We start from the raw sequence: 54,102 nt of genomic DNA, 5'->3' as shown, positions 1-54,102 counted from the left end.
GCGTATCTGCCGTTCCTGCACGGGGTGGGCACCGCCAACTACTTCTCCGACCCGGCGTTCCGGGCAGGGCTGGCGAAGCCCGTGCACGAGGACCCGAACGCGGCCGTGCTGCACTTCGTCGGGATGTTCTCCGATCCCGCCAAGTCCTGGCCGGACCTGGCGTTCCTGCGGGAGAACTGGGACGGCCCGATCGTCCTCAAGGGCGTCCTGCACCCGGACGACGCCCAGCTCGCCGCCGACGCGGGGATGGACGGCGTGGTGGTGTCCAATCACGGCGGCCGTCAGGTGGCGGGCTCCGTCGCGGCGGCCGATGCCCTGCCGCGCGTGGTGGAGGCGGTCGGCGACCGGCTCACCGTGCTGTTCGACAGCGGCGTCCGCACCGGTGACGACGTCTTCAAGGCGCTCGCGCTCGGCGCGCGAGCGGTGCTCCTCGGCCGCCCCTACGTCTACGGTCTGGGTCTCGACGGACAGGCGGGCGTCGAGCATGTGATCCGCTGCCTGCTCGCCGAACTCGACCTCACCCTGGCCCTGTCCGGGCACGCTTCTCCGGCCACGCCCGGCCCCGCCGACCTCGTCGAGGGTCCCGCCTGACCCGCCGGGGGGCCGTCGTGGCTGGTCGCGCCCACGCGGTGGTGGGCGCGAACCCCGTACGGCCCCGCGCCCCTTGGGAGCGCCGTCCAACGCACCGGACGTCGCCGGGCCCGCCTCAGCCGCCCGGCAGCTCCACGCGCCGGGCGTCCGGGGTGCCGGTACCGGCGATCGACAGGGAACCCTCCGCAGTCGGTACCGGGTCGGTCCGCCAGCGCTGGCCGTCGGAGCCGTCGTGGACCTTGACGACTACGTCGGCGTCCGGGGCACCCGTGGTGGCGGCGAGGGCGAGCTGCTTCTGCCGACGCGGCACCAACTCCCCCTGCCCGGTCAGGTCGTAGCGCACGTCGTCGCCTCGCGCGGTGCCCTCGTCGGCGCAGGTACCGAGGACGACGACTCCGGCGTCCGCCTGCGAGTCCAGACACAGCCCCGGGTCGGCGACGCTGCGCAGCAGCCCGTCGTCCTCGTAGGTCCACTGCTGGGTCCACGCCTCGGAGCACCTCGCCAGCCGGGCCCCCGCGCCGGCCTTCGGCTCGCCCCGGACGTCGAGGCACAGGTCCGCGGCGATGTTGCGCAGCCGCGTCCGGTCCGCCGCCGTGGGCAGCCCGGCCGCGCCGGGCGGTTTCGGGCGGCTGGTCCCGGACGTGTCGCCGTCCTCGCCGACGGCGCTGGTGGAGGCGGCCGGATCGGCGCCACCGCCGTCGTACGACCACACGCTCACCACGAGCACGATCGCCAGCACTCCGGCCGAGGCGGCGCCGAACTGCCTGAGCACCGACCGGCCGGAACGCGACCTGCCGGGCACCCCGCGCGCGGGCACGGGGATCCGGGCCAGTAGCCCGGGGCGTCCGCCGCGGTGCCGCGCGGCACCCTTGGCGAGCGCGCCCAGCGTCGCGCGCCCCGGTCGGGAGTCGAGATAGCGCCGGGCACCCCAGCCGAGCACCGCTTCGGCGATCAGCGTCCCCAATGCGCGCTCGAAGTGGCTGAGTTGGTCGGCCGCGTGTCGGCAGTGGCGGCAGTCCGCCAGATGTTTCCGGACGTCCGGCAGCAGGGCGCCGCCCCGGCGGATGGGGACGTCGAGGAGACGGCTGTGGAAGCGGCAGTCCTGGGTCGGCGCGAGTTGCCGATGTGCGTGCAGACAACCCTCGCGGAATTTCTCACGCGCCTGTTCGAGTGTGGCCGACGCGGTGTCGGTATCCATGCCGAGCAGACCGGCCGGGACGCTTATGGGCTCGCCCTCGACCTCCGTGTGCCACAGCAAACAACGGGCCGGTCCGGGAAGGGAAGCGAATGCACGTGCGGCAAGCGTTCGGTTTTCCGGAGTCAGCGACTTCGCCGCCCGCATACCACGTCCGCCCGCGGGTTTGAGCAGTTGCGGAAGAACGCCGGATATCCCGTCGTCGGCGGACCACTGCCGGACCGTGTCCCGTACGGCCACCAGCAGTCGCGGACGCAGGGCCGCGGCGGGCTCGCCCTCGGCGAGCCGGTCCAGGACCCGGTGCCAGGCGGCGGCGGTGACCATCGCGGTTGCCTGGGCCGACGTGGCGAGGCAGATGGTCGCGTAGTCGTGGGCGGGCTGCCAGTGGCGTGCCATCAGCAGCGCGGCGGTCCGGGTCGCATCGCTCTCGGGGCCGTCCCTGAGCCGCGCGGCCAGCAGCTCGTCGGACTCCCCGGGGTCCCCGCCGGAGGGCGGGTACGCGGGTCGAGGGGGGTGGGGGGTGGGCACTGAGATGTTTCCTTCCCACGCGCAGGTGACTCAGAAGTTCTGATCGCCGAAAAGGGACCCCGGATTGGTGTATACCTTTTGGGCGCGGTGTGGGGAGCGTGAATTCGCCACGGCGAAATCGGACCTGGCTCATCAAGACGCGTGCGAGACCCGGCCTTTACCCCCCGCACGGGTGCTTCACTCTCGCACAAACCACTCATGGTCAACAAGGCGACCGGGCAACACGAGTCCCCCTTTGAAAGAAGGTCAGATTCCGCGGCAACTCATGCGGCCTGCACCTGCTTTCGGCTTTCTTCACGCGCCCCGTGTGAAACACGTGCACACGCCGGTGCGCCGCGCACGCTCCCGGCGCACGCCCCGGCGTAGCGGACTGGTGGCGGCCCTTCTCGGAAGGCCCCGCGCGGGACGGCGGCTCTCCTGCGCGAGCGGGCCGCCGGCCCCGTTCCTCCCGTCCTCGGTCGGTGGCCCCGAGAAGGGGCCGCGCCGACCGGCCGGGCTTCAGATCTGCCAGGAACGCAGCCGGTCGGCCGCGCCGTAGACGTCGGCCCCGCCGGACATCAGGTCACGCGCGAGGTCGACCAGGGCGCCGTAGGGCGGGTCGATGCCGACGCCACTGGCGAACATGTACGCGACGGCGGTCGCGCAGGCGAAGCGGGCGTTGGCCGAGGGCAGGGGCTTGAGCACGGCGAGCGTGTGCAGCAGGGCGGCGGCACGCCAGGCCGGGTCGGAGTCCACCCCGAGGCGGGGCGGGTCGACGCGGTGCCGGGCGACGGCGGCGACCAACGCGGAGAAGTCGTTGATGGTGGGCTGCTCCGGCAGCACTTCCTCATGGCGCTGGAGCAGCCAGGGCACGTCGATGTGCAGGACCGGCGCCATGGATCAGGCGGCCCGCCCCTCGCCCCTGACGGACGGTGGTTCGTCGTCCGGAAAGGCGGCCGCGAACTCGTCGGCGTGGGCCGAGAAGAACCGGCGGAACGCCTCCGCGCCCTCCTGCAGCGCCCGGTGCCGGGCTATGTCGGCGGCGGCGGCCTCCCGCACGAGCGCCTTCATCGACGTACCGCGTTCCTTGGCGATCTGCCGAAGATCCTCTAGCTCGCGGTCGCTGAACTCCACGTTCAGAGCTGGCATGCCTCCCACGGTACCGCGCGGGTACTGACCCGTAAATATCCGCAGGTCAGATCAGCTTTACGACGGTACCGCGGGAGGCGGGCGGGGCGGTGGTGCGGTCAGCTCTGGTCCGCCACGAAGGAGGCCATCCGGGCCAGTGCGGCGTTCCAGTTGATGGTGTGCTCGTTGGTCGACCAGGACTGGATGTCGTCGATGAAGCAGAACTGGGCGACGCAGCCCTGGAGTTTGCTCTGTGCGTAGGGGTCCTGGATGTTCGAGTTCGGCCCGCCGGACAGGGTGCCGTCGGGCGGGGCCGGCAGCGCCGGGTCGAGCTGCTTGGCGTACCAGCGGCTGTGCTGGTTGTGGGCGTTGACCTCGCCGTAGCCGGTGACGTACGACATGTTCAGCGCGTTGCGGCCCAGGATGTAGTCCATGCTCTGGAGGGCGCCGTCACGGTACTTCGAGCCGCCGGTGATGTCGTAGGCGGTGGCGAGGACGACCGCGTTGTTGAGGATCTGGTGGCTGGAGCCCCAGTCGTAGACGTTGCCCTCGGGGGCGTAGGGCATCCCGTAGGGGTGGGCCTTGAGCGTGGCCAGGTACCGGTCGGCGCCCTGGACGACGGAGCGGCGCACCTGGTCCCGGCCGGGGAGCCTGCTGGGCACGGTCGCCAGGTCCAGCCGGGCCGCCGCCGCGGTGCGGGCCCAGTCGAAGCCGAGCGGGCCGAAGATGTCGGCGGTGTGGACCGGGGAGTTCAGCACGTACTCCTTGAAGTCCCGCTCCCCCGTGGTCAGGTACAGCTCGGCCGCCGCCCAGTAGAACTCGTCCTCGACCTGGCCGTCCGGGTAGGCCCCGCCGCCGATGCCGTCGCTCTCGTCGGCGAGCACGTCCGGGTGGGCCAGCGCCGCCGCCCAGGCCTGGCGGGCCGCGTCGAGCGCCGTCGCGGCGAACTCCCGGTCGTAGGGGCGGTAGAGGCGGGCCGCCTGGGCCGCCGTCGCCGCCAGGTTGAGGGTGGCCGCGGTGGTCGGCGGGTGCAGTTCGCGCTTCTGCGGGTCGTCGCTGGGCAGCAGCGGCAGCCCGGTCCACGCCTCGTCGTGGATCTTGTGGTGGGCCATGCCGGCCAGCGGCTGCCCGTCCGGCACCTGCATCTTCAGCAGGAAGTCCAGCTCCCAGCGGACCTCGTCGAGGATGTCCGGCACCTTGTTCCCGCTCTCCGGGATACCGAGGGTGCCGTCGCCGAGCTTCGACGGCTCCCCGGTACGGGCGTGCAGCGAGCGCTCGTAGGTGCTGAGCAGCTCCCAGGTGGAGATGCCGCCGTTGACGACGTACTTGCCGTGGTCGCCGGCGTCGTACCAGCCGCCGGAGACGTCGAGCGTGTAGTCGCAGACGCCGGGTTGGCAGGGCACCTCGGTGTCGCCCTGGTTGGGCGCCACGCCCACGTGTCCGGCGGGGCGGGCGTAGCCCGGGCGCAGGTCGCCGCTGATGGGGGTGCCGCTGCGCTGGGTGTAGTAGTACTTCGCGGAGTCGGTGCGCAGCCGTTCGTAGGCGGCCGTGCCGATGTCGAAGGGGCGGCTGGTCTCACCGTCCGCGACCAGGGTGTAGCCCTCGCCGCGCTCCTTGAAGCGGCCGAAGTCGATCGAGTGGACGTTCTGCCCGGAGGAGGCGTCCACGCCGCGCGGCACGCTCCAGCCGTGGCTGACGGCCCGCCCGCGGTCGTCCTTCAGCTGCCAGCGCAGGGGCGAGGTGGCGTCGGTGACGACGGTGGCGTTCTTCGGGCCGGACGGCAGGTAGCCGACCTGGTTGACCCGGACCCGCGGTCCCGTGTCGGGCACGTACGGCTCGGGTGCCACGCCGCCCAGCAGGGACACGTCGTCGACGCAGAACCGCCAGGGGTCGGGGGTGCCGCCGAGCTGGAAGCCGACCTGGCCCTGCGTGGTGTCGACGGGTGCGGTGAAGGTGTACGAGTAGGTGTTGCCGGAGACGCTCAGCTGCGGGCTGACCTCGTGGTAGGTGTCGTACGGGGACACCGACAGACCCACGATCGCCCGGACCACGTGGTCGGCGGGCGTGCCGGTCGCGGTGAAGGAGAACCTGTACGACTCCCCCGCGACGAGGGTGATGCCGTTCTGGCCGACGGCCGCGTCCCAGCGGTTGGCGGTGCCGCCGGGGGCGTCGGCGCACAGCCGGCCGTCGGACACGTCAGCGGTGACGTTGTCGCTCGTCCACCAGGACTCGGTGCCGTTGTCGAAGGTGCCGTTCTTGACCTGCTCGGTCTCCTCGGCGCCGGCCGGGGCGGCGGGCAGCGCGGTGACGGCCGCCGCCAGCAGCGCGGTCAGGGAGACGAGCGCGGTTCTGCGTTTTCTCACGTCTGGGCTCCTCGGGGGAGGTGCGGATGGCGCTCACGTCGAGGGAGGCGTCAATAATGGGAGCGCTCCCAAAAGCGGTCGCAGCCATGCTTGTGGCAGACATGACACCCCGTCAACGGTCCGGACGGGACTGGTTCCCGTCCGGACCCCGCGCGACGGCTCAGACGACGGGCGCCTCCAGGCGGCTGATGCGGATCGCGCCCTTCGGCTCACCGGGGTGGCGGCTGGTCAGCGTGAGGCGGACCCGGGAGCCGCGCACCGGCTCGAAGGTGATGAGGGTCGGCGCGTCGGACGCGGCGGCCCAGTCGGTCCGCGCCCCCTTGGCCGCTCGCCAGGCACGGCCGTCCCAGACGGCGACCTCGACCGTGGCGGGCAGGCTGTGGGTGGCGCCGACGGTGAAGGAGACCTCGATCCGGTCGTAGGCGCGCCGGCGGCCGTGGTCGACCGAGACCCAGTCCTCGGCGCGGGCCCCGTCGAAGGCGGGCAGCAGTGCGGTGGCCGCCTTGTGGAAGCCGTTGGACCAGCCGGTCGCCGGGTCGCCGTCGAGCATGGCGGCGGGGAGCGTGTCGGGGCGGCCGGAGTAACTCGCGTCCGCGTGCGGGAGGTCCAGGGGCGCCGGGTGTTCGGGCCGGAACTCCGCGGCCGGTGTGGTGGCGCGGGACTCGGCGCGGCGGGCGCGCACGGTCGCCGTGTCCGTACGCAGCCCGTCCGCGCGGGCCGTCACCCGCACCGTGCCCGGCCGGGTGCCGGACCGCACGATGGCGAGGGCCTTGCCGTGGAAGGCGGTTCGGGTACTGGCCTGATAGCGCTCGGCGCTCTCCTGACGGCCGTTGTCCAGTCCGGCCAGGGAGCCGCCCGCGACGTCGAAGGAGAGCAGGTGCTCGGCGCCGGGCACCACCACCCCGCGCCGGTCGACCACCTCGGCCGTCACGAAGACCAGGGAGCGGCCGTCCGCGGCGACACTCTCGCGGTCCGGGGTGAGGCGTACGGCGTGCGGCGCCCCCGCGGTGCGCAGGACGTCGGTGGCGACCGCCCTGCCGGCCCGCCGGGCGACGGCCTTCAGCTCGCCCGCTTCGAAGGCCACCTTCCAGGTCAGGTGGAGCTTGCCCGCGCTGCCGTTCGGGCTGGTGTAACTGCCGGGGTAGGGGCCCTCGGTGAAGGTCTTGTCGTCACCGGTGGCCTCGGTGGTCTCCAGGTACGTCCGGCCGTCGACGGTCTTCTTCGTGTCGAAGGTGCGGGTGCCGAGGGACCTGCCGTTCAGGAACAGCTCGACGGTTTCGACATTGGCGTACGCCCAGACCTCGACCGTGTCGCCCTCGCGGTGGTTCCAGGTCGTCGGCAGCAGGTGGACCATCGGCTTGTCCGTCCACTGGCTCCGGAACAGGTGGTACATGTCCTTCGGGAAGCCGGCGGTGTCGACCGCGCCGAAGAACGAGGCCTTCACCGGGAAGACGTCGTACGGCGTCGGCTCGCCGATGTAGTCGATGCCGGACCACAGGAACTGGCCGGCGAACCACTTCCGGTCCCGGTCCTTCTTGTGGCCGTACTCGCCGCTCATGGTCCATGAGGCGAGGTTGTTGTCGTAGGACGAGGTGGCCCGCTTCCCGGGCGTCTGGTTCTCGCCGGTGTTGAGGTGCTCCGGCTCCTGGTAGGTGCCGCGCGTGGAGGTCTCGGACGACGACTCGGACTCGAAGAGGAAGAGGTGCGGGTAGGCCGCGTGCAGGTCGTCCACCGACTTGGCGGTGTTGTAGTTGAGGCCGAGTCCGTCCAGCTTGGCCAGCATCAGGTCGGCCGCGGAGCCCTTGGCGGGCATCCTGCGGTACTTGTCGGAGCCGATGACCAGCGGGCGGGTGTCGTCGGCGGCCCGGATGGCGTCGATGACCCGGTCGGCCATGGCGAGTCCGGCGGTGGAGGTGGAGTCGGGGACCTCGTTGCCGATGGACCACATCACCACGGCGGGCGAGTTGCGGGCCGCCAGCACCATCTCGGTGGCGTCCTTCTCGCACCACTCGTCGAAGAACCGGCCGTAGTCGTAGCGGTTCTTGCCGGTGCGCCAGCAGTCGAAGGCCTCCACCAGCATGATGATGCCCATCTCCGCGCAGACCTCGACCATCTCGGGCGCGGGCGGGTTGTGGGAGGTGCGGAAGGCGTTGACGCCCATCGACTTCATGATGGTCATCTGGCGGCGGATCGCGTCGATGCTCACGGCGGCGCCGAGTGCGCCGAGGTCGTGGTGCAGGTCGACGCCCTTGATCTTGGCGTACCCGCCGTTGAGGTGGAAGCCCTCCTCGGGGTCGACGTGGAAGGTGCGGATACCGAACGGGGTGCGGTAGGTGTCGACGGTCCGGCCGCCGACGCGCAGTTCGGTGTGCAGGGTGTAGCGGTGCGGGGTCGCGAAGTCCCACATCCGGGGGCGGACGACCGTGAGTTCATGGGTTTCGCTCGCCTCTTCGGCGACGCGGGCCGTGGAGGCGGAGCGGGCCACGGTGCGTCCGTCCGCGTCCTTGACCGCCGACCTGATCTCGACCTCGCGCGCGGTGCCCGACGCGTTCACGACGGACGTCTCCACCCGGACTACGGCGCGCTCCTCGCTCACCTGCGGTGTGGTGACGTACGTGCCCCAGCGCCGTACGTGCACCGGTTCGGTGACGACGAGGCGAACCTCGCGGTAGATGCCACTGCCGGAGTACCAGCGGCTGCTCGGCAACTGGTTGCGCACCTGGACCGCGAGGACGTTCTCGGTGCGGCCGTCGGTGTGCGCCAGGTCGGTGAGATCGAGGGCGAAACCGGTGTAGCCGTAGGGATGGCGGCCGGCCTCCCGGCCGTTGCAGTGGACGCGGGAGTCCATGTAGACGCCGTCGAACTCGACCGAGATCCGCTTGCCGGCGAGGGCGGGCGGCAGGGTGAAGGCGAGGCGGTACCAGCCGAGGCCGCCCGGCAGGAAGCCGGTGCCGCTGGTGGTGCCGTGCTCGGTGGTGGGCGTCTGTTCGATGCTCCAGTCGTGCGGGACGGCGACCTCGCGCCACGCCGAATCGTCGTACGCGGGGTCCGCGGCGCCGGTGGAGTCGTCGGCGGAACCGTCGGGGTCGACCAGCAGGAAGCGCCAGCCGTCGCGCAAGGGGATGGTGCCGCGGCCCGCGCCGCTCTCCGTGGCGTCCGCGGCCCACGCCGACGGGGCGCCCGCCGCCGCCCCGGCCGCCGGGGCGGCGGCGGAGGCGATCAGAACCGATCTGCGCGTGACCGTCATGGCGGGTCTCCTTCTTCAAGCTCATCAGGGCTCAGAAGTACTCACAACTGATCGCGAACAAACAGATTCTGACGTCGTGCCACACGCGGCCGTCAAGACCACGGAAAGCTCTTTCTGTCCCGGGCGGCGCGGGCGCTCGGTGGCCTCCGCGTCCACGGGACGGTGGCGGGCCCGGTGGTTCGGGTCCGCACGGGGCCCGGACGCACTAGGCTGGGACTCAGGTGACGCGCTGTTCACTGAGGGTGTGCGCAATGGAGTGGCGACGATGAGTCCGGTCAACCCGTTCGACGATGCCGCCACGGCCCGCGCAGTCGTCGACGACTCCGGCACCCTGCTGGAGTGGAACGAGGGCGCCAGCCTGCTGCTGGGCCATCCCGCCGCCGACGTCGTGGGGCGCCCCGCCGCCGGGCTGCTGGCCGACGGCGAAGACGGCACGCCCCCCGGTCCCGGCGACGAGCACTGGAACGGCACCCTGGCGCTGCGGCACCGCGACGGGCACACCGTGTCCGTGTGGGTGCTCGCCCACCGCAGACCGGCACAGGACGGCGCACCTCGCACGTGGCTCGCCGTCGCCCCCTTGGAGCGCGGTCCCGACCCGGCGGACGACCCGCTGGTCAGAGCCGCTCTCACCCAGGCCCCCTGCGCCATGATGATCTTCGACGACCGGCTCCTGCTGCGCGGTGTCAACGACGCCATGGCGCAGCTCGTCGGACTCCCGCCCGACCGCCTCCGCGGTCTGCGGGCCACCGACATGAGCGGCCGGCCGCAGAACGCGGAACTCGAACGTCAGATGCGGCGGGTACTGGCCTCCGGCCGCCGGTACGACATGCAGGCCCATCTCAGGGCCGTCGGCGAGAGCCGCGCCCACGCGTGGAACGCCCGTATCGCGCCGCTCACCGACGCCGGCGGCCAGGTCCGCGGCGTGTGTGTGAGCGTCCACGACCTCACGGAGCAGCACCTCGCCCGGGAGCGGTTGCAACTGGTCAACGAGGCCAGCGTGCGCATCGGCAGCACGCTCGACGTCACCCGTACGGCCCAGGAGCTGGCGGACGTGTGCGTGCCCGCGCTCGCCGACTTCGTGAGCGTCGACCTGCTGGACCCGCTCGAAAACGGCGGTGAGCCCGCCGCCGTGCTCGAGCCGCCGGTCGGCCTGCGCAGGACGGCCCACCGGTCGGTCGCCCCGGGCGGCCCGGAGGCGGTGGCCGAACCGGGACAGCTGGACGTCTACCCGGCCGGCTCGCCCCAGGCCGAATCTCTGCTCTCGGGGCAGGCGATCGTCGCCGCGGAGGCCTTCGGCGACCTCGAGCGGTGGCTGGAATGGGACCCCGTCCGCCTTCGGCGGGTCAGGGAGTACGGCATCCACTCCACGATGTCCGTGCCGCTCCAGGCCCGCGGCACCACCCTCGGCGTCGCGGTCTTCACCCGGTTCCGGCAGCCCTACCCGTTCACCCACGACGACGTGCTGCTGGCCGAGGAGGTTTCCGCCCGCGCCGCCGTCTGCATCGACAACGCCCGCCGTTACTCCCGCGAGCGCGAGGCCACGCTGACCTTGCAGCGCAGTCTGCTTCCGCGGTGGCTGCCGCCCACCGCCGCGGTGGAGGCGGCCTCCCGCTACCTCCCGGCGGCCCGTTCGGGGGTCGGCGGCGACTGGTTCGACATCATCCCGCTGTCCGGGATGCGGGTCGCCATGGTCGTCGGGGACGTCGTCGGCCACGGCATCCAGGCCTCGGCCACCATGGGCCGGCTGCGCACCGCCGTCCGCACCCTCGCCGACATCGATCTGACGCCCGACGAGCTGCTCACCCACCTCGACGACCTGGTCGTCCGGCTGTCCGAGGAGTCCGGCGACGACGGCGCGGGCGAGGTCGGCGCCACCTGCCTGTACGCGGTGTACGACCCGGTGTCGCGGCGCTGTGCCCTGGCCCGGGCCGGGCACCCGCCGCCCGTCCTCGTCCCGCCGGACGGCCCGCCCCAACAGATCGAGCTGCCCTCCGGACCCCCGCTGGGCGTGGGCGGGCTGCCGTTCGAGTCCGCCGAGCTGGAACTGCGCGAGGGCACCGTGCTGTCGTTCTACACCGACGGGCTGGTCGAGAGCCGGGAACGGGACGCCGACGCCGGTCAGGCGCTGCTGCGCGAGGCCCTGGCGGCCCCCGCCGAATCGCTGGACGCGACGTGCGACCGGGTGCTGAACGCGCTGCTCCCCTCGGGCAGCGCCGCCGACGACGTGGCGCTGCTGCTGGCCCGTACCCGGGGGCTGCCCGCCGGCCAGGTCGCGACGTGGGACATTCCGGCCGACCCGTCGCTGGTCGCCCCCGTCCGCAAGCAGGTCGTCGAGCAGTTGTCCGCCTGGGCCCTGCTGGAGGCGTCCTTCACCGCCGAACTGGTCGTGAGCGAGCTGGTCACCAACGCCATCCGGTACGGCTCCCCGCCCATCCGGCTGCGGCTGATTCACGACACGGCCACGCTGATCTGCGAGGTCTCCGACACCAGCCACACGGCGCCGCATCTGCGCCGGGCCAAGACCTGGGACGAGGGCGGCCGCGGGCTGCTGCTGGTGGCCCAGCTCACCCAGCGCTGGGGCAGCCGGCACACGACCGAGGGCAAGACGATCTGGGCGGAGCTGGGGCTGCTCGACGAGGAGTGAGCCGGAGGAGTGCTCCGGAGGGGCGCACCTCCGGCTCCGGAGGGGCGCACCTCGTCTCCGGAGCGCAGCCGTCGTTTCCCGGGCCGCGCGGCGGGACACTCGAAGGCACAGGGCGTACGGTGCCGCCGCACAGGCAGCGGACCGTGCGCGAGACTGACGGGAGTGTGGAGAAGCGATGGCGAACACGTCCCAGCCCGTACACCGCACCGCTCTGCTGGCGAGCGCGATCGCGCTCCTCGGCCTGCTGAGCGCCTGCGGCGACGAGAGCAGCACGTCGAGCGCCCCACAACCCACCGAGGCGCCGCGCACGACCAGTCCGGACACCGGTGCCTCCACCACCCCCGCGGCCACCACCACGCCCAGCGACACCGCCGGTTCCGCCTCCGCCTCCGCCCGCACCGACGGCCGCTGCCACACCTCCGAGCTGCGCGCCGCCGTCGGCCGCGTCGACCCCGGCGCCGGACAGCGGAACTTCCCGATCGTGCTGACCAACACCGCCGACCGCACCTGCACCCTGTACGGGTATCCCGGCGCCGCGTTCGTCGACGCGTCCGGCAAGCAGCTGGGCCCGGACCCCGAGCGCGCACCCTCCTCCCCCCGGACGGTCACGCTGACCCCGGGGAAGAGCGCGTGGGCCGGGCTGTCGTTCTCCAGCCCGCAGATCAGCGGCGCCCGCACCGCCACCCCGGCGGCGCTGCTCGTCACGCCGCCGGACGAACGGGACCCGCTCAAGGTCGAGTGGAGGGCCGGCGAGGTCCCGGTGGGCGGCGACGAGTCGTCGGTGTCCGTCACCGCCCTGGAGCCCGGAACGGGCCCCTGACACGTCGAGTCGGGTATCAGTGACCGGCGATCGGGTGCGGCGCGTAGGGCCGCTCCAGCTCCTCGATCTCCTTCTCACCGAGCGTCAGCTCGACCGCCGCCACGGCGTCCTCCAGGTGCCCCGGCTTCGACGCGCCGATGATCGGCGCGGTCACCGCGTCCTGGTGCAGCAGCCAGGCGAGAGCCACCTGGGCGCGCGGCACGCCGCGGTCACCGGCGATGCGCGTGACGGCCTCGACCACGGCACGGTCGCCCTCCTGGTAGAGCGTGCTGCCGAAGTTGTCGGTGGCGCTGCGCTCCGTGGCGGTGTCCCAGTCCCGGGTGAGCCGCCCGCGGGCGAGCGGGCTCCAGGGCAGCACGCCGACGCCCTGGTCCGCGCAGAGGGGCAGCATCTCGCGCTCCTCCTCGCGGTAGACGAGGTTGTAGTGGTTCTGCATGGACACGAATTTCGTCCAGCCGTGGCGCTCGGCGGTGTACTGGGCCTTGGAGAACTGCCAGGCGTACATCGAACTGGCCCCGATGTAGCGGACCTTGCCCGCCTTCACCAGGTCGTGCAGGGCCTCCATCGTCTCCTCGACCGGCGTGTGCGGGTCGAAGCGGTGGATCTGGTAGAGGTCGACGTAGTCGGTGCCCAGGCGCCGCAGGCTGTGGTCGATCTCGGTCATGATCGCCTTGCGGGACAGCCCGGCGCCGTTGGGTCCGGGCCGCATCCGGCCGTTCACCTTGGTCGCGAGCACGATGTCGTCCCGGCGGGCGAAGTCGCGCAGCGCCTTGCCGACGATCTCCTCGCTGGTGCCGTCGGAGTAGACGTTGGCCGTGTCGAAGAAGGTGATGCCGGCCTCCAGCGCCTGCCGGATCAGCGGACGCGAGGCCTCCTCGTCGAGGGTCCATTCGTGCGTGCCGCGGCCGGGATCGCCGTAGGTCATGCAGCCCAGGCAGATCCGCGACACGTCCAGGCCCGTCGAACCGAGCTTCACGTACTGCATCGTTGCTGCTCCTGTCTTCGGGATCATCAGTACCATTGGCGAGCGTACGTCCTCGTGCGGGCTCGAAGCCGGGGCGGGTCAGGGCCGTTCGAGCAGGTCCAGCGCCCTCTCCCAGGCGAACTCCGGGCGACCACCGCCCTCCCCCGCCTCACCGGCGTACGGATCGCCGAAGCGCACGCCCATCCCGCGCAGCCGGGTCAGGCTCTCCCGGTACGCGGGATGGGAGGCCAGCGCGTCGGCCACGCACGGCAGGACGGCGACGGGGACGCCCAGACCGCAGGCCTCGCACAGGGTGGCGAGGGCGAGGGTGTCGGCCAGGCCGGCGGCCCATTTGTTGACCGTGTTGAAGGTGGCGGGGGCGACCACGACGGCGTCCGGCGCCGGGAAGGGCCGCGGATCGCCGGGGCGGCGCCAGGCCGAGCGGATGGGGCGGCCGGTCTGCGCCTCGACGGCGGCGGTGTCGAAGAAGCCGTCCATGGCGACCGGGGTCGCGAAGACGCCGACCTCCCAGTCGCGCTCCTGCGCGGCGGTGATCAGCTCGCTGACGCCGGAGGCCACGCCCGCGGCGCAGACGACGACGTAGAGAAAGGGCTTCTCCGATTTTTCCGGCTTCTCCTGCTTCTCCGGCTTCTCGGATTCCTCGGCGTTCCGGGCCTGTTCGCTCACCCGGGAACCCTACTGAACGGGCCGCGGGCCGTGGATGCGGCGGTCCGACTCCGTGATGGCCACGTCGTTGATGCTCGCCTCCCGCCGGGTCATCAGACCGTGCTCGTCGAACTCCCAGAGTTCGTTGCCGTAGGAGCGCCACCACTGGCCGTCGGCGTCGCGGGACTCGTACTGGAAGCGGACGGCGATGCGGTTGCCGTCGAAGGCCCAGAGGTCCTTGCGGAGCGCGTACTCGAGTTCGCGCGCCCACTTGGCGGTCAGGAACTCGACGATGGCGGCACGGCCCGTGAGAAAGGTGTCGCGGTTGCGCCAGACCGAGTCCTCGGAGTAGGCGAGCGCGACCTTGTGCGGGTCGCGGGCGTTCCACGCGTCCTCGGCGGCCCGCACCTTCCGGGCGGCGGTTTCCCGGGTGAACGGCGGCAGGGGCGGGCGGTCGGTCGTCATGGCTGGACCTCCGTGAGGAGAAGTGGAGAACGGTCGTTCTCTGCGTGATGGCTGCTACCGTATGAGAACGCTCGTTCTCTCGTCAAGGAACGCATCAAGGCACACGTCGGGCAAGGCACACGTCGGGGAAGAGGTCTCCATGGACAGCGAGGTCGCCCGGGAACGGGCTCTGGACGCGGCGGAGCGGCTCTTCTACGGGCAGGGGGTCCAGGCCGTCGGCATGGACGACGTCCGCGGCGACTCCGGCGTCTCGCTCAAACGCCTCTACCAGCTGTTCCCGGCCAAGGAGCAGCTCGTGGTGGCCTACCTGGAGCGGCGCGACGCGCGCTGGCGGGGGCGGCTGGCGGAACACGTCGACCGGTACGAGGAACCCGGCACCCGGATCCTGGCCGTCTTCGACTGGCTCGGGCAGTGGTTCGCCGAACCGGACTTCCGCGGCTGCGCGTGGATCAACGCGTACGGCGAACTAGGGGCCACGTCCGCCCCGGTGGCGGACCGGGTGCGGGCGCACAAGGGGGCTTTTCGGGAGTTCCTCGGCGGCCTGGCGGCCGACGCGGGACTGCCCGCCGCGGTGGGCGGGCAGCTGTTCCTGCTGGCCGAGGGCGCCATGGTGACGGCCGGCGTCACGGGCGGTACGGAACCGGCCCGGGCGGCACGTGAGGCGGCGCGAGTACTGCTGGGTGCCGCCGGGGCGCATACCCCGGCGGCGGACGCCGGCGGTGTCAGCCCACCGTCTGCGACACGGTGATGGCTCCGACGGGGCAGGCCCGGGCCGCTTCGCGTACCAGTGCGCTGCCGCCGCCGTCCTCCCGGCCGGGCCGGACCGTGCTGTAGCCGTCGTCGTCCTGGGTGAACACGTCAGGTGCGGTCAGCGCGCACTGGCCCGCGCCGATGCAGGTGTCCTTGTCGATGCCGATGTGCATGTCGGGAGCCTCCTACCACGCCACGGGGAGTTCCAGCATCCCCTGGATCGTGTCGCCGGGTTTGAAGGGGATCTCCTCCGCCGGGGCGGCCAGGCGCAGCGAGGGCAGCCTCTCGAAGAGCGTGTGCAGGGCGATCTCCAGCTCCGCGCGTGCCAGGTTCTGGCCGAGGCACTGGTGGATGCCGAAACCGAAGGCGACGTGGTGGCGGGCCGGGCGGTGCCAGTCGAGGGCGTCCGGGTCGGGGTAGACCCTCTCGTCGCGGTTGATGACGGAGGTCGAGAAGACGACCCCGTCGCCGGCCCGGATGGTCTGCCCGTCCACCTCGATGTCCTCGGTGGCCAGCCGCAGCAGCCCGTCCGCGATGGACAGGACGCGCATCAGCTCCTCGACCGCGCCGGGCAGCAGTGTGGGGTCCTCGCGCAGCTCGGCCAGGCGCCGGGGGTTGCTCAGGAGGGTGTAGGTACCGAGCGAGATCATGTTGGCGGTCGTCTCGTGGCCCGCGACCAGCAGGATGACCGCCAGCGCGACCAACTGCTCGCGGTCGACGGCGCCCTCGCTCAACTGATGCCGGACCAGGTCGTCCAGCAGGCCCTCGCCGGGTGTCCCGCGCTTGCGGTCGATCAACTCACCCAGATACGCCTCCAGTCGGTCGCGGGCGTCCTGGGTGTCGGCGGGCCGGGGCCCGCGCAGCAGCCGACGGGACTGCTCCTCGAAGAAGTCGTGGTCCGCGTAGGGAACGCCGAGCAGCGCGCAGATCACCATCGAGGGCACGGGCAGCGCGAAGTCCGTCACCAGTTCGGCGGGCGGGCCCTGCGCGATCATCGCGTCGAGCCGTTCGTCCACGATCCGCTGGATCCGCGGGCGCAGGGCGGTGGCGCGTTTGAGGGTGAACTCGGGGAGCACCATCCTGCGCTGGATGCGGTGTTCGGGGTCGTCGACACCGAGCAGGGCGGTCCTGCGGTTGCGTACGGCGGCGAGGCGCGCCGAGGTGGCGGGGAAGCCGTCGCGGGTGCGGTCGGTGGACAGCCGCTGGTCGGCCAGCAGCCTGCGGGCGGCGGTGTGTCCGGTCACCAGCCAGGCCGGACGGCCGTCGAAGAGGGTGACCCGGGCCAGCGGCCGGGCGGCGCGCAGCGGGTCGTAGGCGGCGGGAGGGTGGTAGGGACAGGTCCGGTCCCGCGGGAAGGCGACGGGTTCCGCCGCGTCCCCGCCCGGCGTCGGGTCCGTGTCCGGCGTTGTGTCCGTGTCCGGCGTTGTGTCCGTGTCCGTCATGGAAGACCTCGCAGACGAAGAGTGCGTCGTGCCGATCCCCATTAGATGCCCCGGGCATCTATATGGCGACGTCAAGTTCGGCCAGATCGGTGGCGGGGGCAGACTGGCCGGGGATCGTTGGAGATCGGCGGGCAGGGCGGGGTACGGATGGATCCTGCACCGGTCGGTGTTGCACAACGGTGCCAGTCAGCCGTACGACACGATGATGGGACGGAAGCCATGCCTCTTGAGGGCGAGTACGAACCCAGCCCGACGCAGTGGGTGCGCGAACAGGTGGAGCTCTACGAGAGCTCGGGCGGCACGAAGGGCACGACGCTGATGGACACGGGGATGCCCGTCGTCGTGCTGACCACGCGGGGCGCACAGAGCGGCAGGATCCGCAAGACGCCGCTGATGCGCGTCGAGCACGAGGGCCGTTACGCCGTGGTCGCCTCCCTGGGCGGGGCGCCCAAGCACCCGGTCTGGTACCACAACGTCAAGGCCGATCCCCATGTGGAACTCCAGGACGGCCCGGTGAAACGGGACATGACGGCCCGTGAGGTCACCGGCGCGGAGAAGGCCGAGTGGTGGGAGCGTGCCGTGGCGGCGTATCCGCCGTACGCCGACTACCAGAAGAAGACGGACCGGGAGATCCCGGTCTTCGTCCTGGAAGCGGCCGACGGGAGCTGAACCCGGCGGACGGAAGTTTCCCGGATTCGCGCGCATGGACCGACGCCGACCGGGAACACGTCGTTCAGGCCCCGCCGCGTTCCCCCGTCGCGGCGGGGCTTTCGGCTGCCTCGTGCGCGGGCCGGTCGGTGACGTCGAGGAAGATCTGCCTCGCCTCGGGAACGGTCCGCGCGATCGACCTCTTGATGCGTACGGCGACCTCCTCCACCCGCTCGCTGTCGAGGCCCGGCACCAGGTCGACGCGGGCGGCCACCAGGGTGGAGTCGAGGCCCGTCTTCATGGTGAACAGCGCCTCGACGCTGTCGATCTCCGGCTGCGCCCGCAGCAGCGACCGGATCCGGCCGCTGGCCTCCGGGTCGGCGGCCTCTCCGATCAGCTGGTCGCGGGCCTCGCGGCCCAGCCGGTAGGCCACGAACACGAGCAGCGCGCCGATCGCGAGCGAGGCGCAGGCTTCCCACACCACTTGTCCGGTCACCATGTGCAGGACCATGCCGGTCATGGCGAGGGTCACGCCGAGCACCGCGGTGCCGTCCTCGGCGACGACCGTGCGCAGGGCCGGGTCACGCAGCCCGGTGGCGATCCCGCCCTGGCCCCGCACCTGGTGCAGGGCCCGCAGCAGGGAGCCGCCCTCGGCGAGCAGGGCGACACCGAGCACGATCAGTCCGGCCACGTAGCCGCTCAGCTCCTCCTGGCCGCCCGTGCGCAGGGCCTCGACGCCCTGGAAGAAGGAGAAGCAGCCGCCCATGACGAAGATACCGACGGCCGCCAGGAGTGACCAGAAGAATCGTTCCTTGCCGTAGCCGAAGGGGTGCCGCCGGTCGGCGGGGCGGCGGCTGCGGCGCAGTGCGGCGAGGAGGAAGACCTCGTTCATGCTGTCCGCCACCGAGTGCGCCGCCTCCGACAGCAGCGCGGGCGATCCCGCGATGAAACCGCCCACCGCCTTGGCGACGGCGATCACCAGGTTGGCCGCCAGGGCCACCAGCACGGTGACGCGCGTCCTGCGGTCGGCCTTCCCGCCGGCCTCACGGTCGGGGCCGCGGTCGGGGCCGCGGTCGGGGCCGCGGTCGGGGTCGATGTCGGTCTTTCGGTCCTGCTTCTCATCCGAGGCTGTCCCACTCACGAGGGGCCGAATGCCCCCGGCCGACGCGGCTCACACCCCCTTGTGGGTGGCCCACCAGTGCCGACGGCCGAAAACGGGGAACGCGTCCACCAGGGCTCACGAACGAATGGAAGGCAGGCCCATGAGCGGTGACGGCGGGACGCCCGGCAACAGCGGCTACGGCAGGAAGCCGTTCAAGCGGTCCAAGAGCCACTTCGCGGACCGGATCACCGCGGACGGCCGGGACGGGTGGCCGGTGGCGTCCGGCCGGTACCGGCTGGTGGTGAGCCGTGCCTGTCCGTGGGCGAGCCGCGCTCTGGTCTCGCGGCGGCTGCTCGGTCTGGAGGATGCCCTGTCCCTGGCGATCACCGACCCCGTCCAGGACGACCGCAGCTGGCGCTTCACCCTGGACCCGGACGACCGCGACCCGGTCCTCGGCATCCGCTACCTCAGCGAGGCCTATGACCGGCGCGAGACGGACTACCCGGGCGGGGTGAGCGTGCCGGCGGTCGTGGACGTACCCAGCGGGAAGCTGGTCACCAACGACTACCAGCAGATCACCCTGGACCTCGCGACCGAGTGGACGTCCCTGCACCGGCCGGGCGCGCCCGACCTGTACCCCGACGCCCTGCGCGACGAGATCGACGAGGTGATGGCGGGCGTCTACGAGGACGTCAACAACGGTGTGTACCGGGCGGGCTTCGCGACGGGCCAGGAGGAGTACGAGGCCGCGTGCGCGGGCGTGTTCCGGCGCCTGGAGCAGCTGACGCCACGGCTGGAGCGGCAACGCTACCTGGTCGGCGACACGATCACCGAGGCGGACATCCGGCTCTTCACGACGCTGGTCCGCTTCGACGCCGTATACCACGGCCACTTCAAGTGCAACCGCTGGAAGCTGACGGAGAACCCGGTGCTGTGGGGGTACGTCCGCGATCTGTTCCAGACGCCCGGCTTCGGCGACACCGTCGACTTCGACCACATCAAACGCCACTACTACCAGGTGCACACCGGCATCAACCCGACCGCCGTCGTGCCCCTGGGCCCGGACCTGTCCGGCTGGCTCACGCCCCATCACCGGCAGGAACTGGGCGGCCGGCCGTTCGGCGACGGGACACCGCCGGGACCGGTCCGCGCCGACGAGGCGGTCCCGGTGCGGGGCAGGCCCTGACCGTACGACCGACCCCGCCACCGATTCACTCACCGAGCACAAGGAGATCCACGTGGCCAAGATGAAGAAGCAGAAGCTCCCCCTCGCCTACAAGCCCGTCGGCTTCGCGCTGGGCTGGGTGGGCGGCACGCTGGCCGGGCTGGCGTTCCAGAAGACGTGGAAGGTGATCCGGCACGAGGACAACGCGCCCGACGCGCTGGACCCGGACCGCGGCTGGGGGGAGATCCTGCTCGCCGCCGCGATCCAGGGCGCCATCTTCGCCGCGGTGCGCAGCGCCGTGGACCGGACGGGAGCCAAGGCCATCGAACGCTCGACCGGTGTCTGGCCGGCCGGCGGGAAGGGCGGACGCGACTGACCGCACCGGGCCCCGCCCCTCCCCCGTCACCGACGGCACCCGGCAGGGCCTGGGGGGTGTCGTTCGGATCAGGTCGGCTCCAGGCAACGGCGCCTTGCGACGGAGCCGAGCGGGGCTTGGTGCGTGCAGCCGCAAGGCGGAGGAGGGCGACAGGGCGGAGCCCTGCCAACCGACGACAACGCCGCAGATGCGCGTGCCAAGCCCGGCTCGGCTCCGGCAAGATCCAAACGGCACCCCCTAGCCCTGCTTGGGTGCCGTCTGCGCGGTGCGGCGCAGGGTGAAGGAGTGGCCCGCCGGATCCGAGTAGCCGCGCTCCTCGTGCACCCCGAGTGCGTCCTTCGCCTCCACTGGACGCCCACCGAGTTCGACGACACCGCGTTCCGCCTCGTCCAGGTCGTCCACCCAGAAGTCCAGATGGGCCTGGAGGGAGTTCTCGGGCCGGGGCCAGCTCGGCGGCGTGGCGTTGACGTCCCGTCGGAACGCCATACGGAAGCCGTCGGCCGACCTGATCTCGATCCTGTTGGCGGTCGCTTCGGTCCCTTCCGCTCCCAGCAGCTCCTTGTAGAACTCGGCGAGCTTCTCGGGCTCGGCGCAGTCGAGCACCACGACGCCCGCGTTGACCAGTGCCATGTCTCCTCCGAAGGATTCCGGGCGCGGGACGTTCGTGCCCCGCGCCCTGTACCTTGCGGATATCCCGGCCCGGCCGATTCACTCGGTCGGCAGCCACCGGCCGTCGCGCATCAGTTCGCGCCCCTCGATCTCGTTGGCCTCGCGCCACGCCTGGATCCGCTGCGGGTGAATACGGAAGTACAGGTAGGGCGTGGCGAGCGCGCGCGGGTCGAAGCCGGTCTTGACGGCGAACAACTCGGCGTCCTGCTCCGGCAGTTCGACGGGCTCCACGGTCTCGACGGTGCCCTCGACCATGACCACGTCACGGGTCGGTCCGATGCCGACGCGCGCCCGCCCGCTCGCCGCCAGGTTCCGACCGGTGGGACTGGCGGCGGGGGTGGAGAACAGCAGGTAGGAGCCGTTCCAGAGGAAGGACAGCGGCACGAGGTACGGCATGCCGGACGCGCCGTCGGCCGTGGCCACCCAGGCGTCCTCGTCGTGTTCCAGGCGGTGCAGGGTGTCGTGCTTGCGCTGTTCGGCGCTGCGGGCGGGTGACCGGGTCATCGGCGGACGGCCTCCTGATACGTCGTCATGATCGGTGGTACCGATGGTGCCACGAGGCGTGAGCCGTAACGGAGATCACGAACGGGCGCCGTGTAGATCATTTAGGGTCAGGGCAGCCTCGTATCGCTTCTCGATTCAACTTTCGGATCGGGAAGCCCAGTTCGAGTGTGCGGGCGGCCCGGTGGCCGCCCGCTCGCAGGGCGGGGGGACTCTGCGCTTCGTCTCCCGAAAGGAAGCACATGTCTCAGGACGTCCGGTTCGACCTCCCCTTCGACACCCCCGTCAGCCCGTATCTCGCCCATGCCCGTGACCGTCATCTGCGCTGGGTGCGCGAGCGTGGGCTGGTGCGCAGTCGGGCCGGATTCGAGGAGTACCAGTCGTGGGACCTCGCTCAGGCCGCGGCCCGTACCTATCCCCACGCGTCGGCGGACGACATGGTCGTCCTGATGAACTGGTTCTCCCTCGCCTTCCTCTTCGACGACCAGTTCGACCCCGGCCGGCCGGACCGCGCGGAGCGCATAGCCGAGGTGGCGCGCGAACTCATCGCCACCCCGCTGCGTCCGGCGGGCACCCCGCCGCGCGTGGAATGCCCCATCACACTGGCCTGGGCGGAGGTCTGGGCCCGTCTCTCGGATGGCATGTCCCTGACCTGGAAGTCGCGGTTCGCCGCTTCCTGGGGCCGCTTCCTGGTGGCGCACTGCGAGGAGGTCGACCTGGCGGCCCATGGCCGGGCCGGGACGCTCGGACTCGACGACTACACCGTCTTCAGGCGCCGCACGGTCGGCATCCACCACAGCATCGACGCGGGTGAGCGCAGCCGCGGCTTCGAGGTGCCGGCCGCGGCGATGGCGCATCCGCTGATGGAGCGGATGCGGGACCTGGCCGCGGACACCATCGGGTTCATGAACGACATCCACTCCTTCGAGCGTGAACGCCGCCGCGGAGACGGTCACAATCTCATCGCCGTCCTGCGCCGGGAGCGGGACTGTTCGTGGCAGGAGGCCGCCGACGAGGCGTACCGCATGACGACCGGCTGCCTCGGCGAGTACGTCGCCCTCGAGGCCCGCGTACCGATGATGTGCGACGCACTGGGGCTGGACGCGGACGAGCGGGCCCGGGTGGCGATGGGCGTGGAGGCCATCCAGCACTGGATCAACGGCAATTACGAGTGGTCGCTGACCACCGGCCGGTACGCGGCGGCCAAGGAGGGCCCGGTGGCCACCGCCGAACTGGCCGGGCGGGGATCGGTGGACGACCTGCTGACGGTGTGAGGCGAGCGCGCCGCCGGGCCGGGGGCGTCCCGGCCGGGCGGCACTGCCGCATGGCGCTATACGGCGAACTCGACCGGCAGGCTGTCCAGCCGTGACTCCCAGGTGGAAGCCGTGGAGGTGAGGTCGGCCGGGGGAACGGCCAGGCGCAGCCCCGGCAGGCGGTGCAGCAGGACGTCGACGGCCGTCTCGATGATGGCCTGGCCGATGTTCTGCCCCGGGCACTCGTGGGGGCCCGCGCTGAAGGCGAGGTGCGAGGCGTTGCCCTGGACCGAGACGGCGGTGTCGGGGCGGATCTCGGGGTCGTGGTTGCCGGCCGCGAGGCCCAGCACGAGCAGGTCGCCCTCCTTGACCGGACAGCCGCCGAGTTCCAGGTCGGCGGTGGCGAACCGGCCCGGCAGCACGGCGAGCGGCGGGGAGTTCCACATCACCTCCTCCACGAGCGTGGACAGGTTCAGCTGGCCGCTCACCAGTCCCGAGAGCCAGGAGGTGTCGGTGAGGAGGAGCTGGAGCGCCCGGGCCAGCAGGTTGCTGGTCGTGGTGTGGGCGGTGATCAGCACCAGGCGCAGGTGGTTGACGATCTCGTCCTCGTCGAGGCCGGAGTGGTGCTCGATGAGGCCGGTGGTGAAGTCGGATCCGGGCTCCTGGCGCTTGCGCGCGGCGAGTTCGCCGAGGATGCCCATGATGCGCTCGTTGTGCGTGAGGGCGTCCGCGCCGCCCTTGATCACCTGCTTGCTGGACTCGGCGAGGCTGCGGCCCTCCCGCTCGGCGAGCCCGAAGACACGGGTGAGGACCAGCATGGGCAGGTACTCGGCGAAGTCGGCCACCAGGTCGGCGCGGCCCGCGTCGGCGAACGCGTCGATCTGCTTGTTGGCGAAGTGCGTGGCGTGCCGGCGGATGCCCCGGCCGGCCACGGCGTACAGGTTGTCGGTCACCGCCCCGCGCAGCCGGCGGTGCGGTTCGCCGTCCTGGGAGACGCAGTCGGGGCGCCAGCCCACCATCTGCATCAGCGGGGACGTCGCCTCGACGCGGCCGTCCCGGAAGTCCCGCCAGATCCGCGAGTCACGGCTGAACTGCAGGGGGTTGTCCAGCACCCGCCGGTTCTCCCGGTACCCGAGGACCAGCCAGGCGGGGACGTCGCCCTCCAGCAGCACCGGTGCGACGCTGCCGTGTTCCTTGCGGAGCCGCGCGTAGATGTCGTGCGGGTCGGTGGCCGCCTCGGGGCCGTAGAGCCGGGTGACGTCCGCACCGTGGGCGACGGGGCAGCCGCCGCCGGTGGGGCCGGACGGGGTCTGGTCGTCGTTCATCGGGGCTCCAGGGCGGCGGCCGAGCGGTCCTTCAGGTGCCGTATCAGGGTGACGAGCACGTCGCGGCTGGCGGTGCGGTCGCGGGCGTCGAAGGCGACGACCGGCGTGTGCGGGGGGATGTCGAGGGCGTCCCGGATCTCCTCGACGGGGTAGTCGCGGGAGTCGGGGAAGACGTTGAGCGCGATGACGAAGGGCACCTTCTGCCGCTCCATCTCCTCGATCGCCCGGAAGCTGGAGGCCAGCCGCCGGGTGTCCACCAGGACGACCGCGCCGAGCGCGCCCTTGAACAGGCCGTTCCACAGGAACCAGAACCTCTCCTGGCCCGGGGTGCCGAACAGGTACAGCATCAGCGTGTCGTTGAGGCTGATCTTGCCGAAGTCCAGGCTGACGGTGGTCTGCGTCTTGTCGGCGACGCCGATGAGGTGGTCGACGTCGGCGCTGGCCTGGGTGAGGGTCTCCTCGGTGGTCAGCGGCTTGATGTCGCTGACGGAGCGGACCATGGTGGTCTTGCCCGTGCCGAAGCCGCCGGCGATCATCACCTTCACCGAGCGGGTGTCCCCGGCCGTCGGCGACCCCGGTCGGTCAAAGCCTTTCAAGTCCACTGAGTACCTCCTCAAGGAGCGCGAGGTCGGGCCCGCGGCCGGTGTCGTGTGCCGGGATGGGATCACGGGCTTCGACGCGGCCTGCCTGGAGCAGGTCGGACAGCAGCACCGCGAGAATGTTGAAGGGCAGGTCGAGGTGGGCGCCGAGTTCGGCCACCGACAGCGGTTCGCGGCAGCGCCGGAGGATCTCCTCGTGCTCGTGCTGCATGCCCGGTAAGGGGACGGCGCGGGAGACGACGAGGGTCGCCACGTCGAGGGTCGACGCCGAACCGCCCGGCCCGCTGCGCCCTCCGGTGAGGACGTAGTAGCGCTCGAGCCCGGACGGATCGGTCGGTCGGCGGGGAGCACTCATCCAGAGTGCTCGTCCTGGCGCGGAGTGGTGCCGAGGAGTTCACCCATCCTGCGGGCCAGGTCGCGCATCTGATGGCCGAGCAGACCCTGGTCGAGGCCTTCGCGGGCGAGGACGCCGAGATACGTCTCCAGGCCCGCGCGGACGACGAAGAGGTGCCCGCCGTCCACCTCGATCATCGCCAGCCGCAACTGCCCCGCGTGCTGCGGGAACTGCTCGGCGACCGGCTGGGCCAGGGCCTGCAGTCCGGCCACCACGGCGGCGAAACGGTCCACGTCGTCGGGGTCTTCGGCCCCGTAGGAGGTGATGGCCTTGCCGTCGCTGGAAGCCACGAGGGCGAAGCGGATCTCCTGGATGCTCTCCACAAGGTCGCGGAGCGCCCAGCTCACGTCGGTTCCCTGGTGCGTCATGGGGACTAGTCGCTCTCTTCAGTGCGGTGCTCGGTGGACGCGCCACCGGTGGTCGGGTCAGGGACGTCGGCGGTCTCCGGTGGCGGGGAGGCGCCGGTCACCGCGCCGGGGTCGCGTCCGGCGGTGGCGAACGCGGCCAGGCCGGCGAAGGAGGCGTCCGGCGGAACGGGTGGGACGGCGGGGACGGCGGGGAGAGCGCCCCGTTCGGCCGCTTCGGTCCGGTCGGCGTGCGCGGCCGGAACGGGGGCCGGGGCCTGCCCGGCGGCCGGCTCGCCTCGCCTGCTCCGGCGCCGGGGCAGACCGCCCGGGGTGGTCTCCACGGAGCCGGTGCCGCCGCCGGTGGGGACGGTGGCGGGTGCGGGTTCCGGGGCCGCGGTGGCGGGTGGCGCCTCGGCGGCCGGCGGGGCCTCCGGCGTGGCGGATGTGGCCGTGACGGCAGCCGGCAGCGGACTGAAGTACTTGTGCGGTACAACGACTACGACAGACGTGCCCAGCCATGGCGAGTCGGCGAAGGTGACGCGGATGCCGTAGCGGCGGGCGAGGGCGCCGACGACGCGGAGGCCGATGTTGGCGTCCTCCGATATACCGCCGAGGCCCGGGCCGGGCGAGGTGCCGGCGAGGGCGTGTTCGGCCTCGCGCTTCTTCTCCCCGCTCAGGCCCTTGCCGGAGTCCTGGATCTCGATGCCGACACCGTTGGGGACCTCCTTGCCCGAGACGACCACCGGCTCGGTGGGCGGCGAGTAGCGCGCGGCGTTGTCCAGCAGGTGGGCGAAGACCAGCGTGAGGTGGTCCACCAGACCGCCGTCGACGCCGAGCTCGGGCAGATGACGCAGCTGGACGCGGTGGAAGTCCTTGATCCGGCCGATGCCGCCGCGCATCACGCTCAGCAGGCGCTGCGGCTCCTGCCACTGCCGGCCCGGGCGGTCGGACCCGCCGAGCACACCGATACTGGCGGCGAGGCAGTCGGCGGGGCCGATGGCCTGGTCGAGTTCCATCAGCCCCCGGGCGACGGCCGGCAGCCGTCCGTGCTCGCCCTGCATCTCGTGGAGGCGGCCACGGAGCTTGCTGGTCAGGACGTGGATGCGGTTGCCCACGCCGATGACCGCCTGTTCGGCGGAGGTCGAGCGGTCGAACTCCGCCTCGACGCCGATCAGCGCGGTCCTGAGCACCTTGCGCAGTTCGGCCTGGAGGTCGGCACCGACCTTGGCGCACTGCTCGACGGTCGGCAGGATGTCGTCGATGGCGTCACCGGCGCGCAGCCTGCGCATCGCGTCGGGCAGCTGCTCGTCGGCGAGCCGGGAGACCGCGGCCAGCTGGTGACTCAGCCGCTCCCGCCATGCCTCGTCCTGCTCGGCGAGGCGGGTCTCGTACGTCGTGGCCTGCTCGGCCAGCCGGTCCTCGCAGGCCCGGTCGTGCTCCGTCAGCCGCGCCTCGTATGCCTGTGCCTGCTCGGTGAGCTGTGCGTCCAGCGCGGCGCGCTCGGCGGAGAACCCCCGCTCCAGGCCGGCCACGTGCTGCTGCCACTGCTGGGAGTGCTCGGCCTGCGCGGTGCGATGGGCGTCCTCGGCCCGGCGCAGCTGCGCCCGGGTACGCAGGAGGAGGCGTACGCACACGGTGCCGGCCGCCGTCGCCACCACACCGGCGACGGCCGCGGTTATTCGCTCCGAACTCATGAACGTGGCGGCTACCGTGCCGCCTCCCAGACCGAGTGGCATCAGCCACCAGCTGTACCAGGCGACAGGGGCCCGCGCCGCCGGTGGCGGAGTGGCGAGTTCCATCTGCATCCTTCGAACCAGAACGATCGAACACGGGGGGGTGTGCAAGGGGACCGCACTCATGAGTACGCACCGCGAGCCGACCCGTCGCGATCGCGTCAACTCGCAGCGCCGTCAGGGAGCTTATCGGTTGGGATGCACAAAAGATCAATTCCACGGCCCTGCGGAAGTGAGGATTCCGTCACGCTCCGCCAGCGGATGAACGCACTGTTTCCCCGACGTGGCGGAGCGAGGCAAGCTGGGTGACCATGAGCGACGTGAACACCATGCGAGCCATCAGCCAGGACGTCCTCGGCGGTCCCGAGGTCCTGAAGGAAGTACGGCCCGAGCGCCCCGAGCCGCGCCCGAACGAGGTGCTGGTACGGGTGCGTGCCGCCGGAGTGAACCCGACCGACTGGAAGCACCGTGCGAACGGCGGCTTCCTCGGCGAACCGCCCTTCGTGCTGGGCTGGGACGTCTCGGGCGTCGTGGAGGCGGTGGGGATCGGCGTCGCCGCCTTCCGGTCCGGCGACGAGGTCTTCGGCATGCTGTCCTACCCGTTCGGCCACGGCTCCCACGCGGAGTACGTCACCGCGCCCGCGCGGGCCTTCACGCACAAGCCGGCCGGAGTCGACCACGTCCAGGCGGGCGCGCTGCCCCTGGTCTCGCTGACGGCGTGGCAGGCGCTGGTGGAGCGGGCGGACGTCCAACCGGGACAGCGGGTGCTGATCCACGCGGCGGCCGGCGGGGTCGGCCATGTGGCGGTGCAGATCGCCAAAGCCCTCGGCGCCCACGTGATCGGCACCGCCAGCGCGGGCAAGCACGAGTTCCTGCGCTCCCTCGGGGCGGACGAGACGGTGGACTACCGGGAGACCGACTTCGCCGAGGCGGTGAAGGACGTCGACGTCGTCCTGGACACGATCGGCGGCGACACGTCCCTGCGGTCGCTGCGCGTGCTGCGCCCGGGCGGGGTGGTGGTCTCGATCCTGCCGGTCGGGTCGGACGAGTTCTACGAGGAGGCGGAGCGGCTGGGCGTGCGTGCGGTGCGGATGCTCGTGGACGCCGACCGGGCCGACATGCGGCAGATCGCCGGCCTGGTCGAGTCGGGGAAGCTGCGGGCCACGATCGCGCGGACGTTCCCGCTGGCGGATGCGGCGGAGGCACACGCTCTCGGCGAGACCGGCCGCACCACGGGCAAGCTGGTCCTCGTGGTCGACTGACCGCCCGCGTGTGAGATTTCGATGACATATGTCAATCGAACATGCTCAAACTCGCTCGATCAGGGTAACTTTTCGAGCGAAGCAGGTAGTTGAGCGTAGGTAGTCGAGCCCCCGGAACAGGCTGGAGGCAAGGTCGTCGTGCGGCAGCAACCCCCGTCGCCCACCCGGCATCTGCACGTGCGCCGCGACCGGGGACACACGGTGCTGGAGTTCCGGGGCGAGATCGACATCGCGTCGGCCGCGGAGATCGCCCCGCGTCTGGACCGGGAGACGGAGCGCCCCGACGCCCTGGTCGTGCTCGACCTGAGCGGGATCGAGTTCTTCGACTGCTCCGGGCTGCGGCTGCTGTACCGGGCCCGCCGCCAGGTGCTCGACCGGGGCGGGCAGGTGCACCTGGTGTGCGCCCACCCGCTGACCCTGCGCATGCTGCGGATCACCGGCCTGGCACGGCTGATGCCGCCGCGGCCGACCCTGGAGGAGGTGCTCGGCGTCAGCCGGCCGGCGGCGCGTCGAACAGGGCGCTGACCGACTCGCCGTTGTGGATGCGGCGCACGGCCTCCGCGAGCGCGGGGGCGATGGAGAGGATCCGCAGCTTCTCCGTGTGGTCGCCGGTCGGCACCGGCACGGTGTTGGTGCACACGATCTCCAGCACGTCCGGCTGTTCGCTGAGCCGCCCCAGCGCGCCGGCCGCGAACAGCCCGTGCGTACAGGCGATCCGGATCGTACGCGGCCCCGCCTCCCGCAGCCGGTCGAGGAGTTCCAGCACGGTGCTGCCCTTGGCGATCTCGTCGTCGAGCACGATGACGTCCCGCCCGGCGACGTCCCCGATCACGGCGCTGATACTGACCCGGTCGTCGGCGTACCGCTGCTTGGCACCGGCCGCTACCTGGGCGCCGAGCATCCGGGCGAAGGCCGCGGCCTCCTTGGCGTTGCCCAGGTCCGGTGAGACGACCGTGGTGCGGGACAGGTCGTACTGGCGGAAGTGCGCGGCCAGTTCGCGCAGCGCGTGCAGGTGGTCGACCGGGACCGAGAAGAACCCGTGCACCTGCGGCGAGTGCAGGGTCATGGCGAGGACCCGGCTCGCGCCCGCCGCCACCAGCAGGTCCGCCGCCAGACGCCCGCCCAGCGAGATGCGGGGCGCGTCCTTCTTGTCGGAGCGGGCGTAGGAGTAGTGCGGCATGACGACGGTGATACGGCCGGCCGACGCCCCGCGGGCCGCGTCGCACATCAGCAGCAGTTCGACGAGATGTTCCTGGACCGGCTTGACCAGCGGCTGGACCAGGAAGACGTCCCGCTCGCGGCAGTTGGCCTGGAGCTGCACCTCCAGGCAGTCGTTGGCGAACCGGCTGACCCGGGTGGGGCTGAGGGGGACGCCCAGGTGTGCGCAGACCTCCTCGGCCAGCTCGGGATGGGCACTACCGCTGAACACGGCGATGTCTCGCACTGACCGCTCCTAGCATGATCCTGACCGGCCGGGGGACCTCAGCTTACGGATATCCGGTTGCGGCGGGCCCGGGGGGTGGCGCCATGATGACGCCGTCCGTGTTCTCTCAGGTCAGGATCCCCCGCATGCGCCGACTCCTCGACGTCACCCAGCGCCCCTTCCGGCCCACGGTTATCGAGGACTCGACCCCACATGCACGTCCCGGACACCCGGAACACCCTGAACATCGGCATCCTGGCCCACGTCGACGCCGGTAAGACCAGCCTCACCGAACGGCTCCTGTTCGACCACGGCGCCATCGACCGGCTGGGGAGCGTCGACGCCGGCGACACCCGTACGGACGACGGCGGCATCGAGCGGCGCCGCGGCATCACCATCCGCTCCGCGGTCGCCGCGTTCACCGTCGGCGACACCCAGGTCAACCTGATCGACACCCCGGGACACTCCGACTTCGTCGCCGAGGTCGAGCGTGCCCTGGAGGTCCTGGACGGCGCGGTGCTGCTGCTGTCCGCCGTGGAGGGCGTACAGGCGCGGACCCGCGTGCTGATGCGTACCCTGCGGCGGCTGCGGCTGCCCACCCTCGTCTTCGTCAACAAGGTCGACCGGGCCGGGGCGCGCACCGAGGACCTGCTCACCGACATCCGGCGCCTGCTGACGCCGCACGTCGCGCCGCTGACGCGGGTGGCGGACGCCGGCACCGCGGGCGCCCGGGTCACGCGCCGCACGCCGGACGAGAAGACCGCCGAGGCGCTCGCCGAGGTCGACCCGGACATCCTGGCGGCGCTGGTGGACGGCCCCGAGCCGACCGCCGGGGACCTCGCCGCCGCACTCGCCGCCCGCACCGCCGACGGCTCGTTCCACCCGCTGTACCACGGCTCAGCGCTCGGCGGCCAGGGCGTCGCGGAGCTGGTCGAAGGCCTGGTCGGGCTGGTCCCGGCCGCCGCACCCGCCACGGCCGGCCCCGCGGCGCCGAGCGGCACGGTCTTCGCCGTGCGCCCGGGACCCGGCGGCGAGCGCACGGCGTATCTGCGCCTGTACGACGGTGAGGTGCGCCCGCGCCGGCGGCTGACGTTCCTGCGGCGCGAGTCCGACGGGCGGACCACCGAGGTCCCCGGCCGGGTGACGCGTCTGGACGTGGTCGGTGGGGCCGGAACACTCACCGCCGGGAACATCGCCGCGCTCACCGTTCCCGGCGGCCTGCGCGTCGGCGACCGGCTCGGCGGGCTGACCGACCGCGCCCCGCAGTTCGCGCCGCCGACCCTGCAGACCGTGGTCCGGGCCCGGCGCACCGAGCAGGCGGCGCCGCTGCGCTCCGCCCTGCTGGCGCTGGCCGACCAGGACCCGCTGCTGCACGCCTGTCCGGCGGATTCCGGCGCCACCACCCTGCTCCTGTACGGCGAGGTCCAGATGGAGGTGCTCGCGGCGACGCTGGCCGAGGACTTCGGCATCGAGGCGGAGTTCGCGCCGGGCCGGGTCCGGTTCCTGGAGCGCCCGGCGGGCACCGGCGAGGCCGCGGAAGAGATGCCGTGGCTCGACCGCACCCGGTACTGGGCGACGGTCGGGCTGCGCGTCGAGCCGGGGCCGCGCGGCTCGGGCGGGGTGTTCGGCTACGAGACGGAGCTCGGCGCGCTCCCCCGCGCCTTCCACCAGGCCGTCGAGGAGACGGTCCACGCCACGCTGCTGACCGGTCTGACCGGCGCCGCGGTCACGGACTACCGGGTCACGCTGACCCGCTCCGGTTTCAGCTCGCCGGTCAGCACCGCGGCGGACTTCCGCGGGTTGACGCCGATCGTGCTGCGCCGGGCCCTGCGGCAGGCGGGGACGCTGCTGTACGAGCCGTACCACGCATTCGAGGCGGAGGTTCCGCCGGACGCGCTGGCGCCGGTGACGGCCCGGCTCGCCTCGCTGGGCGCGGATTTCACCGGTACGACGGGCGGCGACCCCGCCTGGCTGATCACCGGGGAACTGCCGGCCCGGCGGGTGCGGGAGGCGGAGCTGCGGCTGCCGGGTCTCACGCGCGGGGAGGCCGTGTGGTCGTCCCGCCCGTCGGAGGACCGTCCGCTCAAGCCGTCGCACTGAACCGCCGCGCTGAACCGCCGCACGGAATCACCGCCCGGTGCCGCCGTACGCGCCCCTCCGCACCTCCGCCCCCGTCACCGTCCGCCAACTACTCCGCCTGGCATGAGAGATGGAGGGCATCAGGACAGTAGGAAGGAGGGCCGTCGCCATGACGACTCCCATCAGGAAGCTCCCCCGGCGCATGCCCGGCTGGGCGAAGGTGCTGAGCGCGGTCGTGCTGGTGCTCGTCGTGCTGTTCGCGGGGCTCCGGCTGAGCGTCGTACCGGGACTGAAGGACCTCTTCGGCACCGAGACCCAGGACCGCTCGGGCCCCGCGCTGCTGAAGTCCGTCCAGGACATCAGCCGTTACGAGGCCGCCTCCGGCAACTTCCAGGTCGTCGTGGACCTGGAGAAGGACGCCAAGCTCCTGCCCGACGCGATCCGCGGCACCCGCACCCTGTACGTCGGGGCGGGCACCGTCGACGCCTTCGTCGACCTCGGCAAGGTGGACGAGGACGACGTGCAGGTCAACGGCGACCGCACGTCGGCCACTCTCCGGCTGCCGCACGCGGCGCTCGGCGAGCCGGCCCTCGACCCCGAGCGCTCCTACGCCGTGTCCAAGCAGCGCGGGCTCCTCGACCGCCTCGGCGACCTGTTCTCGGACAACCCGAACGGCGAGCAGGCCGTGCAGAGGCTCGCGGCCCGGCACATCGGCGACGCGGCGAAGGACAGTGAGCTGAAGGCGCGTGCCGAGAGCAACACCACGGCGATGCTCCGGGGCCTGCTGCACTCCCTCGGCTTCGAGGAGGTGCGCGTGGTCTACGGGCCCTGAACGGCCCGTCACGGGGGCAGGTCCGGCTCCGGTTCCTGCCCGGCATCCTCGGCGGTCCGGCGGGTAACCGCCCTACCACGCGGGGACGTTGACGACTGGAGGACCGAATGGCTCGTGCCGCCTCATCAAGGCCGCGCTCCCTACTGCACCCCCGCGCCACCAAGGCCGAGGACGCCGACCGGCGCGAACGGCGTCCGCTCGCCCTCCCGCTGCGCGTTCTGGCGATGGTCTGCGCGTTCGCCTTCATGGTGGCGTTCGCGGTGGTGCTGGCGCGGCTGACCCTGCACCCCTCCCCCGCGTCGGAGGCGCTGACGCACACCAACATGCGTCCCGGCCGCTCACTGAAGGCCTATCTGGACCAGCCCGCGCTGCGGGACGCCGTCAAGCAGATCGGCGGCAACATCCTGCTGGGCGTCCCGTTCGGCGTGCTGGTCCCGGTCGTCGCCCCGCGCACGCGCGGGCTGCTGCGGGTGCTGCTGCTGACGGCCGTCGTGATGCTGCTGGTGGAGTTCGCGCAGGGCGCCCTGGTCACGGGGCGGGCCTTCGACATCGACGACGTCATCCTCAACACCTCGGGGGCGCTGGTCGGTTACCTGCTCCTCGGCCGGCGGATGAGCCGTGCGGTGCACGCGCGCCGGCGCCGTACCTGAGAGAAGCACAGGTGGTCCGTACCAAGGTATTGACCACCTCTTAATTCACTACTTGAATCAAGAGGCGACACCCTTACCCCCCACCTCGGTCGGCGCCCCCGTCCCCGGGCCGCCGTACGGAAGGGAGAGCCGTGGTCCGTCCACGCCTGCTCCGCAGATGTCTCCTCGCCGCCGCCCTGTCCGCCGGGCTGGCCGCTTCCCTGGTGACCGGCCCCGCCCGGGCGGAATCCGGAACCGTCAGGGCCGCCGACGCCTCGGCCGCCGCCGTGACGTTCTCCGACACCTTCGACGGACCGGCCGGTGCGGCCGTCGACTCCTCGAAGTGGCAGATCGAGACCGGCGACAACGTCAACAACCACGAACGGCAGTACTACACCTCCGGCAACCGCAACGCCGCCCTGGACGGCCGGGGCAACCTGGTCATCACGGCCCGCAAGGAGAACCCGGCCAACTACCAGTGCTGGTACGGCACCTGCCAGTACACCTCCGCCCGGCTCAACACCTCCGGGAAGTTCACCGCGCAGTACGGGCACGTGGAGGCGCGGATGAAGGTGCCGCGCGGGCAGGGCATGTGGCCGGCGTTCTGGATGCTCGGCACCCCGGTCGACTGGCCGGACTCCGGCGAGATCGACATCATGGAGAACGTCGGCTTCGAGCCCTCCACCGTGCACGGCACCATCCACGGCCCCGGCTACTCCGGCGCGGGCGGCATCGGCGCCGGCTACACCCTGCCGGGCGGCCAGGCCTTCGCGGACGGCTTCCACACCTTCGCCGTCGACTGGGCGCCCGACTCGATCACCTGGTCGGTGGACGGCAACGTCTACCAGCGGCGCACCCCGGCCGACCTGGGCGGGAAGCAGTGGGTGTTCAACAAGCCGTACTTCCTGATCCTCAACCTGGCGGTCGGCGGCTACTGGCCCGGCGACCCGGACGGCTCCACCGTCTTCCCGCAGTCACTGGTGGTGGACCATGTCTCGGTGACGACGAGCGACTCGTCGACCGGCGGCGCGATCACGGGCCTCGGCGGCAAGTGCGTGGACGTCGCCGCGGCGAACTCGGCCAACGGCACCCCCGTACAGCTCTACGACTGCAACGGCACCGCGGCCCAGCGGTGGACGGTGGGCTCCGACGGCACGATCCGGGCGCTCGGCAAATGCCTGGACGTCAACGGGGGCGGCACGGGGGACGGCACGGTCGTCCAGCTGTGGGACTGCAACGGCAGCGCCGCCCAGCGGTGGGTCGTCACCGCGGCGCGCGACATCGTCAACCCGCAGGCCGACAAGTGCCTCGACGCCACCGGCAACAGCTCGGCCAACGGCACCCGCCTGCAGATCTGGACCTGCACGGGCGGCGCCAACCAGAAGTGGACGGTCGGCTGAGGCACCCGGGCGGGGCTAGTGCGGCGTCCAGGTGAACTTGTCCCCGCCCACCCAGCGGACCACGTCCGGGTCGTCCAGGTCGTGGACCGTGATGCCGAAGGCCGCGGCGGCCAGCAGTACATCGGTGACCGCCTTGGCCTCACCGACCACCTGGCCGTCGATCTCCACGATCCGGAACGGCGGCGTGCCCGGCTGCACCTGGAGCACGAGGATCCGCGGACTGCCGATGTGCGGGCTCTCGATTTCGGTCATGCCTAGAGGGTAGGCCGCAACCCGCGGTAGCGGCCGGGCGGAGGAGCCCGCGGCGGGCCACACGACGGCCCCCGCCGCGGCTTCGTCCCGCCGCGGCTTCGTCCCGCGGCGGCTTCGTCCCGCGGCGCGGTCCCCTCATCAGGGGCGCCGCCAGTCGTCGCCCGTCAGATGGGATCCGCCATCGGGCCCATCCGGAGCAGGCCGCCGTCGACGCTCCAGGGCGCACCGGTGACGTACGAGGCGTCCGGGTGAGCAGGCCGAGGCCGCCCTTGGCCGCGCAGCTCCTCTTCGGCGCTCCTCGGCTCCTCGGCTCTGCGGCTCCTCGGCCGCGCGGCACGGAGCGGTGCGCGGGGCCCCGCGGTACCCGGGTGCGTAAGCACGAACCGCTCGGCCCGTGGTGCGGGTACGGGGGCGCTGGGGAACCCTGGACGTGCCGGAGCAGGCCGCAGGAGGAGGTGGCGATGGAGCCCGTCGAGGCGTTGGAGCGGATCGCGTTCCTTCTGGAGCGGTCCCAGGCGCCGACGTACCGTGTCCGCGCCTTCCGCACCGCGGCCCGGGTGCTCGGTGAGCTGCCCGCCGGCGAGCTGCGCGAGCGGGCCGGGTCGCTGGAGTCGCTGAAGGGCGTCGGCCCCAAGACGGCCCAGGTCGCGCGCGAGGCACTGTCCGGGCAGGTGCCCGGCTACCTGGAGAAGCTGGAGGGCGAGGCGGAGACCCCGCTCGCCCGGGGCGGTGAGCGGCTGCGGGAGCGGCTGCGCGGCGACTGCCACCTGCACTCCGACTGGTCCGACGGCGGCAGCCCGATCGAGGAGATGGGCCGGGCCGCCGCGGCACTCGGGCACGACTGGGCGGCGCTGACCGACCACTCGCCCCGGCTGACGGTGGCGCGCGGCCTGTCCCCCGAGCGGCTGCGCGAGCAGCTGGACGTGGTGGCCGGGCTCAACGAGACCTGGGCGCCCTTCCGGCTGCTGACCGGCATCGAGTGCGACATTCTCGACGACGGTTCGCTGGACCAGGAACCGGAGCTGCTGGAGCGGCTCGACGTCGTCGTGGTGTCCGTGCACTCCAAGCTGCGGATGGACTCCCGCGCCATGACCCGCCGCATGGTCACCGCCGTACGTGATCCGCACGCGGACATCCTGGGCCACTGCACCGGGCGGCTGCTGACCGGGCGGGGGCGGCCGGAGTCGGAGTTCGACGCGGACGAGGTGTTCGCCGCCTGCGCGGAGTCCGGCACCGCCGTGGAGATCAACAGCCGGCCGGAGCGGCTCGATCCGCCGCGCCGGCTGCTGCGCCTGGCGGTGGAGGCGGGAGTGCTGTTCTCCATCGACACCGACGCGCACGCGCCCGGCCAGCTGGACTGGCAGATCCACGGGTGCGCTCGGGCGGAGGAGTCCGGGGTGCCCGCGGAGCGCGTCGTCACCACGTGGTCCCTGGACGAACTGCTGGCCTGGACGCGTGAGGGCCGTACGCCGTCCGGAGTGGCAGGCCGCTGACGTGGTACCCGCCGGGTCACACGCGGACCAGGATCGGACCAGGAAGGGACCAGTGCATGGAACGGGCGGCCGTGTTCGACGTCGACGGAACCCTCGTCGACACCAATCACCTGCATGTGACGACCTGGTGGGAGGCGTTCCGGCAGGCCGGCCACCAGGTGCCGATGCACGCCATCCACCGTGCGGTGGGCCTCGCCTCCACCGACCTCATCGGGCACCTGCTGGGCGAGGACCGGGACACGGACCAGGATGCGCGGCTGAGCGCCGCCCACAAGGCGCTGTACGGGCAGTACTTCGACCGCCTGCCGGCGCTGCCGGACGCCGGGGAACTGCTGCGCCGTCTGGCCGGCGACGGCTGGAAGGTCGTCCTCGCCACCTCGGCGGGCGGCCCGGAGCTGGGCGCGCTGCGGCGGGCGATCGACGCGGACGACGCGATCGCCGCCACCGCGAGCGCCGACGACGTCGACGCGGGCAAGCCGGCGCCCGAGCCGGTGGAGCACGCCCTGGAACTGGCCGGGGTGCCGGCCGAGCGGGCGGTCTTCGTCGGCGACACCGTGTGGGACATGCGCGCGGGCAGCCGGGCCGGGGTGCGCTGCGTGGCGGTGCTGTGCGGCGGTCTGCCCCGCGCCGACCTGGCGGAGGCGGGCGCGGACGCGGTCTACGCCGACCCGGCCGACCTGCTGGCGTCGCTGAAGGAGAGCCCGTTCGCATGAGCCACCGTGCCGTGCCTCACTTCCGGGCGCGTCGGCCGGTCGCGCGGGTACCCGGCGCCGTATGACCGCTGTGATCAGTACTGCCCGGGAGATACTCCGGGGACGGCGGCCCCTGGCCGCGGTGTGGTGGGAGGCGTGCGCCGTAGGGCGGTCCGTGCGGGCCGCATGGCAGGGCCCCGGACGGGAACGCGACCTGGTCGTGCAGTCGCTGAAGGCCGCGGGCGCCGCGCTGATCGCCTGGGCCGTGGCAGGCGTCTGGCTGGACGATCCGATGGCACTGATGGCTCCCTGGGTCGCCCTCGTCCTCGTACAGGCCACCGTCTACAGCTCCGTGCGGCAGGCCGGGCAGCAGTTCACGGCGATCTGCGTCGGAGCGCTGGCGGCGTCGGGGGCGCAGGCCCTCACGGAGGACAACACGGGGGCGCTGGTGCTCTCCCTGCCGGTGCTGATGCTGATCGCGAACTGGTCCCGTTTCGGCGGTCAGGGCATCTACACGGCCACCACCGCGATCTTCGTCCTTGCCTCCGGCACGGCGATCTCGGCTCCCGCGGTCGGGCACCGGGTGGGGCAGGCGGCGCTCGGCGCGGTCATCGGTGTCACGGTCAACGCCTTCGTACTGCCGCCGATCCATCTGCGGGACGTGCGCGAGAACCTCGCCGCGCTGGCCCGGGAGGCAGGTGACGTCCTGCACTCCGTGGCCGACGATCTGCGGAAGACGGAGTGGGACGCGCAGACGGCGGCCGCCTGGCCGAGTGACGCGGCGCGGCTGCAGCGGCGCCTGGAGGCCCTGGAGTCGGCCCGGTCCTGGAGCAGGGAGAGTCTGCGCCTCACCTCCCGCCTGCTGCGCAGGCTGCACCGCGCGCCCACCGCCGTCCCGCCCGAGGACGAGGACCAGCGGTGGAGTCGCGTCACCGGGAACATCACGGCGCTGACCCGGGCGCTGGCGGTGGCGGCCGACGAGCGCCGGACGCCCACCCCGCCCGAGGGGCCGGTGCTGGACCTGTACGCGCGGTTGCTGGAACTGATCGGCGACTCCTGCCATGCCGAGGCCACCCGTCTGCTGGGCGAGACCGTCGATGCCCGGCCGGAGGAAGCGACGGAGACGACGATGGAGGAACTGCACCGGCGGCTGCAGGAGGGGTTGCGGGAGGAGGCCGGGCGGGAGGCCGCTCGGATCGCGGTCCTGGGGACGCTGCTGCTGCAGGCCGAGAACCTGTGGGCCGAGATCGTGCCCGAGCCCCAGAAGCGGTGACGCACATCACCCCAAAACGCTACAGACGGTGGAACACCGGCAGCCCCTCCCCCGTTGAAGAGGGCGTGGGTACGGACGGGACAGTGTCCCCGGGCCTCACCTATTGCCCACAGGGACGATCGTTCGGCTGAAGCCCTGTGGAGCCTTTCGCCGAGAGGCGACCGCCGTCCGTATCCACCTCGTACCGCCCCGATCGTGATTCCCCCGTCGCGATCGGGGCTACTTCTTGCGTGCCTCGGCGACCAGGCGGGTACCCGGTGACCTCCCTACGGGCAGGCGGCGGAGAGGAGCGCAAGGTGAGCAGCGCAACGGGCAGCAGGATCGTGGTCACGGGTGCCACCGGCAACGTGGGCACCAGCGTGGTGCGGCTCCTGTCGGAGGATCCGGAGGTCGGCTCCGTGCTGGGGCTGGCCCGGCGGATTCCCGACTGGTCGCCCCCGAAGACGGAGTGGGCCGCGGTCGACCTGGCCTCGGAGCGGGCCGACCTGACCGGACACCTCGCCGGCGCCGACGCGGTGGTGCATCTGGCCTGGGCGTTCCAGCCGACGCACGACCCGGCGACGACCTGGCGCACGAATGTGCTCGGCTCCATCCGGGTCTTCGAGGCGGTGGCCGCCGCCGGGGTGCCGGCACTGGTGCACGCCTCGTCGGTCGGCGCCTACTCGCCGGGGCCGAAGGACCACGCGGTCGACGAGTCCTGGCCGACGCACGGCTGGCCGGACGCCGCGTACTGCCGGGAGAAGGCCTACCTGGAGCGCGCCCTGGACACCTTCGAGCGCGACCACCCGGGGATCCGGACGGTACGGATGCGGCCGGCCTTCCTCTTCAAGCGGGAGTCGGCGAGCGAGCAGCGCCGGATCTTCGGCGGCAAGTTCCTGCCGGGGCCGCTGGCGCGTCCGGAACTCCTCCCCTTCCTGCCGGACATTCCCGGCCTGAGGGTGCAGGCGTTGCATACGGACGACGCTGCCAACGCGTACCGGCTGGCGGTGCGCTCCGAGGATGCCCGGGGCCCCTACAATCTCGCGGCCGAACCGCCGGTCGACGCCGAGCTGCTGGGCGAGATGTTCGGTGTCCGTCCGGTGCGGCTGCCCCGCACCGCGGCCCGCTCGGCGATCGCCGCCGCGTGGGGGCTGCACCTGCTGCCCGCCTCTCCGCACCTCTTCGACGCGGTGCTGCGGCTGCCGCTCATGGACTGCACGCGGGCGCGCGCGGAGCTGGGCTGGCGTCCGGAGCGCACGTCCACAGAGGTGCTGGAGGAGTTCCTGGAGGGCTTCCAGCAGGGCGCGGGCGCCGCCACGGAGCCGCTGCGGGGACGCAAGGTCGGCTGAGCGCGAGGACGGTGCGGGCCCGGGCCCGCACCGTCGCGTCTCGCGTCGCCGCCGATGGGCCGCAGCACCCGGTCGGACCCGGTCAGCCCGAGGACTCGTCGGGCGCCGGGTGTTCGGGGTGTACGGCGCCCGATTGCGGATCGCCCTGCCGGCCGGTCCCCGCCTCGTCCGTGTCGGGAACGTCGGTGGCGGACCCGGCAGCCGGTTCCGCCGTGTCGTCGCGGGTGTCGCCCGTGTCGCCCGTGTCGCCGGTGTCGTCGGTCCGGGCGTCCTCGTCGCCCTCGGGACGCTGGCCCTGCTCGCGCTGCTCGCGCGTGGGCGCGGCGGCCTCCCACGGGTCGTCGCCGGTGCCGGCCTGCTGGTCGGGCATGTCCCGCGGGACGGGGGCGGCACCGTTCTCGCCCGGTCCTTCGAGGCGGTGGTCGGTCACGGCGCACTCCTTCTCGCTGCGGTCCTGCGGGTCGTCCGAGCGGCATCGGGTACCTCCGCGACGACCGGCGAAACCTCAGTGCGGCGCCCGCTCCTCGAGCGCCGTGCGCCAGGCGGGGGCCGGGTACTCGGGCACCGGGTCGGGGCGCCGGCCGCCACGCGAGAAGAAGGCGGCCAGCGGCAGGATCGCGGCGCCGACGGTGACCGCGTCCGGGCCGAGCCGCCCCAGGTCGACCGTCACCTTCTCGGCGGGATGGCGCAGCGCGTACGACACCGCGTGGCGGCGTACGGCGGGCAGGAAGCGGGTGCCGAGCTGGAGCCCGGCCCAGCCGCCGATGAGAATGCGCTCGGGTTGGAAGAGGTTGATCAGGTCGGACAGACCGGCGCCCAGGTACTCGGCGGTCTCCTCCAGGACGGCGAGCGCGACCGGGTCGGCCGCCTCGCCGTCGGCCGGGTAGGCGGCGGCGAGCATCGTGGTCAGGGCGCTCTCCTCGTCGGTGCCCTCGGGCACCCGGCCGCCCTCCTCCCGCCAGCGGGCCAGCAGGGACTCGGCGCCCGCGTACGCCTCCAGGCAGCCGAGCGCGCCGCAGCGGCAGCGGCGGCCTCGGACCCGGACCGTCAGGTGCCCCCATTCGACCGCCCGGCCGTGCTCGGCCTCGGGGGTGACGAGGCTGGCGCCGACGCCGGAGCCGAAGAGGACCACGACCGCGTTGCGGGCGCCGCGTCCGGCGCCGAACCACATCTCTGCCTGGCCGAGGGTCCTGGCACCGTTGTCGATGAGGTAGGGGACGGTGTCGGGCAGCGGGGAACCGGCGCGGAGCAGGGCCTCCAGCGGGACCGCGTCCCAGCCGATGGTCTGGCCGTGCACGACGGCTCCCCGGTCCGGGGTCTGCTCGACGATGCCGGGGACGCCGATTCCGGCGCCGAGCAGCCGCTCGGGTGCGAGGCCGGCCGCGGCCAGCACCTCGGCGATCCCGTCGCGGATGTGGCCCACGATCACCTCGACGTCGTACCGCTGCTGGGTCAGCGGGCGTTCGGCGCGGGCCAGTTCGGTGAGTGTCAGGTCGAACAGCTCGACGCGGACCCGGGTCTCGCCGACGTCCACGCCGATCATGTGGCCGCTGCCGGGGGCCACGCGCAGCAGGGTGCGGGGCCTGCCGCCGTCGGAGTCGACGCTGCCGGCCTCCTCCACCAGGCCGTCGGCGAGCAGGTCGGCGACGACGTTGCTGACGGAGCCGGAGCTGAGCCCGGTCGCGGGGCCCAGTTCGAAGCGGCTGAGCGGTCCGTCGAAGTAGAGCCGTTGCAGCACGGCCGTACGGTTGGCCCTTCTGAGGTCGCGCACCGTGCGCCCGTTCCGCCCCGTCATGTGGCTCCTCCCGTACCTTGCCCGGTCTGCAACATACCCCTCCGGGACTACGGCACGCGATTTCCCTCTCTCCTTAATTCACGCTATGAACTCGCGCTCGCGAAATTCACTGGCGTCACCCCTCCACGGCTATCTACGCTAGGCGAAAACCTAGACCTCCTAGGTTTCGCAACCGGCCGTCGATACGCGATCGGAGTTCCTCCATGAGAGCACTCACCGAACAGGACATCCGCAACTCCTTCATCAACTGCTCGAAGGGCGAGGCCAAGCGCCTGGCCATCCCTCGCGATCTCGGCGAGCACCCCTGGGACGATCTCGACTTCCTGGGCTGGCGGGACCCCGGGGCTCCGGACCGCGGCTATCTGGTCACCGACCACGGCGAGCGCCTCACCGGCGTCGCCCTGCGGTTCCAGCAGGCTCGGCGCGGCTTCTTCCAGCGCAGCATGTGCGGGCTGTGCCTGACCACCCACCCACGGGGCGGGGTGTCGCTGATGACCGCGCGCAAGGCGGGTCCGGCCGGCCGCGAGGGCAATTCGGTCGGCCTGTACATGTGCACCGACCTCGCCTGTTCCCTGTATCTGCGGGGCAGGAAGGCGCCGGAGAGCGGCACCCGCTTCGAGGAGAGTCTCACCCTGGAGGAGCAGGTCGCCCGGACCCTGGGCAACCTGTCGGCCTTCCTCGCCAAGGTGTCCGCCTGACGTTCACGGATGCCCGCCGACGTACGGCGCGTGAGAACCGCTTCCGCCCCCTTTGTCCGGTTACCGTCCTGTCCGGATACGTTCGAGGCGCCTGGGGAAGGGAACAGCCCGAGGATGCGGGATGTACGTAAGAGTGCGGCGGCGGCTCTGCGGCGGGTGAAGTGGCTCAGGGACCCCATGGTCGTGCAGGCGCTGCGATCGGCCGCCGCGGCCTCGATCGCCTATGTCATCGCGGTGCGGCTGACCCCCGACAAGTCGGCGGCACCGCTCACCGCGCCCCTGACCGCGCTGCTGGTCGTCCAGGTCACCCTGTACGCCACGCTCAAGATGAGCTTCCGCCGTGTGAACGCCGTGGTGGCCGGTGTCCTGGTCGCCATCGCCTTCAGCCAGCTGGTCGGGCTGAGCTGGTGGAGTCTGGCCCTGCTGATCGTGGCGGCGCTGGGCGTGGGGCACCTGGTGCGGGCGCACGAGTTCACCGCCGAGGTGGCGATCAGCGCGATGCTGGTGCTCGGCGTGACCTCGCACGGGAGCCTGGCGTGGGCGCGGGTGGTGGAGACACTGATCGGGGCGATCGTCGGGCTGTCCTTCAACCTGATCCTCGCCCCTCCGGTGTGGGTGGAGCAGGCCGGCGAGTCCATCGAGGGGCTGGCCCGGCGGGTGCGGCAGTTGATGCTGCGTATGGGTGAGGAGGCCGCCGACAGCACTCCGTTCCACGCGGCGGCGGCCCGGCTGCACGAGGCCCGCCGGCTCGACCACGACATCGGCGAGGTGGACGAGGACCTCCGCCAGGCCGAGGACAGCCTGCGGTTCAATCCCCGTGTGCGCGAGGGTCTGCTCCACCGGGTGGTGCTGCGTACCGGTCTGGACACCCTGGAGATCTGCACGGTGGTGATGCGGGTTCTCGCGCGCACCTTCACCGACCTCGCGAAGGAACGTGAACCGGATCCCCTGTTCCCGCCGGAGACGGGCGCCACCATCCAGCAACTGCTGTCCGAGATCGCCGACGCGGTGGTCAGCTTCGCGGTGCTGGTGACCACCAGCGCGAGCGAGGACGCCGAGTCCGCGGAGGAGCGCCTGACCGCCGAGCTGCGGCAGGCCGCGGTCACCCGGGACAAGCTGTCCCAGCTGCTCCTGACGGAGGTGCAGCGCAGTCCCCTGCATTGGCAGTTGCAGGGTGCGGTACTGACCGAGGTCAATCGCATCATCGACGAGATGGACACCGAGCACCGCTCTCGTCGGCTCCTGGAGGAGCTGGACCACCACACGCGCGAGCTGCGCGAACGCATGCCGCGGCTGACCCGTCTGCGGGACCGGGCGCGGGCGCGGCTCCGGAAGCGGAACCGCAGCGCTGCCGCGCGTCGTTCTCCTTGAGGAAGAGGACGAGGAACAGTTGGGACTCGGAAGAGGGGGCGTACGGATGACCGACACCAGCGTGCGGATCGACGGGAACAGGCTACTGCTGCCGGGCGGTGCGGCGGTCCGCTTCGTCCGCACCCTGCGACTGCCCGAGACGGGCACCCACCCGCTGCCGCCGGGGCTCGGCGAGTTCCCGGTCCGCCGGGTCGCCGACTACGCCGACACCGTGCCCGAGGCGTGGCGGGCGCGCGGAGGCGTGATGCTGCCGGTGTACCTGCGCGAGGCCATGTGGCTGAGTTTCGCCGGCACGACGGAGCCCGCCGCGCTCCAGGTCGGGGTGGGCAAGGTGTGCGCGGTCTCGGGCAAGCCCTGGAGCGACCGGCTCGCCCGCGACCCGCAGAACTACGTGGTGCTCCCCCGTCAGCCCTGGCTGGACGGCATCAACTCCGGGACGGGCACGGTCCGCCAGTTCGTGGCGGTGCCGCTCGGCATGGGGGCGACCGTCGAGGGCCAGGTCACCGGCGATGAGGTCTGGGGCGGTGTCCAGTTGCAGGCCTTCCCACTGGGTGACGCCGAGCTGGCCCGCTGGCGTGAGGAGGAGCGGCGCCGGACCGAACTGGCACGCGGGGCGGCCCGGTCGGGCGGAGCCTACGGGGCCGCGATGCCGATGTCCGCCGCGGCCGCTCCGGGCGCGGCCCCGGCCCACGCGGGCGCGGCCCGGTCCGCGCCGGCCATGGGGCTCGGTGTCGGTGGGTCCATGCGGCAGGAGGTGTACCGCGACGAACGTCCGCTGACGGACTGGGCGGAGCGGCCCGCGGGCCGGGTCTTCGTCCATCTGGTGACGCCGCCGGAGTGGCGGCGCGTCACCGGCGAGGTGCCGCCGCCGTCCCCCGTGGACCGGGCCGCGTACACGCGGGCCGGCCTGCCCTGGTACGACTACTACGACCAGGACGCCCACGACCTCGCGCCGACCGATCCGCTCCAGGACGTCAAGCCGGTCGGGGACTGGATCGGAGACGACCACGAGCCGTGGCAGTCGCCCGCACAGCAGCAGGTCCTACCGCTCAAGGACACACCGGGCGCGCCGGTGGAGGACGGGGACTGGTAGTCACGGGGCCGCCAGCGAGGCCGTTCCCCTCACCCGTCGCCGTCGGTGCGCTGCCGCTGCAGGGCCCGGGGGCAGGAGGCGGCGCTCGCCTGCGCCAGCAGCACGTGCATCCGCTCGGTGAGCTGCGCGATGTCGTCGGCGGGCGCGTGGAAGGGCAGGCGTACGTCGCCGTGGGAGCGGGCGCGCTCGATGCGCAGCGTCAGTCCGTGCCGGTCGACGGCGAGCGGCCGCACCCGGACCGCGCCGTGCAGGCTGTCGGCGTCGACGAGCCGGGTCAGCCGCTCCACGGCGTCACCGTGGCAGTCGGCGAGATGGGTCAGCAGCCGGGCCTCCGCCAGGGCCAGCGGGTCGGGCCCGGCGGCGGTGAACTCGTCGAGGCCGACGACCACGGCGCCGGACGGCTGCCGCAGCACCACGCGGGTGGGCGTGAACGCCAAGTGGCCGTCCTCCAGGGCGAACCAGCCCGCGAGCCAGAGCCGGGCCCTGATCCGGCCCCGCACCGGGACGGGCGCCACGTCGGCGAACTCCAGCACGGCGGACGGCTCGCCGCGGGGCGCGCAGATCGCCGCCGCGAGCAGGGCGCTGTCCTCGGGCACGTGCAGCAGCACCCGGCCGTCGTGGGCCACGGAGTGCGCGCCGACGAACTCCTCGCGGCCGCCCTCCGCGGTCACCGCGCAGGACCAGGCGGCGGCGAGTACGGAACGGGCCTGCTCCGCCGCGGCGGGCGCGGCCGTCCAGGTGTGGCTATCACCCATCCCCGACCTCCTTCGTCAGTTCATTGAGTCATTGAGCAAAGATCATTGGTTCATTAGGTAAGGCTCACCTAACTTATAGGAGATCGGAGTGCGCGCCAACCAGGACGCGTGTTCTTTGCGGAACTTTTCAGTGCACGAGAGGGCGCATTTCAGCGACTTGAGCGCGCGTTTCGAAGTGCAACGGGGGCGCTCACGGCGCGATGGCACCCAGCAGAGCCCGTGCGCACAGGTCGCGCACCTGCTCCCGGGCCGGCTCCGGGTCCCGCAGCCACTCCAGGCAGACCGCGGTGGTGAACGCCAGCCAGCCGCGCACCGCCAGCCGTACGTCGGTCCGCGCCTCGAAGGCCGGACCGAACTCGGGGTCCGCGGACAGGGCTTCGAGGATCTGCCGCTCCTGTGCCGCGAGGGCCTGCCGATAGACCCGGCGCACCGCCTGGTCCCCGGTCGCGTCGGCACGGTGGAAGGCGCGGTAGCCGTGCGCGTGGGCCCGGACGTACTCCAGGTACGCGTCGAGTCCGGCGGTGAGCTGCTCCCGGACCGGAACGCCGGGCACGGCCGCCGTCATCCGCAGCATGCGCCGGCTCTCGCGCTCGACGACCGCCGCGAAGAAGTCCCGTTTGGTCGGGAAGTAGTGGTACAGCAGTCCCCGGGAGACGCCGGCGATCTCGGCGACCTGCTCGATCCACACGTCGTCGTAGGGGCTGTCCGAGAACAGCCGCGCACCCACCGACAGCAACTGCTCCCGTCGCTCGCCGGTGCTGAGCCGGCGGCGCGTGCGCTCGCCCTGGTTCGCGGCCATGTCCGCACCTTACTTGACGTCGGTTCAACAACGGGACGAGACTGAGCCGCGTTATTGAATCCATGTACAACAGGCTTGCCTCGGCACGTGCAACACGCCGCTGCGTCAAGGGAGATCGCGTCATGGCGGAGACGACGAACGGAACGGCACCGGACGGACTGCCGAAGGGGTTCCGCAGCGCCGAGCTGGGCTGGCCCGAACTGCATCGCCTCCCGCATCCGCCGTACCGGCTCCCCCTGCTGGGAGATGTGGTGGGTGCCGGCAGGCGCACTCCGATGCAGGACTCGCTGCGCTACGCCCGGCAACTGGGGCCGATATTCCGGCGGCGGGCCTTCGGCAAGGAGTTCGTGTTCGTGTGGGGCGCCTCGCTCACCGCCGACCTCGCCGACGAGGAGCGGTTCGCCAAGCATGTGGGACTCGGCGTGGCCAACCTGCGGCCGGTCGCCGGGGACGGACTGTTCACGGCGTACAACCACGAGTCCAACTGGCAGCTCGCGCACGACGTCCTCGCGCCCGGGTTCAGCCGCGAGGCCATGGCGGGCTACCACGTGATGATGCTGGACGTGGCGGGACGGCTCACGGACCACTGGGACCGGGCTCAGGCGGCGGGGCGGGCGGTGGACGTGCCCGGCGACATGACCAAGCTGACGCTGGAGACGATCGCGCGCACCGGATTCGGGCACGACTTCGGGTCCTTCGAGCGTGCCCGGCTCCATCCCTTCGTGACCGCGATGGTGGGCACACTCACCTACGCACAGCGCCTCAACACCGTGCCCGCCCCGCTGGCCCCGTGGCTGCTGCGCGGCGCGAGCCGCCGCAACGCCGCCGACATCGCCTACCTCAACCGCACGGTCGACGACCTGGTCCGCGCCCGCAGGGCCGCCGGCGGCGACGGCGACGGCGACCTGCTCGACCGGATGCTGGAGACGGCCCATCCCGAAACCGGTGAGCGGCTGTCGCCGGAGAACGTCCGCCGCCAGGTCATCACCTTCCTGGTGGCCGGGCACGAAACCACCTCGGGCGCGCTCTCCTTCGCCCTGCACTACCTCGCCCAGCACCCCGACGTCGCGGCCCGGGCCCGTGCCGAGGTGGACCGGGTATGGGGCGACACGGAGGCGCCCGGCTACGAGCAGGTGGCCAAACTGCGCTACCTGCGCCGGGTGCTGGACGAGTCGCTGCGGCTGTGGCCGACCGCGCCCGCCTTCGCGCGGGAGGCCCGCCGGGACACGGTGCTGGACGGGACGTATCCGATGCGGCGCGGTGCCTGGGCGCTGGTGCTCGCGGGGATGCTGCACCGCGACCCGGAGGTCTGGGGACCGGACGCCGAGCGGTTCGATCCGGACCGCTTCGACGCCAAGGCCGTACGGGCGCGTGCCCCGCACACCTTCAAGCCGTTCGGAACCGGGGCGCGGGCGTGCATCGGGCGGCAGTTCGCGCTGCACGAGGCGACGCTGGTCCTGGGGCTGCTGCTGCGCCGCTACGAGCTGCGGCCCGACCCGGACTACCGGCTCCGGGTGACCGAGCGGCTGACGCTGATGCCGGAAGGGCTGCGGCTGCGGCTGGACCGGCGGACCGCGGCCGGCCGGCCCGGCGCGACGCCGGACCCCGCGTCCGACGCCGAGGACGCCGCCTCAGAGCCCCGCTGTCCAGTGCACGGGATGGGTGACTGACCCCGGCAGTCTGGTGCCGGAGCTGCCCCGGGCCGCGGTGAGCTGCGGCTGGGTGAGGAAGAAGGCGCCCGTCAGGTCCGCGTCCGTGAGGTCGGCGTCGCGCAGGTCGGCCCCGATCAGGTCCGCGCCCCGCAGATCCGCGCCGGTGAGGTCGGCGGCGATGAGGTAGGCCCCGCGCAGATCGGCCCCGCTGAGATCGGCGCCCTTGAGGCGGGCGCCCATGAGGTCGGCGTTGCGGCGGTTCTTCTTCTTGCCGCGGGTACCGGCCCGCACGAGTTCGCTGGTGCGCAGCAGCAGCGCGTTGACCCGCTGCCGGTGCTCGGCGACGTCGAGGGCGGCCAGCTCGTCGGGAGTCCCGCCGGTGAGGCGCTCGGTGTCGGTCAGGGCGCGGCGCAGGTCGGCGTGGACCGGGCGGGCCGCGGGCAGGGTCAGGGCCTCGGTCAGGTACCAGAGCAGTTCGTGCAGCTGGCGGACGACCGGGAACACGTCGAAGACGCGGCGGGTCCGCTCCGGCGGGCCGGTGCGCCAGTCCTGACCCCCGAAGGTGATCTGCGAGACCTTCTGTCCGGCGCCGAAGCAGTCGTAGACCGTGCAGCCGGTGAAGCCGCTCTGCCGCAGCCGCGCGTGGATACCGCAGCGGTGGTCGCCCTGAAGGTTCGGGCAGGGCTTTCCGGCATCCTTGTCGATGGCGAAGTCCGCCGAGCGGGAGAAGGGCAGGGCCACGCAGCACAGGCCGAAGCAGCGCTCGCAGTCGCCGCGCAGTTCCGCCTGGTCAGTCGTGTTTTCTCGCATGCCGTCGAGGATACGGGCCGCCGTCGCGCCACCGCGCCGACGGCCCCGGTCCCGGTGGGCGGCGCCGGTCAGGCCTCCAGGGCGGACAGGTCCAGTCGGGCCAGCCGCTCGGGGTCGGACAGGATGTAGAGGCCGGTGATGAGCCCGTCGACGACGGTGACATAGGTGACCGACCGCGGACGCCCCTGCGACACGGCGACGGTGCCGACCGCGCCGTTGACCAGGACGAGACGTGCGAGACCGGCGAGATGGCGGAAGTGGAACGCCCCGGTGGCGACCGTCCGCGCCCCCCGCACCACCTTCGACGCCGCCACTCCCGAGGCGAGCGCGCCGGCGTCGGCCCGCAGCACCACGTCCGGGTGGAGGACGGACACCAGGGCCTCGAAGTCGCCGGCGCGGCTGGCGGCCAGGAACGCCTCGACGGCCCGGCGCTGCCGGCCGAGATCCGGGTCGGCAGCGGGCGTGGCCTCCCTGGCCCGGCGCCGCGCCCTGCTGGCCAACTGCCGGGTGGCGGCCGGACTGCGCTCCACGATCGTCGCGATGTCGTCGAAGGGCACGGAGAACATGTCGTGCAGCACGAACGCCAGCCGCTCGGCGGGCTCCAGGGTCTCCAGTACGACCAGCAGGGCCAGGCCCACCGAGTCGGTGTGCAGGGCCTCCTGCTCCGGATCGCCCTGCGGCAGCGCCCTCAGCACGGGATCCGGGACGAAGGTGTCGAAGCCTTCGGTCATCGGTTCCTCGCGGCGCGCGGTGCGTGAGCGCAGCAGGTCCAGGCAGACCCGGCCGGTCACCGTGGTCAGCCAGGCGCCGAGGTTGTCGATGCCGTCCGCGCCGGTGCGGTCGAGGCGCAGCCACGTCTCCTGCACCGCGTCCTCCGCCTCGGTCAGTGAACCGAGCATGCGGTAGGCCACGGCCTTCAGCTGCCCCCGGTGCTCCTCGAACCGCTCCGCCAGACGCTGCTGCCCCCGCACGGTCCGCTGCTCCCGCGCGCTCTGTTCCCCCTGCACGTGGTGCTCCCCCCGCTCCCCCGCCATGCCGCTACCGTCCGAAGACTTCGAAGGTCACCGCCGGCTTCCCGCCGAACCGCTCACCCGCCGCCTCGGCGAACCCGACGAGGAACCCGCGCACGTACGTCTCCGGGTCCTCGTCGGTCAGCGCCTCGATGTACGTGCGGTGTTCGAGCAGGGAACGCACCGCGCGCTCCAGCCCGGGCGTGGCGTCCACGGCGTGCGTGGGCGAGGAGGAACCCGCGACGGCGACCCAGCGCACGCCGTTCCAGGGTTCGAGGCCCTGCTCCGTCAGCTCCGGGAAGATCCACCGGTTGCCGGCGTCGCCCGCCGCGTCGAGCGTGGCACGGCCGACGGCGACGTGGTCCGGGGTGTTCCAGGCGACGCCGCCCCAGGTGTCCCGGTGGTTCATGGTGATGACCAACTCCGGGCGGTACCGGCGGATCGCGGCGGCGATGTCGCGGCGCAGGGCGGTGCCGTACTCGACGACACCGTCCCGGTGGTCGAGGAACTCCACCTCGCTCACCCCGACGACGGCCGCGCTCGCCCGCTGCTCCCGCTCCCGCAAGGGGCCGCACTCGGCGGGCGCCATGGTGTCGATGCCCGCCTCGCCGCGGGTCGCGAGGACGTAGGCGACCTCGCGGCCCTCGTCGGTCCAGGCCGCGATCGCCGCCGAGCAGCCGTACTCCAGGTCGTCCGGGTGGGCGACGACGGCCAGGGCGCGCCGCCAGTCGCCGGGCATGGGCTCCAGTTGCGTGATCGTCGGCTCCGTCATGCCCGCACACTAACCCGTGCCGCCGACATCCCACCCGGAATTCGAACGCGTCGCCGTTCAGGCCTCGTCGCGGGCGAGCGCGAGCAGCCGGTCCAGGACGCGGGGGCCGCCGGCCCGTACGCCGTCGTGCTCGAATTCGTCGGTGACCCAGGTGCGCAGGCCGCGGATCGCACGTGCGGTGGTCAGCGCGTGGCCGGTGTCGACGTACATGTCGTCGTGGTAGACCGCAGCGGCGGTGGGCACCTCGTTGGCGGCGAGGCGGGCCGGGTCGTACAGGGGCGTCCAGTCGGTGCGGGCGGCGAGGAGTTCGGCGGTCTCGCGCAGCGGGCGCAGAGCCGGGTCGCAGTCGAACAACCAGGGGTGGACCGACTCGCCGGTGAACAGCAGCGGTTCGTCGCCTGCGAGAGCCTTGGCGGCGTCGAAGCGCGGGAACTCGGCGCGGACCCGCTCGGCCGACCAGTCGGTAGGGCGCGCGTCCTGGCCGTAGATGGCCTCGTGGACCAGGGCGTAGAGCGGGTGGCCGGCGTACGACAGCAGGCCCTGCACCTGCTCCTGGAAGGCGTCGGACAGCTCGTGTCCGCGCGGAGTGCGGACGAAGGCGTCCTCCAGGAGGAAGTGCAGGCGGTGGCTGCCCTCGCCGCCGCCGAGGAGGATGCCGAGGGACTGGAAGGCCTCCACGGTGAACCGGTAGCCGTTCGGCAGGACCACGTCGTGGGTGAGCAGGTGGTCGGCGATGCGGCGGGCGCGCTCGATGTCCTGCGGGTAGCGGGCGTAGTGCGCGACGACCTTGCGCTCGATGCGGGGGTAGGCGGCCCGGTAGACGTCGTCGGCGTGGGCGTCCAGGGAGGGCAGGCCGCCGGTGACCAGGGCGGTGCTCAGCCCCTCGGGGGCCAGCGACAGGTAGGCGACGGTGCAGAAACCGCCGAAGCTCTGGCCGAGGACGGTCCAGGGGGCGCCGCCGGTGACCTGGGGGCGGATGGCCTCGCAGTCGCGGACGATGGCGTCGGCGCGGAAGTGGGTGAGGTAGTCGGCCTGCTCGGCGGGGCCGCCGCGCAGCGGGAGCGTCTGGCGGTTGGCGGGCGTGGAGGCACCGGTGCCGCGCTGGTCCAGGAGCAGCACCCGGTAGTCCTTCAGGGCGCGACCGAGCCAGGCGGGACGGCCGATGAAACGGTTCGCCCCGAAGCCGGGACCGCCCTGGAGATAGACCAGCCACGGCAGGTTCTGGCCCGTCCGGTCGCTCGCGACGGCCTCGCGCGCGTACAGCTCGATCGTCTCCCCGGAGGGGTTCGCGTGGTCGAGGGGCACGGTGAAACGGCGGTCGGTGAGGACGACGCCGGGCTGACGGTAGCTGACGCTCAACGGGGCTCCCGGAACGGATGGACGGACCATACGGACGGATCTTTCGACCGTGTCCCAGTTCAGCACATGGTTCTGCGGCCTGAGACCCCCGGGAGGCGATATTCGTGCTGAACGACGGGTCAGCGGGCGGCGAGGCTGGACCGCCGCACGACCAGTTCGGGCTGGAGCACGACCCGCCGGTGCGTGTGGGCCCGGTCCGCGCCCTGCGACTCCGTCTCCTCCAGGAGCAGCTCGGCGGCCATGGCGCCCATGGTGACGGCCGGCTGGCGCACGGAGGTGAGCGGGACGGCCGCGGCGGCGGCGAACTCGATGTCGTCGTAGCCGACGATCGCGAGGTCGTCGGGGACGCCGACCCCGGCGGCGTACACGGCCTGGAGGACTCCGAGGGCCAGCAGGTCGTTGGCGCAGAAGACGGCGGTCGGCCGGTCGGAGAGGCCGAGGAGGCGGGCGCCTGCGTCCCGGCCCGCGGCGACGTCGAGCCGCTCGGTGGGCAGTTCGCGCAGCGCGTCGGGACCGAGTCCGGCCTCGGCGAGCACGCGCAGGGCGCCGGTGCGGCGGTCGCGCACCTGGTTGAGGCCGGGCGGGCCGCTGACGTAGGCGATGGAGCGGTGTCCGGCGTCCACGAGGTGACGTACCGCCAGGGCGCCGCCCGCGACGTCGTCGACGGAGACGGAGCACTCGGTGGTGCCCTCGGCGACACGGTCGACCAGCACGAAGGGGATGTTGTGCCGCCGGAAGCCCTCGATGTTGCGGCCGGTGGCGTCGGCCGGGGTCAGCAGTACACCGCGGACCCGCTGCTCGGCGAAGAGCGAGAGGTACTCGGCCTCCTCCCCCGGGTTCTGAGCGCTGTTGCAGACCATCACGCCGAGCCCGGCGTCGCGCGCGGCCCGCTCGGCGCCGCGCGCGACGTCGACGAAGAAGGGATTGCCCATGTCCAGCACGAGCAGCCCCATGATGCGGCTGCGGCCCGCGCGCAGCTGGCGCGCGGACTCGCTGCGGACGTAGCCGAGCCGGTCGATCTCGGCGAGTACGCGCGCGCGGGTCTCGGCCGCGACGGTGTCGGGGCGGTTGATGACGTTGGAGACCGTGCCCACGGATACTCCGGCGGCGCGGGCGACGTCCTTGATACCCACCGAATGGGCCATCGGGCAGGGACCTCCAGGGTCGGGCTGGGCAACGCACCGGGACGTGGCGGCCGGAAGACCTTCACACATTACCCGCGCCGCCCCGCGAAGGTCCCCGTCAGGCGGGCGGCCGGAAGCGGTCGACGTAGTGGGTCGCGCCGACGGGGGGCCTCCCCCGGCTCCGGTATGCCGACTACCCTGCGTTTCATCCGATGATCACGATGTTCGAGCCGGCCGATCACAAGGAGCCGCGATGCGTGTCGCCCTGTTCCTGACCTGCGTCAACGACACGTTGTATCCGGACACCGGCCGTGCCGTGGTGAAGCTGCTGACCAGACTGGGCGTCGAGGTCGACTTCCCGATGGCCCAGACCTGCTGCGGGCAGGCGCACTACAACACCGGGTACCGGCACGAGGCGGAGCCGCCGGCCCGGCACTTCTCGGACGTCTTCGAGGACTACGAGGCGATCGTGACGCCGTCGGGTTCGTGCGCGGCGATGGTGCGGGAGCTGTATCCGCGGATGGGTGAGCGGGCGCGGGCGGAGGGGCGCGGGGACACGCTCGCGGCAGCTCTGGCGCCGGTGGTGCCGAAGACGTACGAGCTGACGGAGTTCCTGGTGGACGTGCTGGGGGTCACGGACGTGGGGGCGTACTACCCGCACACGGTGACGTACCACCCGACCTGCCACGGGCTGCGGAGCCTGGGCCTCGGCGACCGGCCCCGGCGGCTGCTGGAGGCGGTGAAGGGGCTGGAGCTGGTCGAGCTGCCCGGCGCCGAGGAGTGCTGCGGCTTCGGCGGCACCTTCGCCGTGAAGAACGCGGACGTGTCGGCCGCGATGGGCGCGGACAAGGTGCGCAACGCCGAGTCGACGGGCGCCGAGGTGCTGTGCGCGGCCGACAACTCGTGCCTGATGCACATCGGCGGGACCATGACGCGGCTGCGGACGGGCATGCGGCCGGTGCACATCGCGGAGATCCTGGCGGGCACGGAGGAGGCGGCGACCGTATGAGCGGGACCTATCTGGGGATGCCGGCCTTTCCCGAAGCCGCACGTGCGGCCGTGCACGATCCGACGCTGCGGAGGAATCTGCGGCACGCGACGCACACCATCCGGGACAAGCGGGCGGCGGCGGTCGCAGAGCTGGACGACTGGGCGGCGCTGCGCGAGGCCGGGAAGCGGATCAAGGACCACACGCTGCGCCATCTCGACCGATACCTGGTGCGGGTGGAGGAGGCGGTCACGGCGGCCGGCGGGACCGTGCACTGGGCCGCCGACGCCGAGGAGGCCAACCGGATCGTCGCGGACCT

General features: G+C 72.4%; 52 protein-coding genes and 1 pseudogene (1 of these 53 only partly in view). 24 read left to right on the top strand and 29 right to left on the bottom strand.

Annotation, left to right across the window (positions count from 1 at the left end):
- On the top strand, positions 1 to 591 hold the 3' portion of the coding sequence (locus tag ACFW48_RS34630; RefSeq protein WP_386322013.1) for a lactate 2-monooxygenase. 579 nt of this gene lie to the left of the window's left edge; the window shows 591 of its 1,170 coding nt (coding positions 580-1,170); its start codon lies beyond the left edge, outside the window; the stop codon is at positions 589 to 591.
- Between the two features lie 115 nt (positions 592 to 706).
- Here ACFW48_RS34630 and ACFW48_RS34625 read toward each other — a convergent pair whose 3' ends face one another.
- The 5 genes from ACFW48_RS34625 to ACFW48_RS34605 all read right to left on the bottom strand — a co-directional run bounded on the left by ACFW48_RS34625 (position 707) and on the right by ACFW48_RS34605 (position 9,031).
- Positions 707 to 2,314: an RICIN domain-containing protein gene (locus ACFW48_RS34625; RefSeq protein ID WP_386322011.1), complete on the bottom strand. Its 1,608-nt coding sequence runs from the start codon at positions 2,312 to 2,314 to the stop codon at positions 707 to 709.
- A gap of 498 nt (positions 2,315 to 2,812) precedes the next feature.
- Complete coding sequence (locus ACFW48_RS34620; protein ID WP_375907950.1) at positions 2,813 to 3,190, bottom strand: toxin Doc; 378 nt, start codon at positions 3,188 to 3,190, stop codon at positions 2,813 to 2,815.
- A gap of 3 nt (positions 3,191 to 3,193) precedes the next feature.
- Positions 3,194 to 3,442 (bottom strand): hypothetical protein, encoded by a 249-nt coding sequence (locus ACFW48_RS34615; RefSeq protein WP_345638110.1) that lies wholly within the window; start codon positions 3,440 to 3,442, stop codon positions 3,194 to 3,196.
- Positions 3,443 to 3,540: 98 nt separating this feature from the next.
- Positions 3,541 to 5,784 carry a glycoside hydrolase family 9 protein gene (locus ACFW48_RS34610; RefSeq protein ID WP_386322009.1) on the bottom strand — a complete coding sequence of 748 codons (2,244 nt, stop codon included), beginning with the start codon at positions 5,782 to 5,784 and terminating at the stop codon, positions 3,541 to 3,543.
- A 160-nt stretch (positions 5,785 to 5,944) separates the two neighbouring features.
- Positions 5,945 to 9,031 carry a glycoside hydrolase family 2 TIM barrel-domain containing protein gene (locus ACFW48_RS34605; protein ID WP_386322007.1) on the bottom strand — a complete coding sequence of 1,029 codons (3,087 nt, stop codon included), beginning with the start codon at positions 9,029 to 9,031 and terminating at the stop codon, positions 5,945 to 5,947.
- Between the two features lie 265 nt (positions 9,032 to 9,296).
- Here ACFW48_RS34605 and ACFW48_RS34600 point away from each other — a divergent pair, with 265 nt between their 5' ends.
- Together ACFW48_RS34600 and ACFW48_RS34595 are read left to right on the top strand one after the other, a co-directional pair.
- A complete protein-coding gene (locus tag ACFW48_RS34600) occupies positions 9,297 to 11,675 on the top strand; it encodes a SpoIIE family protein phosphatase (RefSeq protein ID WP_386322005.1) in 2,379 nt (792 codons plus the stop codon).
- A 175-nt stretch (positions 11,676 to 11,850) separates the two neighbouring features.
- The gene (locus tag ACFW48_RS34595; RefSeq protein WP_386322003.1) at positions 11,851 to 12,495 is read left to right on the top strand and encodes a DUF4232 domain-containing protein; all 645 of its coding nucleotides are present in this window, start codon (positions 11,851 to 11,853) and stop codon (positions 12,493 to 12,495) included.
- Between the two features lie 16 nt (positions 12,496 to 12,511).
- On the opposite strand, the gene ACFW48_RS34590 is transcribed toward ACFW48_RS34595, so the two are convergent.
- The 3 genes from ACFW48_RS34590 to ACFW48_RS34580 all read right to left on the bottom strand — a co-directional run bounded on the left by ACFW48_RS34590 (position 12,512) and on the right by ACFW48_RS34580 (position 14,590).
- Positions 12,512 to 13,480, bottom strand: coding sequence for an aldo/keto reductase (locus ACFW48_RS34590; protein WP_386322001.1), 969 nt, complete (start codon positions 13,478 to 13,480; stop codon positions 12,512 to 12,514).
- A 78-nt stretch (positions 13,481 to 13,558) separates the two neighbouring features.
- On the bottom strand, positions 13,559 to 14,146 hold the full coding sequence (locus ACFW48_RS34585) for a flavoprotein (RefSeq protein WP_386321999.1): 588 nt from the start codon (positions 14,144 to 14,146) through the stop codon (positions 13,559 to 13,561).
- A gap of 9 nt (positions 14,147 to 14,155) precedes the next feature.
- Positions 14,156 to 14,590 (bottom strand): DUF1348 family protein, encoded by a 435-nt coding sequence (locus ACFW48_RS34580; RefSeq protein ID WP_386321997.1) that lies wholly within the window; start codon positions 14,588 to 14,590, stop codon positions 14,156 to 14,158.
- A 139-nt stretch (positions 14,591 to 14,729) separates the two neighbouring features.
- On the opposite strand from ACFW48_RS34580, the gene ACFW48_RS34575 reads away from it, so the two are divergent.
- The gene (locus ACFW48_RS34575; RefSeq protein ID WP_386321995.1) at positions 14,730 to 15,338 is read left to right on the top strand and encodes a TetR/AcrR family transcriptional regulator; all 609 of its coding nucleotides are present in this window, start codon (positions 14,730 to 14,732) and stop codon (positions 15,336 to 15,338) included.
- Here the strand turns inward: ACFW48_RS34575 and ACFW48_RS34570 are convergent.
- Both ACFW48_RS34570 and ACFW48_RS34565 read right to left on the bottom strand, forming a co-directional pair.
- Complete coding sequence (locus ACFW48_RS34570) at positions 15,313 to 15,513, bottom strand: ferredoxin (RefSeq protein ID WP_337306981.1); 201 nt, start codon at positions 15,511 to 15,513, stop codon at positions 15,313 to 15,315. The two genes, ACFW48_RS34575 and ACFW48_RS34570, sit on opposite strands and share 26 nt — an antisense overlap.
- 12 nt (positions 15,514 to 15,525) lie before the next feature.
- Positions 15,526 to 16,782, bottom strand: coding sequence for a cytochrome P450 (locus tag ACFW48_RS34565; RefSeq protein ID WP_386321993.1), 1,257 nt, complete (start codon positions 16,780 to 16,782; stop codon positions 15,526 to 15,528).
- A gap of 219 nt (positions 16,783 to 17,001) precedes the next feature.
- On the opposite strand from ACFW48_RS34565, the gene ACFW48_RS34560 reads away from it, so the two are divergent.
- Entirely contained in the window at positions 17,002 to 17,451 is a 450-nt protein-coding gene (locus tag ACFW48_RS34560) for a nitroreductase family deazaflavin-dependent oxidoreductase (protein WP_386321991.1), read from the top strand.
- A 64-nt stretch (positions 17,452 to 17,515) separates the two neighbouring features.
- On the opposite strand, the gene ACFW48_RS34555 is transcribed toward ACFW48_RS34560, so the two are convergent.
- Entirely contained in the window at positions 17,516 to 18,436 is a 921-nt protein-coding gene (locus ACFW48_RS34555; protein WP_386322054.1) for a cation diffusion facilitator family transporter, read from the bottom strand.
- Positions 18,437 to 18,692: 256 nt separating this feature from the next.
- On the opposite strand from ACFW48_RS34555, the gene ACFW48_RS34550 reads away from it, so the two are divergent.
- The gene (locus ACFW48_RS34550; protein WP_386321989.1) at positions 18,693 to 19,718 is read left to right on the top strand and encodes a glutathione S-transferase family protein; all 1,026 of its coding nucleotides are present in this window, start codon (positions 18,693 to 18,695) and stop codon (positions 19,716 to 19,718) included.
- Positions 19,719 to 19,779: 61 nt separating this feature from the next.
- Positions 19,780 to 20,073 (top strand): DUF4235 domain-containing protein, encoded by a 294-nt coding sequence (locus ACFW48_RS34545; protein WP_386322052.1) that lies wholly within the window; start codon positions 19,780 to 19,782, stop codon positions 20,071 to 20,073.
- A 237-nt stretch (positions 20,074 to 20,310) separates the two neighbouring features.
- Here ACFW48_RS34545 and ACFW48_RS34540 read toward each other — a convergent pair whose 3' ends face one another.
- Together ACFW48_RS34540 and ACFW48_RS34535 are read right to left on the bottom strand one after the other, a co-directional pair.
- The gene (locus tag ACFW48_RS34540; RefSeq protein WP_386321987.1) at positions 20,311 to 20,703 is read right to left on the bottom strand and encodes a VOC family protein; all 393 of its coding nucleotides are present in this window, start codon (positions 20,701 to 20,703) and stop codon (positions 20,311 to 20,313) included.
- A gap of 78 nt (positions 20,704 to 20,781) precedes the next feature.
- A complete protein-coding gene (locus ACFW48_RS34535) occupies positions 20,782 to 21,246 on the bottom strand; it encodes a pyridoxamine 5'-phosphate oxidase family protein (protein WP_386321985.1) in 465 nt (154 codons plus the stop codon).
- Between the two features lie 239 nt (positions 21,247 to 21,485).
- Here ACFW48_RS34535 and ACFW48_RS34530 point away from each other — a divergent pair, with 239 nt between their 5' ends.
- On the top strand, positions 21,486 to 22,517 hold the full coding sequence (locus ACFW48_RS34530) for a 7-epi-alpha-eudesmol synthase (protein ID WP_386321983.1): 1,032 nt from the start codon (positions 21,486 to 21,488) through the stop codon (positions 22,515 to 22,517).
- A gap of 56 nt (positions 22,518 to 22,573) precedes the next feature.
- On the opposite strand, the gene ACFW48_RS34525 is transcribed toward ACFW48_RS34530, so the two are convergent.
- From ACFW48_RS34525 to ACFW48_RS34505, 5 genes are read right to left on the bottom strand one after another with little or no spacing between them, the layout of a single operon-like run.
- Positions 22,574 to 23,821, bottom strand: a complete 1,248-nt coding sequence (locus ACFW48_RS34525; RefSeq protein WP_386321981.1) for a cytochrome P450 — start codon at positions 23,819 to 23,821, stop codon at positions 22,574 to 22,576.
- Positions 23,818 to 24,423, bottom strand: a complete 606-nt coding sequence (locus ACFW48_RS34520) for an ATP/GTP-binding protein (protein ID WP_386321979.1) — start codon at positions 24,421 to 24,423, stop codon at positions 23,818 to 23,820. The genes ACFW48_RS34525 and ACFW48_RS34520 overlap by 4 nt, the downstream gene beginning before the upstream one ends.
- Entirely contained in the window at positions 24,404 to 24,775 is a 372-nt protein-coding gene (locus tag ACFW48_RS34515; RefSeq protein ID WP_386321977.1) for a DUF742 domain-containing protein, read from the bottom strand. The genes ACFW48_RS34520 and ACFW48_RS34515 overlap by 20 nt, the downstream gene beginning before the upstream one ends.
- The gene (locus ACFW48_RS34510) at positions 24,772 to 25,182 is read right to left on the bottom strand and encodes a roadblock/LC7 domain-containing protein (protein WP_310869658.1); all 411 of its coding nucleotides are present in this window, start codon (positions 25,180 to 25,182) and stop codon (positions 24,772 to 24,774) included. Before ACFW48_RS34510 ends, ACFW48_RS34515 begins: the two co-directional genes overlap by 4 nt.
- 5 nt (positions 25,183 to 25,187) lie before the next feature.
- Positions 25,188 to 26,960 (bottom strand): ATP-binding protein, encoded by a 1,773-nt coding sequence (locus ACFW48_RS34505; RefSeq protein ID WP_386321975.1) that lies wholly within the window; start codon positions 26,958 to 26,960, stop codon positions 25,188 to 25,190.
- Positions 26,961 to 27,205: 245 nt separating this feature from the next.
- On the opposite strand from ACFW48_RS34505, the gene ACFW48_RS34500 reads away from it, so the two are divergent.
- On the top strand, positions 27,206 to 28,156 hold the full coding sequence (locus ACFW48_RS34500; RefSeq protein ID WP_386321973.1) for an NADP-dependent oxidoreductase: 951 nt from the start codon (positions 27,206 to 27,208) through the stop codon (positions 28,154 to 28,156).
- Positions 28,157 to 28,294: 138 nt separating this feature from the next.
- Entirely contained in the window at positions 28,295 to 28,681 is a 387-nt protein-coding gene (locus ACFW48_RS34495; protein WP_386321971.1) for an anti-sigma factor antagonist, read from the top strand.
- Here the strand turns inward: ACFW48_RS34495 and ACFW48_RS34490 are convergent.
- Positions 28,647 to 29,600, bottom strand: coding sequence for a ribose-phosphate diphosphokinase (locus ACFW48_RS34490; protein ID WP_386321969.1), 954 nt, complete (start codon positions 29,598 to 29,600; stop codon positions 28,647 to 28,649). The genes ACFW48_RS34495 and ACFW48_RS34490 overlap by 35 nt on opposite strands.
- Positions 29,601 to 29,792: 192 nt before the next feature.
- Here ACFW48_RS34490 and otr(A) point away from each other — a divergent pair, with 192 nt between their 5' ends.
- From otr(A) to ACFW48_RS34470, 4 genes are all read left to right on the top strand, one after another.
- Entirely contained in the window at positions 29,793 to 31,679 is a 1,887-nt protein-coding gene (gene otr(A) / locus ACFW48_RS34485; protein ID WP_386321967.1) for a tetracycline resistance ribosomal protection protein Otr(A), read from the top strand.
- Between the two features lie 148 nt (positions 31,680 to 31,827).
- Positions 31,828 to 32,490, top strand: a complete 663-nt coding sequence (locus tag ACFW48_RS34480) for a DUF4230 domain-containing protein (RefSeq protein ID WP_386321966.1) — start codon at positions 31,828 to 31,830, stop codon at positions 32,488 to 32,490.
- A gap of 107 nt (positions 32,491 to 32,597) precedes the next feature.
- A complete protein-coding gene (locus ACFW48_RS34475) occupies positions 32,598 to 33,140 on the top strand; it encodes a VanZ family protein (RefSeq protein WP_386321964.1) in 543 nt (180 codons plus the stop codon).
- 131 nt (positions 33,141 to 33,271) lie between these two features.
- Complete coding sequence (locus tag ACFW48_RS34470; protein WP_386321962.1) at positions 33,272 to 34,519, top strand: ricin-type beta-trefoil lectin domain protein; 1,248 nt, start codon at positions 33,272 to 33,274, stop codon at positions 34,517 to 34,519.
- A gap of 15 nt (positions 34,520 to 34,534) precedes the next feature.
- Here the strand turns inward: ACFW48_RS34470 and ACFW48_RS34465 are convergent, their stop codons facing one another.
- Positions 34,535 to 34,771 carry a hypothetical protein gene (locus tag ACFW48_RS34465; protein ID WP_386321960.1) on the bottom strand — a complete coding sequence of 79 codons (237 nt, stop codon included), beginning with the start codon at positions 34,769 to 34,771 and terminating at the stop codon, positions 34,535 to 34,537.
- Positions 34,772 to 35,232: 461 nt separating this feature from the next.
- Here ACFW48_RS34465 and ACFW48_RS34460 point away from each other — a divergent pair, with 461 nt between their 5' ends.
- The 4 genes from ACFW48_RS34460 to ACFW48_RS34445 all read left to right on the top strand — a co-directional run bounded on the left by ACFW48_RS34460 (position 35,233) and on the right by ACFW48_RS34445 (position 39,557).
- Positions 35,233 to 36,264 (top strand): PHP domain-containing protein, encoded by a 1,032-nt coding sequence (locus ACFW48_RS34460; protein WP_386321958.1) that lies wholly within the window; start codon positions 35,233 to 35,235, stop codon positions 36,262 to 36,264.
- 56 nt (positions 36,265 to 36,320) lie between these two features.
- Positions 36,321 to 36,977, top strand: a complete 657-nt coding sequence (locus ACFW48_RS34455) for an HAD family hydrolase (RefSeq protein ID WP_386321956.1) — start codon at positions 36,321 to 36,323, stop codon at positions 36,975 to 36,977.
- A gap of 61 nt (positions 36,978 to 37,038) precedes the next feature.
- Positions 37,039 to 38,229 (top strand): aromatic acid exporter family protein, encoded by a 1,191-nt coding sequence (locus tag ACFW48_RS34450; RefSeq protein WP_386321954.1) that lies wholly within the window; start codon positions 37,039 to 37,041, stop codon positions 38,227 to 38,229.
- A gap of 296 nt (positions 38,230 to 38,525) precedes the next feature.
- The gene (locus tag ACFW48_RS34445) at positions 38,526 to 39,557 is read left to right on the top strand and encodes an SDR family oxidoreductase (protein WP_386321952.1); all 1,032 of its coding nucleotides are present in this window, start codon (positions 38,526 to 38,528) and stop codon (positions 39,555 to 39,557) included.
- Positions 39,558 to 39,639: 82 nt separating this feature from the next.
- On the opposite strand, the gene ACFW48_RS34440 is transcribed toward ACFW48_RS34445, so the two are convergent.
- Positions 39,640 to 39,987, bottom strand: coding sequence for a hypothetical protein (locus ACFW48_RS34440; protein ID WP_386321950.1), 348 nt, complete (start codon positions 39,985 to 39,987; stop codon positions 39,640 to 39,642).
- A 75-nt stretch (positions 39,988 to 40,062) separates the two neighbouring features.
- On the bottom strand, positions 40,063 to 41,352 hold the full coding sequence (locus tag ACFW48_RS34435; protein WP_386321948.1) for an ROK family protein: 1,290 nt from the start codon (positions 41,350 to 41,352) through the stop codon (positions 40,063 to 40,065).
- 203 nt (positions 41,353 to 41,555) lie between these two features.
- Here ACFW48_RS34435 and ACFW48_RS34430 point away from each other — a divergent pair, with 203 nt between their 5' ends.
- The 3 genes from ACFW48_RS34430 (at position 41,556) to ACFW48_RS34420 (ending at position 44,514) form a co-directional block, all read left to right on the top strand.
- Complete coding sequence (locus tag ACFW48_RS34430; protein WP_386321946.1) at positions 41,556 to 42,050, top strand: FBP domain-containing protein; 495 nt, start codon at positions 41,556 to 41,558, stop codon at positions 42,048 to 42,050.
- Between the two features lie 114 nt (positions 42,051 to 42,164).
- Positions 42,165 to 43,421 (top strand): aromatic acid exporter family protein, encoded by a 1,257-nt coding sequence (locus ACFW48_RS34425; protein WP_386321944.1) that lies wholly within the window; start codon positions 42,165 to 42,167, stop codon positions 43,419 to 43,421.
- A 46-nt stretch (positions 43,422 to 43,467) separates the two neighbouring features.
- Positions 43,468 to 44,514, top strand: a complete 1,047-nt coding sequence (locus tag ACFW48_RS34420; protein WP_386321942.1) for a hypothetical protein — start codon at positions 43,468 to 43,470, stop codon at positions 44,512 to 44,514.
- Between the two features lie 29 nt (positions 44,515 to 44,543).
- Here ACFW48_RS34420 and ACFW48_RS34415 read toward each other — a convergent pair whose 3' ends face one another.
- Positions 44,544 to 45,269: a DUF2470 domain-containing protein gene (locus tag ACFW48_RS34415; RefSeq protein ID WP_386321940.1), complete on the bottom strand. Its 726-nt coding sequence runs from the start codon at positions 45,267 to 45,269 to the stop codon at positions 44,544 to 44,546.
- A gap of 190 nt (positions 45,270 to 45,459) precedes the next feature.
- Positions 45,460 to 46,068 (bottom strand): TetR/AcrR family transcriptional regulator, encoded by a 609-nt coding sequence (locus ACFW48_RS34410; RefSeq protein ID WP_386321938.1) that lies wholly within the window; start codon positions 46,066 to 46,068, stop codon positions 45,460 to 45,462.
- A gap of 122 nt (positions 46,069 to 46,190) precedes the next feature.
- Between ACFW48_RS34410 and ACFW48_RS34405 the strand changes: the two genes are divergently transcribed.
- Entirely contained in the window at positions 46,191 to 47,738 is a 1,548-nt protein-coding gene (locus tag ACFW48_RS34405) for a cytochrome P450 (RefSeq protein ID WP_386321936.1), read from the top strand.
- Here ACFW48_RS34405 and ACFW48_RS34400 read toward each other — a convergent pair.
- From ACFW48_RS34400 to ACFW48_RS34380, 5 genes are all read right to left on the bottom strand, one after another.
- Complete coding sequence (locus tag ACFW48_RS34400) at positions 47,700 to 48,530, bottom strand: pentapeptide repeat-containing protein (RefSeq protein ID WP_386321934.1); 831 nt, start codon at positions 48,528 to 48,530, stop codon at positions 47,700 to 47,702. The two genes, ACFW48_RS34405 and ACFW48_RS34400, sit on opposite strands and share 39 nt — an antisense overlap.
- A gap of 68 nt (positions 48,531 to 48,598) precedes the next feature.
- A complete protein-coding gene (locus ACFW48_RS34395; protein ID WP_386321932.1) occupies positions 48,599 to 49,564 on the bottom strand; it encodes a sigma-70 family RNA polymerase sigma factor in 966 nt (321 codons plus the stop codon).
- A gap of 4 nt (positions 49,565 to 49,568) precedes the next feature.
- Complete coding sequence (locus ACFW48_RS34390) at positions 49,569 to 50,312, bottom strand: PIG-L deacetylase family protein (protein WP_386321931.1); 744 nt, start codon at positions 50,310 to 50,312, stop codon at positions 49,569 to 49,571.
- A gap of 57 nt (positions 50,313 to 50,369) precedes the next feature.
- Entirely contained in the window at positions 50,370 to 51,671 is a 1,302-nt protein-coding gene (locus ACFW48_RS34385; protein ID WP_386321929.1) for an alpha/beta fold hydrolase, read from the bottom strand.
- A gap of 119 nt (positions 51,672 to 51,790) precedes the next feature.
- Entirely contained in the window at positions 51,791 to 52,816 is a 1,026-nt protein-coding gene (locus ACFW48_RS34380) for a LacI family DNA-binding transcriptional regulator (protein ID WP_386321927.1), read from the bottom strand.
- A gap of 232 nt (positions 52,817 to 53,048) precedes the next feature.
- Between ACFW48_RS34380 and ACFW48_RS34375 the strand changes: the two genes are divergently transcribed.
- Positions 53,049 to 53,804, top strand: a complete 756-nt coding sequence (locus tag ACFW48_RS34375; protein ID WP_386321925.1) for a (Fe-S)-binding protein — start codon at positions 53,049 to 53,051, stop codon at positions 53,802 to 53,804.
- Positions 53,801 to 54,102: pseudogene (locus tag ACFW48_RS34370) on the top strand ((4Fe-4S)-binding protein); the annotation flags it as partial. The gene ACFW48_RS34375 and the pseudogene ACFW48_RS34370, both read left to right, overlap by 4 nt.

The sequence above is a fragment of the Streptomyces sp. NPDC058812 genome (assembly GCF_042744565.1).
Classification (GTDB): Bacteria; Actinomycetota; Actinomycetes; order Streptomycetales; family Streptomycetaceae; genus Streptomyces; species Streptomyces thinghirensis.
The sequence above is the reverse complement of the archived record's forward strand: the minus strand, read 5'-3'. Positions and strand labels throughout refer to the sequence as shown.

What these genes read in the sequence shown, in the direction of transcription:
- ACFW48_RS34450 (WP_386321954.1), top strand. Translation starts at nt 37,039, where the DNA reads ATGACCGCTGTGATCAGTACTGCCCGGGAGATACTCCGGGGACGGCGG.
- ACFW48_RS34575 (WP_386321995.1), top strand. Translation starts at nt 14,730, where the DNA reads ATGGACAGCGAGGTCGCCCGGGAACGGGCTCTGGACGCGGCGGAGCGG.
- ACFW48_RS34475 (WP_386321964.1), top strand. Translation starts at nt 32,598, where the DNA reads ATGGCTCGTGCCGCCTCATCAAGGCCGCGCTCCCTACTGCACCCCCGC.
- ACFW48_RS34415 (WP_386321940.1), bottom strand. Translation starts at nt 45,269, where the DNA reads ATGGGTGATAGCCACACCTGGACGGCCGCGCCCGCCGCGGCGGAGCAG.
- ACFW48_RS34460 (WP_386321958.1), top strand. Translation starts at nt 35,233, where the DNA reads ATGGAGCCCGTCGAGGCGTTGGAGCGGATCGCGTTCCTTCTGGAGCGG.
- ACFW48_RS34380 (WP_386321927.1), bottom strand. Translation starts at nt 52,816, where the DNA reads ATGGCCCATTCGGTGGGTATCAAGGACGTCGCCCGCGCCGCCGGAGTA.
- ACFW48_RS34480 (WP_386321966.1), top strand. Translation starts at nt 31,828, where the DNA reads ATGACGACTCCCATCAGGAAGCTCCCCCGGCGCATGCCCGGCTGGGCG.
- ACFW48_RS34595 (WP_386322003.1), top strand. Translation starts at nt 11,851, where the DNA reads ATGGCGAACACGTCCCAGCCCGTACACCGCACCGCTCTGCTGGCGAGC.
- ACFW48_RS34600 (WP_386322005.1), top strand. Translation starts at nt 9,297, where the DNA reads ATGAGTCCGGTCAACCCGTTCGACGATGCCGCCACGGCCCGCGCAGTC.
- ACFW48_RS34605 (WP_386322007.1), bottom strand. Translation starts at nt 9,031, where the DNA reads ATGACGGTCACGCGCAGATCGGTTCTGATCGCCTCCGCCGCCGCCCCG.
- ACFW48_RS34515 (WP_386321977.1), bottom strand. Translation starts at nt 24,775, where the DNA reads ATGAGTGCTCCCCGCCGACCGACCGATCCGTCCGGGCTCGAGCGCTAC.
- ACFW48_RS34550 (WP_386321989.1), top strand. Translation starts at nt 18,693, where the DNA reads ATGAGCGGTGACGGCGGGACGCCCGGCAACAGCGGCTACGGCAGGAAG.
- ACFW48_RS34390 (WP_386321931.1), bottom strand. Translation starts at nt 50,312, where the DNA reads ATGACGGAGCCGACGATCACGCAACTGGAGCCCATGCCCGGCGACTGG.
- ACFW48_RS34465 (WP_386321960.1), bottom strand. Translation starts at nt 34,771, where the DNA reads ATGACCGAAATCGAGAGCCCGCACATCGGCAGTCCGCGGATCCTCGTG.
- ACFW48_RS34400 (WP_386321934.1), bottom strand. Translation starts at nt 48,530, where the DNA reads ATGCGAGAAAACACGACTGACCAGGCGGAACTGCGCGGCGACTGCGAG.
- ACFW48_RS34540 (WP_386321987.1), bottom strand. Translation starts at nt 20,703, where the DNA reads ATGGCACTGGTCAACGCGGGCGTCGTGGTGCTCGACTGCGCCGAGCCC.
- ACFW48_RS34500 (WP_386321973.1), top strand. Translation starts at nt 27,206, where the DNA reads ATGAGCGACGTGAACACCATGCGAGCCATCAGCCAGGACGTCCTCGGC.
- ACFW48_RS34425 (WP_386321944.1), top strand. Translation starts at nt 42,165, where the DNA reads ATGCGGGATGTACGTAAGAGTGCGGCGGCGGCTCTGCGGCGGGTGAAG.
- ACFW48_RS34505 (WP_386321975.1), bottom strand. Translation starts at nt 26,960, where the DNA reads ATGGAACTCGCCACTCCGCCACCGGCGGCGCGGGCCCCTGTCGCCTGG.
- ACFW48_RS34590 (WP_386322001.1), bottom strand. Translation starts at nt 13,480, where the DNA reads ATGCAGTACGTGAAGCTCGGTTCGACGGGCCTGGACGTGTCGCGGATC.
- ACFW48_RS34395 (WP_386321932.1), bottom strand. Translation starts at nt 49,564, where the DNA reads ATGGCGGGGGAGCGGGGGGAGCACCACGTGCAGGGGGAACAGAGCGCG.
- ACFW48_RS34545 (WP_386322052.1), top strand. Translation starts at nt 19,780, where the DNA reads ATGAAGAAGCAGAAGCTCCCCCTCGCCTACAAGCCCGTCGGCTTCGCG.
- ACFW48_RS34580 (WP_386321997.1), bottom strand. Translation starts at nt 14,590, where the DNA reads ATGACGACCGACCGCCCGCCCCTGCCGCCGTTCACCCGGGAAACCGCC.
- ACFW48_RS34620 (WP_375907950.1), bottom strand. Translation starts at nt 3,190, where the DNA reads ATGGCGCCGGTCCTGCACATCGACGTGCCCTGGCTGCTCCAGCGCCAT.
- ACFW48_RS34510 (WP_310869658.1), bottom strand. Translation starts at nt 25,182, where the DNA reads ATGACGCACCAGGGAACCGACGTGAGCTGGGCGCTCCGCGACCTTGTG.
- ACFW48_RS34560 (WP_386321991.1), top strand. Translation starts at nt 17,002, where the DNA reads ATGCCTCTTGAGGGCGAGTACGAACCCAGCCCGACGCAGTGGGTGCGC.
- ACFW48_RS34420 (WP_386321942.1), top strand. Translation starts at nt 43,468, where the DNA reads ATGACCGACACCAGCGTGCGGATCGACGGGAACAGGCTACTGCTGCCG.
- ACFW48_RS34530 (WP_386321983.1), top strand. Translation starts at nt 21,486, where the DNA reads ATGTCTCAGGACGTCCGGTTCGACCTCCCCTTCGACACCCCCGTCAGC.
- ACFW48_RS34430 (WP_386321946.1), top strand. Translation starts at nt 41,556, where the DNA reads ATGAGAGCACTCACCGAACAGGACATCCGCAACTCCTTCATCAACTGC.
- ACFW48_RS34565 (WP_386321993.1), bottom strand. Translation starts at nt 16,782, where the DNA reads ATGACGGACACGGACACAACGCCGGACACGGACACAACGCCGGACACG.
- ACFW48_RS34525 (WP_386321981.1), bottom strand. Translation starts at nt 23,821, where the DNA reads ATGAACGACGACCAGACCCCGTCCGGCCCCACCGGCGGCGGCTGCCCC.
- ACFW48_RS34455 (WP_386321956.1), top strand. Translation starts at nt 36,321, where the DNA reads ATGGAACGGGCGGCCGTGTTCGACGTCGACGGAACCCTCGTCGACACC.
- ACFW48_RS34570 (WP_337306981.1), bottom strand. Translation starts at nt 15,513, where the DNA reads ATGCACATCGGCATCGACAAGGACACCTGCATCGGCGCGGGCCAGTGC.
- ACFW48_RS34375 (WP_386321925.1), top strand. Translation starts at nt 53,049, where the DNA reads ATGCGTGTCGCCCTGTTCCTGACCTGCGTCAACGACACGTTGTATCCG.
- ACFW48_RS34410 (WP_386321938.1), bottom strand. Translation starts at nt 46,068, where the DNA reads ATGGCCGCGAACCAGGGCGAGCGCACGCGCCGCCGGCTCAGCACCGGC.
- ACFW48_RS34405 (WP_386321936.1), top strand. Translation starts at nt 46,191, where the DNA reads ATGGCGGAGACGACGAACGGAACGGCACCGGACGGACTGCCGAAGGGG.
- ACFW48_RS34435 (WP_386321948.1), bottom strand. Translation starts at nt 41,352, where the DNA reads ATGACGGGGCGGAACGGGCGCACGGTGCGCGACCTCAGAAGGGCCAAC.
- ACFW48_RS34615 (WP_345638110.1), bottom strand. Translation starts at nt 3,442, where the DNA reads ATGCCAGCTCTGAACGTGGAGTTCAGCGACCGCGAGCTAGAGGATCTT.
- ACFW48_RS34535 (WP_386321985.1), bottom strand. Translation starts at nt 21,246, where the DNA reads ATGACCCGGTCACCCGCCCGCAGCGCCGAACAGCGCAAGCACGACACC.